47 protein-coding genes and 3 pseudogenes (1 of these 50 running past the window's edge) are annotated in these 57,671 nt (G+C 40.6%); 26 read left to right on the top strand and 24 right to left on the bottom strand.

Features of this window, described 5'->3' with window-relative positions; translation table 11 throughout:
* A partial coding sequence (locus tag CV014_RS11870) for a response regulator (protein WP_236142217.1) occupies positions 1-1,428 on the top strand: 1,428 nt, incomplete at its 5' end.
* A gap of 10 nt (positions 1,429-1,438) precedes the next feature.
* Here the strand turns inward: CV014_RS11870 and CV014_RS11875 are convergent.
* From CV014_RS11875 to CV014_RS30605, 4 genes and pseudogenes are all read right to left on the bottom strand, one after another.
* Positions 1,439-7,237, bottom strand: coding sequence for an ATP-binding sensor histidine kinase (locus CV014_RS11875; RefSeq protein ID WP_236142218.1), 5,799 nt, complete (start codon positions 7,235-7,237; stop codon positions 1,439-1,441).
* 82 nt (positions 7,238-7,319) lie between these two features.
* Positions 7,320-8,813 (bottom strand): aldehyde dehydrogenase family protein, encoded by a 1,494-nt coding sequence (locus CV014_RS11880; RefSeq protein ID WP_236142219.1) that lies wholly within the window; start codon positions 8,811-8,813, stop codon positions 7,320-7,322.
* Between the two features lie 245 nt (positions 8,814-9,058).
* Positions 9,059-15,133 carry an AAA family ATPase gene (locus CV014_RS11885; RefSeq protein WP_236142256.1) on the bottom strand — a complete coding sequence of 2,025 codons (6,075 nt, stop codon included), beginning with the start codon at positions 15,131-15,133 and terminating at the stop codon, positions 9,059-9,061.
* Positions 15,128-15,262: pseudogene (locus CV014_RS30605) on the bottom strand (IS701 family transposase); the annotation flags it as partial. The gene CV014_RS11885 and the pseudogene CV014_RS30605, both read right to left, overlap by 6 nt.
* A 705-nt stretch (positions 15,263-15,967) precedes the next feature.
* Between CV014_RS30605 and CV014_RS30375 the strand changes: the two are divergent.
* The 9 genes and pseudogenes from CV014_RS30375 to CV014_RS11930 all read left to right on the top strand — a co-directional run.
* A pseudogene (locus CV014_RS30375) lies at positions 15,968-16,258 on the top strand (chlorophyll a/b binding light-harvesting protein); the annotation flags it as partial.
* Entirely contained in the window at positions 16,256-16,492 is a 237-nt protein-coding gene (locus tag CV014_RS30380; RefSeq protein ID WP_329608379.1) for a photosystem I reaction center subunit XI, read from the top strand. The pseudogene CV014_RS30375 and the gene CV014_RS30380, both read left to right, overlap by 3 nt.
* 15 nt (positions 16,493-16,507) lie before the next feature.
* Entirely contained in the window at positions 16,508-17,020 is a 513-nt protein-coding gene (gene fldA / locus CV014_RS11900; protein ID WP_236142220.1) for a flavodoxin FldA, read from the top strand.
* A gap of 96 nt (positions 17,021-17,116) precedes the next feature.
* The gene (locus CV014_RS11905) at positions 17,117-17,869 is read left to right on the top strand and encodes an alpha/beta fold hydrolase (RefSeq protein WP_236142221.1); all 753 of its coding nucleotides are present in this window, start codon (positions 17,117-17,119) and stop codon (positions 17,867-17,869) included.
* 385 nt (positions 17,870-18,254) lie between these two features.
* Positions 18,255-18,383 (top strand): annotated as a pseudogene (locus CV014_RS11910) (chlorophyll a/b binding light-harvesting protein); the annotation flags it as partial.
* Positions 18,384-18,569: 186 nt separating this feature from the next.
* A complete protein-coding gene (locus CV014_RS11915; RefSeq protein ID WP_236142222.1) occupies positions 18,570-18,827 on the top strand; it encodes a hypothetical protein in 258 nt (85 codons plus the stop codon).
* 28 nt (positions 18,828-18,855) lie between these two features.
* Complete coding sequence (locus CV014_RS11920) at positions 18,856-19,179, top strand: DUF7219 family protein (RefSeq protein ID WP_236142223.1); 324 nt, start codon at positions 18,856-18,858, stop codon at positions 19,177-19,179.
* A 17-nt stretch (positions 19,180-19,196) separates the two neighbouring features.
* Positions 19,197-19,598: a DNA sulfur modification protein DndE gene (gene dndE, locus CV014_RS11925; RefSeq protein ID WP_236142258.1), complete on the top strand. Its 402-nt coding sequence runs from the start codon at positions 19,197-19,199 to the stop codon at positions 19,596-19,598.
* Positions 19,599-19,626: 28 nt separating this feature from the next.
* On the top strand, positions 19,627-21,075 hold the full coding sequence (locus tag CV014_RS11930; RefSeq protein WP_236142224.1) for a DNA phosphorothioation-associated putative methyltransferase: 1,449 nt from the start codon (positions 19,627-19,629) through the stop codon (positions 21,073-21,075).
* Positions 21,076-21,179: 104 nt separating this feature from the next.
* Here CV014_RS11930 and pirA read toward each other — a convergent pair whose 3' ends face one another.
* Positions 21,180-21,335, bottom strand: a complete 156-nt coding sequence (pirA, locus tag CV014_RS11935; protein ID WP_192881547.1) for an arginine synthesis PII-interacting regulator PirA — start codon at positions 21,333-21,335, stop codon at positions 21,180-21,182.
* A gap of 113 nt (positions 21,336-21,448) precedes the next feature.
* On the opposite strand from pirA, the gene CV014_RS11940 reads away from it, so the two are divergent.
* Both CV014_RS11940 and CV014_RS11945 read left to right on the top strand, forming a co-directional pair.
* Positions 21,449-22,252 carry an SAM hydrolase/SAM-dependent halogenase family protein gene (locus tag CV014_RS11940; protein WP_236142225.1) on the top strand — a complete coding sequence of 268 codons (804 nt, stop codon included), beginning with the start codon at positions 21,449-21,451 and terminating at the stop codon, positions 22,250-22,252.
* Positions 22,249-22,896 (top strand): DUF2301 domain-containing membrane protein, encoded by a 648-nt coding sequence (locus tag CV014_RS11945; RefSeq protein ID WP_236142226.1) that lies wholly within the window; start codon positions 22,249-22,251, stop codon positions 22,894-22,896. The genes CV014_RS11940 and CV014_RS11945 overlap by 4 nt, the downstream gene beginning before the upstream one ends.
* Positions 22,897-23,082: 186 nt before the next feature.
* Here the strand turns inward: CV014_RS11945 and CV014_RS11950 are convergent, their stop codons facing one another.
* Positions 23,083-24,537 (bottom strand): dihydrolipoyl dehydrogenase family protein, encoded by a 1,455-nt coding sequence (locus CV014_RS11950; protein ID WP_236142227.1) that lies wholly within the window; start codon positions 24,535-24,537, stop codon positions 23,083-23,085.
* 110 nt (positions 24,538-24,647) lie between these two features.
* Here CV014_RS11950 and CV014_RS11955 point away from each other — a divergent pair, with 110 nt between their 5' ends.
* Complete coding sequence (locus CV014_RS11955; protein WP_236142228.1) at positions 24,648-24,827, top strand: hypothetical protein; 180 nt, start codon at positions 24,648-24,650, stop codon at positions 24,825-24,827.
* Here the strand turns inward: CV014_RS11955 and cobD are convergent.
* From cobD to CV014_RS11970, 3 genes are all read right to left on the bottom strand, one after another.
* Complete coding sequence (cobD, locus tag CV014_RS11960) at positions 24,804-25,976, bottom strand: threonine-phosphate decarboxylase CobD (RefSeq protein WP_236142259.1); 1,173 nt, start codon at positions 25,974-25,976, stop codon at positions 24,804-24,806. The genes CV014_RS11955 and cobD overlap by 24 nt on opposite strands.
* Before the next feature lie 26 nt (positions 25,977-26,002).
* Positions 26,003-26,287: an HU family DNA-binding protein gene (locus CV014_RS11965; RefSeq protein ID WP_103137906.1), complete on the bottom strand. Its 285-nt coding sequence runs from the start codon at positions 26,285-26,287 to the stop codon at positions 26,003-26,005.
* A gap of 475 nt (positions 26,288-26,762) precedes the next feature.
* Positions 26,763-27,284, bottom strand: a complete 522-nt coding sequence (locus CV014_RS11970) for an SRPBCC family protein (protein WP_236142260.1) — start codon at positions 27,282-27,284, stop codon at positions 26,763-26,765.
* Positions 27,285-27,340: 56 nt separating this feature from the next.
* Between CV014_RS11970 and CV014_RS11975 the strand changes: the two genes are divergently transcribed.
* From CV014_RS11975 to CV014_RS11985, 3 genes are all read left to right on the top strand, one after another.
* Positions 27,341-27,562: a hypothetical protein gene (locus CV014_RS11975; RefSeq protein WP_236142229.1), complete on the top strand. Its 222-nt coding sequence runs from the start codon at positions 27,341-27,343 to the stop codon at positions 27,560-27,562.
* A gap of 150 nt (positions 27,563-27,712) precedes the next feature.
* A complete protein-coding gene (gene hemF / locus CV014_RS11980) occupies positions 27,713-28,756 on the top strand; it encodes an oxygen-dependent coproporphyrinogen oxidase (protein ID WP_236142230.1) in 1,044 nt (347 codons plus the stop codon).
* A 564-nt stretch (positions 28,757-29,320) separates the two neighbouring features.
* Positions 29,321-29,689 (top strand): STAS domain-containing protein, encoded by a 369-nt coding sequence (locus tag CV014_RS11985; RefSeq protein ID WP_236142261.1) that lies wholly within the window; start codon positions 29,321-29,323, stop codon positions 29,687-29,689.
* A gap of 108 nt (positions 29,690-29,797) precedes the next feature.
* Here CV014_RS11985 and CV014_RS11990 read toward each other — a convergent pair whose 3' ends face one another.
* Together CV014_RS11990 and CV014_RS11995 are read right to left on the bottom strand one after the other, a co-directional pair.
* Entirely contained in the window at positions 29,798-30,391 is a 594-nt protein-coding gene (locus CV014_RS11990; RefSeq protein WP_236142231.1) for a chromophore lyase CpcT/CpeT, read from the bottom strand.
* A gap of 169 nt (positions 30,392-30,560) precedes the next feature.
* On the bottom strand, positions 30,561-32,762 hold the full coding sequence (locus tag CV014_RS11995; protein ID WP_236142232.1) for an HAD-IIB family hydrolase: 2,202 nt from the start codon (positions 32,760-32,762) through the stop codon (positions 30,561-30,563).
* Positions 32,763-33,239: 477 nt separating this feature from the next.
* Between CV014_RS11995 and CV014_RS12000 the strand changes: the two genes are divergently transcribed.
* Genes CV014_RS12000 through CV014_RS12015 form a run of 4 tightly spaced genes read left to right on the top strand, consistent with a single transcriptional unit; the run spans position 33,240 to position 36,068 of the window.
* Positions 33,240-33,968 (top strand): toll/interleukin-1 receptor domain-containing protein, encoded by a 729-nt coding sequence (locus CV014_RS12000; protein ID WP_236142233.1) that lies wholly within the window; start codon positions 33,240-33,242, stop codon positions 33,966-33,968.
* Between the two features lie 39 nt (positions 33,969-34,007).
* Positions 34,008-35,288, top strand: a complete 1,281-nt coding sequence (locus tag CV014_RS12005) for a toll/interleukin-1 receptor domain-containing protein (protein ID WP_236142234.1) — start codon at positions 34,008-34,010, stop codon at positions 35,286-35,288.
* A 40-nt stretch (positions 35,289-35,328) separates the two neighbouring features.
* Positions 35,329-35,745, top strand: a complete 417-nt coding sequence (locus CV014_RS12010) for a XisH family protein (RefSeq protein ID WP_236142235.1) — start codon at positions 35,329-35,331, stop codon at positions 35,743-35,745.
* Complete coding sequence (locus CV014_RS12015; protein ID WP_103137914.1) at positions 35,733-36,068, top strand: XisI protein; 336 nt, start codon at positions 35,733-35,735, stop codon at positions 36,066-36,068. The genes CV014_RS12010 and CV014_RS12015 overlap by 13 nt, the downstream gene beginning before the upstream one ends.
* 192 nt (positions 36,069-36,260) lie before the next feature.
* Here the strand turns inward: CV014_RS12015 and truB are convergent, their stop codons facing one another.
* The 3 genes from truB to CV014_RS12030 form a co-directional block, all read right to left on the bottom strand.
* Entirely contained in the window at positions 36,261-37,136 is an 876-nt protein-coding gene (gene truB / locus CV014_RS12020) for a tRNA pseudouridine(55) synthase TruB (RefSeq protein WP_236142236.1), read from the bottom strand.
* A gap of 156 nt (positions 37,137-37,292) precedes the next feature.
* A protein-coding gene (locus CV014_RS12025) for an IS630 family transposase (protein ID WP_236140190.1) occupies positions 37,293-38,371 on the bottom strand; the annotation gives its coding sequence in 2 pieces (ribosomal slippage) (positions 37,293-37,903 and positions 37,903-38,371; 1,080 coding nt in all).
* Positions 38,372-38,502: 131 nt separating this feature from the next.
* Positions 38,503-38,883, bottom strand: a complete 381-nt coding sequence (locus tag CV014_RS12030) for a hypothetical protein (protein WP_236142237.1) — start codon at positions 38,881-38,883, stop codon at positions 38,503-38,505.
* Positions 38,884-39,136: 253 nt separating this feature from the next.
* Here CV014_RS12030 and CV014_RS12035 point away from each other — a divergent pair, with 253 nt between their 5' ends.
* On the top strand, positions 39,137-40,198 hold the full coding sequence (locus tag CV014_RS12035; protein WP_236142238.1) for a DMT family transporter: 1,062 nt from the start codon (positions 39,137-39,139) through the stop codon (positions 40,196-40,198).
* A gap of 204 nt (positions 40,199-40,402) precedes the next feature.
* Positions 40,403-40,792 carry an agenet domain-containing protein gene (locus CV014_RS12040; protein ID WP_236142239.1) on the top strand — a complete coding sequence of 130 codons (390 nt, stop codon included), beginning with the start codon at positions 40,403-40,405 and terminating at the stop codon, positions 40,790-40,792.
* An 898-nt stretch (positions 40,793-41,690) separates the two neighbouring features.
* Here CV014_RS12040 and CV014_RS12045 read toward each other — a convergent pair.
* From CV014_RS12045 to CV014_RS12075, 7 genes are all read right to left on the bottom strand, one after another.
* Positions 41,691-42,032: a cupin domain-containing protein gene (locus CV014_RS12045; protein ID WP_236142240.1), complete on the bottom strand. Its 342-nt coding sequence runs from the start codon at positions 42,030-42,032 to the stop codon at positions 41,691-41,693.
* A 12-nt stretch (positions 42,033-42,044) separates the two neighbouring features.
* Entirely contained in the window at positions 42,045-43,214 is a 1,170-nt protein-coding gene (locus CV014_RS12050; protein ID WP_236142241.1) for a zinc-dependent alcohol dehydrogenase, read from the bottom strand.
* A 147-nt stretch (positions 43,215-43,361) separates the two neighbouring features.
* Complete coding sequence (locus CV014_RS12055) at positions 43,362-43,757, bottom strand: hypothetical protein (protein WP_236142242.1); 396 nt, start codon at positions 43,755-43,757, stop codon at positions 43,362-43,364.
* A 129-nt stretch (positions 43,758-43,886) separates the two neighbouring features.
* Positions 43,887-45,056: a zinc-dependent alcohol dehydrogenase gene (locus tag CV014_RS12060; protein WP_236142243.1), complete on the bottom strand. Its 1,170-nt coding sequence runs from the start codon at positions 45,054-45,056 to the stop codon at positions 43,887-43,889.
* Between the two features lie 78 nt (positions 45,057-45,134).
* A complete protein-coding gene (locus CV014_RS12065) occupies positions 45,135-45,821 on the bottom strand; it encodes an SRPBCC family protein (protein ID WP_236142244.1) in 687 nt (228 codons plus the stop codon).
* A gap of 68 nt (positions 45,822-45,889) precedes the next feature.
* Positions 45,890-46,987 carry a DJ-1/PfpI/YhbO family deglycase/protease gene (locus CV014_RS12070; RefSeq protein ID WP_236142245.1) on the bottom strand — a complete coding sequence of 366 codons (1,098 nt, stop codon included), beginning with the start codon at positions 46,985-46,987 and terminating at the stop codon, positions 45,890-45,892.
* Between the two features lie 37 nt (positions 46,988-47,024).
* Entirely contained in the window at positions 47,025-47,426 is a 402-nt protein-coding gene (locus tag CV014_RS12075) for a DUF2267 domain-containing protein (protein ID WP_236142246.1), read from the bottom strand.
* Between the two features lie 425 nt (positions 47,427-47,851).
* On the opposite strand from CV014_RS12075, the gene CV014_RS12080 reads away from it, so the two are divergent.
* A complete protein-coding gene (locus tag CV014_RS12080) occupies positions 47,852-48,259 on the top strand; it encodes a DUF6335 family protein (RefSeq protein WP_236142247.1) in 408 nt (135 codons plus the stop codon).
* 258 nt (positions 48,260-48,517) lie between these two features.
* Here the strand turns inward: CV014_RS12080 and crtO are convergent, their stop codons facing one another.
* Together crtO and CV014_RS12090 are read right to left on the bottom strand one after the other, a co-directional pair.
* Positions 48,518-50,242, bottom strand: coding sequence for a beta-carotene ketolase CrtO (crtO, locus tag CV014_RS12085; RefSeq protein WP_329608380.1), 1,725 nt, complete (start codon positions 50,240-50,242; stop codon positions 48,518-48,520).
* A gap of 85 nt (positions 50,243-50,327) precedes the next feature.
* On the bottom strand, positions 50,328-51,086 hold the full coding sequence (locus CV014_RS12090) for an LmeA family phospholipid-binding protein (protein WP_236142249.1): 759 nt from the start codon (positions 51,084-51,086) through the stop codon (positions 50,328-50,330).
* A 512-nt stretch (positions 51,087-51,598) separates the two neighbouring features.
* On the opposite strand from CV014_RS12090, the gene CV014_RS12095 reads away from it, so the two are divergent.
* Positions 51,599-52,837: an L-lactate MFS transporter gene (locus CV014_RS12095; protein WP_236142250.1), complete on the top strand. Its 1,239-nt coding sequence runs from the start codon at positions 51,599-51,601 to the stop codon at positions 52,835-52,837.
* Positions 52,838-52,908: 71 nt separating this feature from the next.
* Here CV014_RS12095 and CV014_RS12100 read toward each other — a convergent pair whose 3' ends face one another.
* Positions 52,909-54,318, bottom strand: coding sequence for a cytochrome P450 (locus CV014_RS12100; RefSeq protein WP_236142251.1), 1,410 nt, complete (start codon positions 54,316-54,318; stop codon positions 52,909-52,911).
* Between the two features lie 281 nt (positions 54,319-54,599).
* Here CV014_RS12100 and CV014_RS12105 point away from each other — a divergent pair, with 281 nt between their 5' ends.
* On the top strand, positions 54,600-56,813 hold the full coding sequence (locus CV014_RS12105) for a phosphoketolase family protein (protein ID WP_236142252.1): 2,214 nt from the start codon (positions 54,600-54,602) through the stop codon (positions 56,811-56,813).
* A gap of 202 nt (positions 56,814-57,015) precedes the next feature.
* Positions 57,016-57,671, top strand: partial view of a tetratricopeptide repeat protein gene (locus tag CV014_RS30385; protein ID WP_236142253.1) — the 5' end (the start) only. It continues 1,039 nt past the right edge of the window; only the first 656 of its 1,695 coding nucleotides appear in the window; it begins with the start codon at positions 57,016-57,018; the stop codon falls past the right edge of the window.

Genomic DNA, 57,671 nt, shown 5'->3' on the forward strand with positions numbered 1-57,671 from the left:
TATGGAGGAACAGGTTTAGGTTTATCTATTAGCCGTGAACTAGCGCATATGTTAGGCGGTAGATTAGAACTTGTCAGTCAACCAGGCCAGGGAAGTACCTTCACACTTTATTTACCCCAAACCTATCCCCACCAAGAAGAAACACCCCCTCCAAGCTTACCTCCTACCCCGATTGTACGAGAAACCCCTGTAGCCAAAATAGTTGAACCCATCCCTAGTCAAATTCCCGACGATCGCCAAAACATTCAACCAGGCGATCATGTATTGTTAATTGTGGAGGATGATGAAAAATTTGCGCGCATTTTACTAGACATGGCGCAGCAACAAGGCTTTAAAGTCATAATAGCAGCACACAGTAAACAAGCTTTAGCCTTAGCCCAACAATACCAGCCAGAAGCGATTACTTTAGATATTAATCTCCCAGATGTAGACGGGTGGACATTACTAGATAGATTAAAACACGACCCCCAAACCAGACATATCCCTGTTCACATCATGTCTGTAGACGACAGACAAAAGCGGGGTTTACAGCTAGGCGCAATTACTTACTTACAAAAACCTGTATCTGCGGAAGCACTAGATCAAGTATTTACCGAAATGAAAAGCTTTATTGCCAGGAAAGTCAAACATCTGTTAATCATAGAAGATGACCCTGTGCAAGCTCAAAGTATTATTGAACTCATTGGTAATAGTGACGTACAAAGTACAGCCGTAGGTACAGGAACAGCCGCCTTAGAAATTTTAAAAACACAGCAATTTGATTGTATAGTTTTAGACTTGGGTTTGCCTGACATGACAGGCTTAGAACTGATTGAATACATCAAACAAGAACCCAACCTCCTGAAACTACCAATCATCGTTTACACCGGTAAAGAACTCTCCCGTCACGAAGAAAGCCAACTTAGAAGACTAGCAGAAACCATTATTATTAAAAATGTGCGATCGCCAGAAAGGTTGCTAGATGAAACAGCCTTATTTTTACATCGTGTCCAAGCCAATCTACCCCCAGCTAAACGCCAAATCTTAGAACAGCTACAACAAACAGATCCCGTCTTAGCTAACCGCAAAATTTTGATTATTGATGATGACTTACGGAATATTTTCGCCTTGACTAGCCTGTTAGAAAGCTATCAAATGGAAGTGTTATTTGCAGAAAATGGTCAAGATGGAATTGCGACTTTACGAGAAAATCCCAAAATAGATGCGGTCTTAATGGATGTCATGATGCCACAAATGGATGGTTATGAAACCACCCGTTGTATCCGCCAGCAAGCACAATTTCGCACCCTCCCTATTATTGCTCTCACCGCCAAAGCCATGCCAGGCGATCGTGAAAAGTGCATTGAAGCCGGTGCTTCAGATTACATCACTAAACCCGTAGATACAGAACAATTGTTATCTTTGCTCAGGGTTTGGTTGTATAGATGATAGTTAATAGTCAAATACATACTGGAATTTCTATCATAAATTCTGTACCTCCGCCTAATGTAGAGTTACAAATTAGCTTTCCTGCGTGAGTTTCTTCGACTATCTGTTTAGCGATCGCCAAACCTAATCCCGTCCCTTTACCGACTCCTTTAGTAGTAAATAAATGGTCAAATATTTTTTGTTTAACTTCCTCACTCATCCCTTTACCGTTATCAGCAATTGAGATTTGGACGTATTTATCTGCTATCAAGGTTGTAATTTGAATGCGGTTAGGATGAGCTTGAATTTCTGCAAAACTCTTACCATTATTTGATTCGTCTAAAGCATCAATAGCATTGGCGAGAATATTCATAAACACCTGATTTAATTGCCCAGGAAAACATTCTATTTGGGGTAAATCTCCGTATTCAGTGATGACTTCTATCGCTGGACGTTCGTCATTAGCTTTGAGGCGATGTTTGAGAATTAAAATTGTACTGTCGATACCTTCATGAATATTGAATAGGACTTTGTAATCTTTATCTGCCCGTGAAAAAGTCCGCAGACTAGTGCTGATATTTTTTAATCTATCGCAAGCCATGACCATTGTATCCAGCATCTTGGGTAAATCTTCCAATGTGTAATCTAAATCAATATCTTCGGCGTGTTCGGTAATTTCTGCACCTGGATTCGGTAGAGTTTCTTGATATAGTTTCAGGTGTGTAAAAATATCTGCAACTACTGGTTTAGTTTGTTTTAAGGTTGCAGAGATAAAACCCAGAGGATTATTCATTTCATGAGCAACCCCAGCAACTAAATTACCTAAAGCAGACATTTTTTCACTTTGGACAATTTGTAAATTTGCTTGTTGCAAATCGTGTAATGCTTCGGTTAATTCCTGGGATTTTTGTTGAATTTCGGCTTCTGCTTGCTTGCGATCGCTAATATCCTTAGTAAATACAAAGTTGTATTCTTTGTCTTGAAATTTTACATAATTAACATTGACTTCGACAGGATAAATCTTGCCAGATTTATGTTTATGATAGCTTTCGGCAGTGAATGAGCCTTGTTCACAAATAGCTTGCCAATGTTCTGCCCATAATTCTTGAGGAAAAACAGGACTAATGTCAGAAACGTATTTACCAATTATCTCTTCTCGACTATATCCTAAACCTTGACACGCCGCATCATTAGCATAGAAAATCCGACCATCTGGCTCAATCCACCAGACAGAAACATTGGTCTGATCAATAGAAATTTGATTGAGTAATGCCTTTTCCATCGCCTGTTGCATTTGTCGGTAAAGGCGAGCATTATCTAAAGCTATGGCTGCTTGAGCCGAAAGTATCTGAATAACCTGAAGACGTTCTGTAGTAAACACTCCCACTGTGGCGCGACTTTCAAGATATAATACGCCTACAAAATTGCCTTGATTGATAATGGGTGTACACAAGACACTCTGGGGTTGATATCTCAACATATATTCTGCAATCAACCCAGGGATATTTGTTTGGCAATTATCTATCAAAATTGTTTGTTGAGTATTTTTAACGTAATTGATAATTCTTCTGGGAATATCTTGACAATCGTCAAGTAATTGTGTGGAGATGGTGGTCTGTGGAGAATTTATTTCCGCATTAATTGATGTAATGGCGCGAATTTGTAAAACATTATCCTGATTGAGAATTAAAGCAGATTTATCCGCCCCAGAGTTTTGCAGGATAATTTGGGTAAGATTGGTAATTAGATCATCTAATTCGATATTACTAGAGATAGTTTGAGCTGCTTTAAGTACACTAATAAAATCCAGTACGCTGGAAATACTAGTGCTGGTATTGTCACTTTGAACTGATACAGATTTTAAGGGAAGGGGAAGAGAAGCAATGGTTTCCCAAGGATTTAGGTTAATCTCTTTTTGTGCAATAATCGCTTTGAGTAACTGGGGATAGCGTTGTTCTAAATCGGCAATTTTTGCTTTTGCACCCCAACGAGCATAACAATAATAAGCTTCCTGCATATAGAGAATGGCAATTTTTTCTCTACCCCAATCGAGATAAAATTTGGCAGCCAGTTCATTAGCTAAAGCTTCATCCTGAATAAATTTATTTTCTTTAGCTAGGGCAATAGCGCGATCGTAACATTCAATCGCCTCGATTTTGTTACCCAATACACGATAGTTCTCTGCGGTGACTAATTCCCAGCGATGCTGATGATTACATGGTGCCAAAATTGCCCAATGCTGTAATTTATCTTTATGCTGTTGTACTCTTAATAAGATTGCCTGACCTTCTTGTGTAGATGCTGTTGCATACTGAGTTAATTGAATCAGCGCATCATAAAAAGAGTAGAGGGGAACCATAAATTGCCCCATGCAACCGTCTAGATATTGTCCAGTTTGAGTAGATGCTTGAAAGGCTTCGCTATCTTTTCCAAAGAGATAATAGAGAAAAGCCTGGTTGCCATAAAACATACACAATGGCGAGCTTTGATTAGCAGCTTGTAGTTGAGGAAGAGACAATTCCTGGTTAAAAATATTTCCACTTAGGTGATATGGCACTTCTGTTTGCCCCAACAAATTTAGTACAGTTTGTTGATAAGTTGCTTGACAATCTAGGATGGCTTCTTGTTTGTATCGATGAATAATTTGGTGATAAACATCCAGTGTCTGTGCAACTTCTGTTAGTTCCCGCCCCGTATAGTAAGCATAATAAGAGTATGACATAGCACTCCGGCAAGCCATCTCAATTTCTCCAGTTTCTAGCCCAGTTTTGTAGCTTTCTTCTAATCCAGTAAGCACTTGAAAAAGAGGAATTTTCCAATGTTTTATAGCAACATAAACTAAATGTAGAGTGCGGGTTTTTAAAGATGTCAATTGGAATTTTTCCGCCAGGCTTAATGCCAATTCTCCGAACTGATAACCGTTTTCGAGATCACCAATAATGCCACATAACATTAACCCGTAGTCACTGTAAGCAAATACAGAAACAGGACAGTTGCCAAGTTTGATGGATAATTCTACCTCCTTACAAATTAGTAATGGCATGAGATTAGTAGCCGCCGTATAGGCAGCAGGTATAATGTTGGTCAAAATTTCCATTGTTGCTACCAACTGGGGATCTGTCATAGTTGGTAGATATATGAAACTGCTGGGGTCTTTATCTGCCCAGAGCAGTTGCGTCACGTTCAGGGCTTGGCTAATATCTTCTTGAGTAGGTTGTTCAGGAAATGTAATCTCCAAGGAATGTAATACTTCTAACCCAATCTGAACTGAATTGAGAAGTTCTCCTTGAGCGTTCGCTCCTAAAATTCGAGTTTTTTGAGTTTTGATTGTATCAAGTAAGGTTTTGGCTTGCTGCAATAACACACTCGCCCACTGTTCCATCGGCTCAAAATCGGTGTTGAGATAGCTAGCTTCTGCTATTTCTTCATAGAGTGCCAAAGTCAGGGGGTAATGATTCTCCCATGCAGTTGCAGGTAACAGTTTGATACCAGTGCCTAAATAGTCAATGGCTGCACCATAAGCAGTGGCAAGTTTCGCTTTGCGTCCCGCCACGAGATTTAATTGAGCTAAATGTTCTCGCTCTTGGGGTGTGGTGATGAGAGCAATACCGAAATTTAAATGGTTAACTATATCAAATAATCGCTCTTCCCTTTCACTGGGGTGAGAATTTTGTAATAATAGCCGACCTATTTGTAGGTGAGTGCTTTGTTTTTGCTCTTTGGCAATCAGCGAATAAGCTGCTTGTTGCACTCGGTCATGTAAGAATTTGTAGGTAACATTATTATGATTTTCTAATGTCTGTGACTGAGTTGCTTTTCCGAGATAAAACTTATAAACATCACTAATTGGTAAAATCAATCCTTCTTGTAGTGCTTTCCACAAAGCAATAGCTGTTTCTAGTTGAGATTGTTGTGTAACAATGGCTAAAGTATTTAAATCAAAGGAGTTGCCAATACAAGCTGCTAACTGCAATACATATTGAGTTGATACAGGTAGTTTTTGCAGTTGCAAACTCATAAAATCTACAACATCATCTGTTACAGCTTGCGTTTTTATTTGGGTAATATCACATTGCCAACAGCCTAACTCAAAGTTAAATTGAATTAATCCATCTTGATGCAGTGCCTTAATAAATTGTGTAGCAAAAAATGGATTACCTTGAGTTTTTTGATAGATTAATTCAGAAATGTTCCAGGCTAATTCCTCTGGACATTTGATGGTATCAGCGACTAACTGATTGACTTTGGTTGGAGTTAGTGGTGCTAAAGTAATTGTATTAATCTGGGCTTGTTTTTTTTGAATATCACTCAAAGTCAAAATCAAGGGATGCCCTGGTAGCACTTCATTATAGCGGTAGGCACCAATTAATAAAAGATGACTGGTATCTGTGATTAATAACTGCATTAACTTCAGCGATGCTGAATCTGCCCATTGCAAATCATCTAAAAACATCACTAAGGGATGTTCTGCACTGGTAAAAACTTGGGTAAAATTTTGGAATAATAAGTTAAAGCGGTTTTCAGAGGCTGTTCCTGATAGTTCTACGGCTGGGGGTTGTTGTCCAATAATTGTGGCTAATTCGGGTATGACTTCAATGATTACTTGACCATTATCACCAACAGCCTCTAATATTTTGTGTTTCCATTGCTGAATTTGTACATTACTTTCCGTTAATAATTGCGCCATTAAATCGCGGAAGGCTTGCACAAATGCACTTAAAGGAATATTGCGGTTAAATTGGTCATATTTGCCCTTAATAAAGTAACCGCGTTGTCTAACAATTGGTTTATGTACTTCATTGACAACGGCTGTTTTCCCAATTCCAGAGAAACCAGCCACCAGCATCATTTCTGTTGAACCCTGACTGACGCGTTCAAAGGCTTGTAAGAGTGTTGATACTTCGGCTTCTCTACCATAAAGTTTCTCAGGAATGATGAAGCGATCGCACACATCCCGACTAGCAATTTGAAAATCCTCAAGTTTACCCGTTGCTTGCAGTTGCGATAAGCAATTTTCTAAATCATATTTCAATCCCAATGCACTTTGATATCTATCTTCGGCATTTTTCGCCATTAACTTGCTGACAATGGCTGATAATATTGGGGGAACTTGTGGGTTAATTTCATGCACTAATGGTGCTATTTTGGCAATATGACAATGTACTATTTCCATTGGGTCATTAGCTGGAAAAGGTAACTCCCCTGTCAGTAATTTATAAAAAGTTACACCAAGTGAGTAGAAGTCTGTGCGGTAGTCAACTACTCGGTTCATTCTTCCTGTCTGTTCTGGAGAAATGTAAGCTAGCGTCCCTTCTAAGACATTAGTTTTAATGAGGCTTTGGGTTTCTCGTGGTAATAAAGATGCAATACTAAAGTCAATTAATTTAACTTGTTTCGTTTCGGGATTAATTAATATATTGCTGAGTTTGATATCTTTATGAATAATTTGTTCTTTGTAGAGTATATCTAAGGTGTCACAGAGTGCGATCGCTATTTCTAAAAATTCTGGGAGAGATATTTGGGTTTCTCTAATTTGCCACTGTTCTAGAGAAATTCCTCCAAAGTCTTCCAATATCAGTACATAACCATTTTGGTACAGTTCCAAGCCATAAGTTTGGATAATTAGAGGTGAATGGAGATTTTTCGTAATTGTGTATTGGTTGCGAAAGGATAAGAGTTCACTGAAACTGGGATAAGGATTTTTCAGCACTTTGATGACTACAGGTAATGAGTCAATTTCTCGGTATCCTCGATATACTAATGTTCTCGTACCGTTGTAAATTTCTTCAGTGATTTGATATCCAGGAATACCTATCAAAGTGCTAACCATATCTTTTCATGCTCAAAATCTCTGGATCTAGTATTCCCAGATATGGCCGGAAAAAAACTGAATTTAGCTACCTCAAGAGCAACTAACGATTATCTATTTGAGCGCGTTGCAAACTGCCAGAGAAGTCAACATAAACACTTTTCCATTCCGTGAAAACATCTAAGGCAGTCGTTCCTGCTTCTCTGTGGCCGTTACCTGTTTGCTTGACACCACCAAAAGGTAGATGTACTTCTGCACCAATGGTAGGGCCGTTAATGTAGGTAATACCTGCCTCAATGTCGCGCATAGCAGTAAAAGCGCGATTGATGTCGCGAGTATAGACTGAAGAAGAAAGACCATATTTAGTATTATTGAGAATGGCGATCGCTTCCTCAAAGGTACTCACCTCAATTAATGCCACCACAGGGCCAAATATCTCTTCTCGCGCCACCCGCATTTGAGGTGTGACATGATCTAAAACCGTCGGCTGGAAAAAGTAACCCTCTTTTAACTCACCCTCTGTGGCAATTTCCCCACCAATTAATATTTCTGCACCTTCCTCACGGGCAATTGTCATATAATCACTGACCCGTTGCAATTGTCTGTGATTAATTATGGGGCCGATATCCGTATCGGGATGATCACCAGCACCCAAACGTAACTTTTCGGCGCGTTCACACAGCATACTCGTAAATTTTTCCTTGATATCTCGGTGTAAAATTAAACGACTAGTAGCTGTACAACGTTGTCCAGTTGTGCCGAATGCACCCCAGACTGCACCATCTAAAGCCAATTCTAAATCCGCATCTTCCATCACAACTTGGGCATTTTTACCACCCATTTCTAAACAAACGCGTTTGTGAGTCCGCCCACAAGTTGCACCCACATAAGCACCTGTTTCCGAAGAACCAGTAAAGGAAACTAAATCAATATCTGGATGTTCAACTAAAGCTTTTCCGACTTCTTCCCCAACCCCATGCACCAAGTTAATCACTCCTGGTGGTAAACCTGCGGCGGCGAAAATTTCTACTAATTTAGTTGCACAAGCAGGGGTATCTTCCGCAGGTTTGAGAATGACTGTATTACCACACACTAAAGCCGGCATTGCTTTCCAACAGGGAATAGCAACAGGGAAATTCCAAGGAGTAATTAAAGCACAAACCCCAATAGGCATCCGCACAGTCATGGCGAACTTATTGGGCATTTCCGAAGGTGTCGTTTGTCCAAACAGTCGCCTTCCTTCCCCAGCACTATAAAAAGCACAGTCAATTCCTTCTTGAATATCACCCCTAGCTTCAGTTAATGGTTTACCCATCTCTCGACTAATCAACTTTGCTAGTTCTTCCTTATGTTCAGCCAATAATTCTCCCACACGAAAGATGTATTCAGCTCTAGCTGGGGCGGGGACTGTTCGCCAACTTTGATAAGCTTCTCTAGCTGCGGCTACGGCTAAATCTACGTCCTCCACTTGAGAACGAGGGAAAGTTGCAACAATCTCCGTTTTATTAGCAGGGTTATGACTAGCTAGGATATTTTCCTCGGTAGCACTCAACCACTGACCATTAATATAATTTTGGCAATTTAGTGAATTTATCATAATCAAGTTGTTAGTTATTTAGTCAATAGTCAATAGTCAATAGTCAATAGTCATTACTCATTACTCATTACTCATTACTCATTACTCATTAGTTTTTCTCTCCCTACCCCCATGCCTCCCTTCTGCTAGGTTATCGCCTAGTTGAAAAAATGGCAGGTATTCAGGTATTTGTAATTAAGAAAATTTACGAAGGCGACGATGCTCCGCCCCTTCTTTCCCCTAAACCCCTACACCCCCACATCCCCCTACACCCCTGATACATACATAGGTAGGTAAATTGCAAAACAACTACCTACCCCCAGTTCACTGGTTAACGTCACTTCGCCTCCGTGCAGTTCAACGATGCGTTTGACGAGAGCTAGTCCTAATCCTGTACCCTCATAGTTGCGGTTGAGTTTGCTATCAATTTGAATGAATGGTTCAAATACTTTCTGGAAATGTTCGGGAGCGATGCCAATCCCTGTGTCAGTGATGGCGATTTGGAGATAATTTTGCCCCTTGGTTGCGCTGGGGAAAATAACTTCTAGGGTAATCGAACCACTCTCTGGGGTGAATTTGACGGCATTATTCAGTAAATTAATTAGCACCTGGCAAATGCGTCGTTCGTCTATGTAAAATTTGGGTAAATCAATCGGTAATTTACTTTCTATCTGAATCGATTTTTTTGCAGCTTGGGGTTTGATAAATTCGAGACTTTGTTGGCATAAAGGTATAATTGCGGTATTTGCACGGTTCAGTTGAATTTGCCCTGATGCGATTTTCGAGAGATCGAGAACTTCGTTAATTAGTTCGAGTAAATGATTACCACTATGCTCAATAGTGTTTAAGGCTTTGAGTTGTTTTTCGTTAACTTCTCCAAATATTTCATCCTGCAATCCCTCGGTCATACCTAAAATTGCGTTGAGGGGGGTACGTAATTCGTGACTCATAGTAGCTAAAAATTCGTCTTTGAGGCGGGTAGCACGGATGAGTTCTGCATTGGTTTTTTCGAGTTGTTCTTCGTGTTTTTTGCGATCGCTGATATCTCGAATAATACCCTGGTGTCGAATTATATGACCTTCAGCATCATAAATTGGGGCGGCGTTGACTGTCACCCACAAATACCTACCGTCTTGACACAGATGACGAAATTCTTGATTGAGAATTTTTTCACCTTGCTCAACTATGCGTCTCATTGATCCCAACATCCCTTCTAAGTCATCGGGATGAATCAAATCTAAGAATACTTTCCCGACGTAATCAGCAGGGTTTAATCCAAACATGGTCTGAAATTGCGGGGAAAGATAACTTAATGTACCGTCTGTTTCTGCTGACCAGATTACGTCGGTGACTCCTTCTACCAAGCCCCGGAATTTGGTCTCACTTTCTGCTAAGGCGATTTCTGCTTGTTTGCGTTCATGAAGTGCAGCTCGTTGTTCGGTAATATCGATGACAACAGAGTCCCAGATCATTAAATCGTCTGGGTAAATTTGAGGCTGGGCTGCTGCTTGAATCCATTTTATCTCACCTGTGTAAGAGATAATACGGAATTCTTCTCGAATAAGGCTGAGATTCTCAATCGATTGCTCGATAGCTTGTTGAATTCTGGGCTGATCATCAGGATGTTCAAAGTCTCTTAATGAGTATTGTCCTGCCATGACAGCTTCAGCACTGACACCATAAAGATCATAGCAGCCAGAACTTACATAGGGCATGAATACCGATCTATCCTTGAGGTTAATAGCAACCCTCAAAATAATTCCTGGGATGTTCTGCGCGAGAGTTTGGAAGCGGGACTCACTCTCACGTAATTCTTGCAGCGATCGCTCTAACTGTTGGGCATAAGATTGGGACTGCTCATACAACCTGGCATTTACCAGGGAAATGGCGGCTTGGGAACAGAGCAATTTCAGTAACTCTACTCGCTCACTGGTAAAAACTCCAGAAGTGATGGCATTTTCTAGATATAGAATGGCTAGCAACTGCCCTTGATGGAGAATCGGTGTACACAACAAACTTTTGGGTTGGTACTGGAGACAATAGGGATCATTCATGGTGCTGACATGGTTTTTACAGTTGTTAATCACTGTTTCTAGGGTGCGTTCAACATAATGAATGAGTGTGTGGGGAATCTTTTGGCATTGATCTACAGGTTTGCGTTCCCAAGATTGAAAAGCATGATCAAAATACTTAATCCCCAATTGCAAAGTGCCTTCATAGTTGAGGAACAGGGCAGCTTTGTCAGCACCAGCATTAGTAATCACCAGTTGGATGAGCTTCTGTAGTAGTCGATCAAGTTGGATTTCGCTGGAAAGGGTTTGATAGGCTTTGAGGACTGTATTTAAGTCCAGCGTGGCAGAAACTTTGTTAGCAGATATGGATGATTTAGTTGATAGTGATTCACCAATCCCAGATTTTGTCAAGTAAAAAATTGGCGTTAGTAAGTTGGGATAGTGTTTTGCCAAATCATCTGTTTTGGCTTTTGCACCCCACTGAGTATAGCTGTAGTAAGCTTCTTGCATATATCCTGCGGCAACTTTTTCTCTGCCCCAGTCAAGGTAAAACTTAGCAGCCAATTCATTAGCTATGGCTTCATCCTGAAGAAAGTGGTTTGCTTGGGCTAAGGAAATGGCGCGATCATAAGCGTCTATGGCATCGGTTTTATTGCCTAACACCCGACACCGTTCTGCTTCCACCAGTTGCCAACGATGCTGATGGTTGCTGGGAGCTAATGTTGCCCAATAATGCAATTGCTGTTGATATTGTTGAACTTTTAACAGAATATTTTGTTGTTCTGGGAAAGATGCAGTGGCATACTGGGTTAACTGAATTAAGGCATCCAAGAACGAGTAGACAGGAATTGAAAAAGTAGCGATCGCCCCATCTAAATGTTGAGCAGCTTGAGCAGACATTTGGCTGGCTGCTGCATATTTGCCAAACAAATAATAGAGAAAGCATTGGTTGAAAGACCAAATCCACAATGCTGTGCGTTGATTGGTTACTCGCATTTGTGGGATGTGTATTTCTGGGTTAAATACTGCTCCCGTTAACTGCTCAGGGACTCCTTCTCCCTCTCTCAATAAATTTAAGACGATTTGTTGGTAAATGTTATGTTCATGGAGACAAGTAGCGTGTTTGTAGTTTTTAATAGTTGGGTAATAGGTATGGAGGAGCTGATTCAGTTCGGTTAATTCCTGTCCTCGATGAAAAGCATAGTGAAAGGATGTCACCGCACTCACGCAAGCAACCTCTATATCACCAGTTTCTAGCGCACTACGGTAGGTTGCTTGCAAACCCAGCAGAATTTCCGCTATTGGGGTTTTCCAATGTTTGATAAAAGCGTGAACTGCATACCAATTGCGGGGTTTAAAAGAGATTAGTTGCAGTTGTTCTCGCAACTTGAATGCCAATTCCCCAAATTCATAGCCATTTTCGATGTCACCCATCAGACCACATAAAATTACCCCATAGTCACCGTAAGCAAATACAGAAACGGGACTATTGCCTGATTGAATGGATAATTCAATTTGTTTGACAATCAGCAATGGCATGAGGCTAGAACCTGAAATATAGGCGGCAGACACTAAAACTGTCAGTATTTCCATTGCTGCCAACAATTGGGGGTCGCTCATCGGGGGCAAATTTAGTAAGCTGAAAGGGTGTTGATCTGCCCACAGCGATCGCGTCATGTGAAAGGCCTGTTCTATCTCTTCCTGGGTGGGTTGCGCTGGAAATTCAATGCCCAAGGAACGTAACACCTGTAATCCAATTTGTATGGACTCTAAAAATTTTCCCTGGGTTTTAGCTCCCATAATTCGGGTTTGTTGAACTTTAATGGTGTCTAGCAAGGCGTTGCTATTTTGTAATACGATGTTTGCCCACCGTTCCATTTGCTCAAAATCAGTGTGAAGATAACAGGCTTCAGTAATCTCTTCATGAAGTACCAGAGTCAGGGTATAATGGCTTTGCCAAGCAGTTGGCAGTAAAAGCTTGATGCCTGTGGCGAAATGGTTGATTGCCATTCCATAGGCGGTGGCAGTTTTGGCTTTACGTCCAGCCGCTAGATTTAACTGTGCCAAGCTTTCCCGTTCTGATGGCTGTACAATCAGGGTACTGGCGATATTCACATGATTGACTATCTCAAAAAGTCGCTCTTCCCGTTGACTGGCGGTAGAATTATGCAGTAATAGCTGACCGATTTGTAGATGGGTGGCTTGTTTGCGATCGTCAGTAATCAAGGAATAAGCAGCTTGTTGCACTCGGTCATGTAAAAATTTGTATGTTACTGAATGGCAATCGTCTAATGTACATACAAGATTTTCTTCCCCAAGATAAAATTTATAAACTTCATTAATCGGTAAAATCAATCCCGCTTGTAACGCCTGCCATAAATCAGTAAATACCTCATTTGGGGATGATTGGGCAACAATTGCCAAAGTATCTGAATTAAAAGTATTGCCAATACAAGCAGCCAACTGTAGCAAATATTGAGTTGAGTCCGATAGTTTTTGTAGTTGGTAACTCATAAAAGTCACAACGTCATCTGTTACCGCTTGAGTTGTTACTTGTGTAATGTCACATTGCCAACAACCCAACTCAAAGTCAAATTGAATGAATCCATCTTGATGTAATGCTTTGAGAAATTGGGTAGCGAAAAATGGATTGCCTTGGGTTTTTTGAAATACCAATTTAGAAAGAGGAGATGCCAATAATTCTGAGCATTTAATTGTATCAGCAACTAATTGATTTATTTGGATTTGATTGAGTGGGGCTAATGTCATCATATTAATTGTTGCTGATTTTTTTTGTAACTCACTCAAAGTCAACATTAATGGATGCCCTGTATTGACTTCGTGGTCACGATATGCACCAATTAATAATAAATAACCAGTGTTAGTAATTAATAGCTGAATTAATTTTAATGATGCGGAATCTGCCCATTGTAAATCATCTAAAAATATGACTAAGGGATGTTCAGCACTGGTAAAAACTTGGGTAAATTTTTGGAATAATAAATTAAACCGATTTTCGGCGGCTGTTCCTGATAATTCTATAGCTGGTGGTTGCTTGCCAATAATGCTTTCTAATTCTGGGATCACTTCAATAATTACCTGTCCGTTATTTCCCAGGGCTGCTAATATTTTTTGCTTCCATTGCTGAGTTATCGCATTACTTTCTGTGAATAATTGCCGCATTAAATCACGGAAAGCGCGCACGAATGCTGACAGGGGAATATTACGATTCAATTGGTCATATTTGCCTTGAATAAAATAACCCCTTTGTCGTAGAATCGGCTTATGTACTTCATTGACTACCGCAGTTTTACCAACCCCAGACAAACCTGCAATTAGAGTGATTTCAGTCGCTCCTTGGCTGACGCGCTCAAAGGCTGTGAGTAGGGTTTTTACTTCCGTTTCTCGCCCATACAATTTATCAGGAATCAGAAAGCGATCGCACACATCCCTCTGTGCAATAGAAAAACCCTCAATTCTACCTGTTTCTTGCAATTGCATCCAGCATTTTTCTAAATCATACTTGAGTCCCAAGGCACTTTGATAGCGGTCTTCGGCATTTTTTGCCATCAATTTGTTGACTATCTCTGCAATTACATTTGGAATTTCTGGATTAATTGCATTTACTAATGGTGCTGCTTTGGCAATATGACAATGTATCAATTCCATCGCATCTTGGGAATGAAATGGTAGTTTTCCTGTCAAGAGTTCATAGAAAGTCACACCTAAAGAATACAAATCTGTGCGGTGATCAATTCCTCGATTCATTCTCCCCGTTTGTTCAGGAGAAATGTAAGCCAATGTTCCTTCCAAAACTTCAGGATTGACTAACGTTTGTGTTTCTCGTGGTAATAAAGAGGCAATACTGAAATCAATTAATTTAACTTGTTTAGTTTCTGGATTAATTAAAATATTACTGGATTTAATATCTTTATGTATAATTTTCTGATGGTAGAGAAAATTTAAAGTGTCACATAAAGATATCGCAATTTCTAAAAATTTTCTTAAGTTGCCTTGGTTTTGTCTTTTTCTTCTCCAATCTGACAGAGAAATACCCCCAAAATCCTCCATGATTAATAAATAACGATGCTGATAAGTCACAAGACTATAAGTTTGAATGATTCCGGAGAAGTGAATATTCTTGGTAATGGTATATTGATTACGAAAATTTACTAGTTTACTCACCCTGGGATAAGGACTTTTCAGCAGTTTAATTACTACTGGTAATGAATCATTGTCTCGATATCCACGATAAACAACGGTTCTGTAACCTTCATAAAGGATATCGCTAATTTGATACCCAGGAAGACTGACTTGAGAGCTAACCATAAATCGACAAATTCCACATACTTGTTTGATGGCTGTATGAAAACTTTCAATTCCTCAATGAGTATCATGAATCGTGGTAAATTCACTTCTATTGATTTGGTTGAGTGTATCTTTGTCTGGTATATATAGGAATCCGATTTGATTATTGAAAAAATCCAAGTATGTGTAGGGTGTTTGAGGCATAAGCCGTAACGTACCAAAGTCTTGATCTATAGGTGCGTTACGCTGTTGCTAACACACTACGTATATTTCAGAAATCACATATGATTTCTATATAATATTACATAGTCACTAAAGTCTTCTGTTTTGCAGTCTTTCTTAAAGAACTGAGTCAAATTTCTAACCTTATTTACGCCCAGAAATTCCAACCCAGAAATCCAAGTCTCTCTCCTCGCAGACTACAGTGTACACACAAATGACGGGATTACGCGATTACTATCCTACGCGATCGCATCATCTCGTAATGACAATTTCATGAGTCTATAACCTCTGAAACCCTTGCAGCTACTAATTGTGCTTATACCATATCTCCTCGCAGGAAAGACATTGATCTAGAGGTTGCGCCAATCCTCTCAACAGTTAACTTATTGCTAAAAAATAGCATTGTAATTGGCAGTAGCTTAAATAACAATACAAAAATATCTTTCCCGATTTCCGCCCTAAACTCCTGATTTAGAGAGTCTATCGATAGCATAAATTTTCCTATAGGAAAATTTATTTGAAATAATTGCAAATTTATTGCAATAAATCTGGTAGGATATTTCCAAAGCTTATTGCAATGGATAGTCAATAAGTTAAAAGACTGACTTGAAACAACTTTCAGGACATCACACAATGACAAGCATGGCTGTGCAGAACCTGGAATCGATTCCCTGGTGGTCGGGGAATGCTCGGTTAACTAATCTTTCAGGACGACTGTTAGGGGCGCACGTTGCCCATGCAGGGCTAATTGTACTGTGGGCAGGTGCAACCACCTTATTTGAATTAGCGCGCTTTCAGACATCGGCTGTGAGGTCTGAGCAAGGCTTAGTTCTCTTACCCCACCTAGCAACATTAGGATGGGTTTTAAGTAAGGGAGGTCAAGTAGTAGACACGTACCCTGTAGAATTTTACGGCACGCCCTTGAATATTGGTTTTGACCGTTTTCCCTACTTCCACAACGGCGAAATTTTATCCTCCCATATGTGGCTGTATGGCAGAGCTTGGTTTTCCGAGAGAAATGTCTCCCAAGGAGAACTCCCAGACAATCTGCAAACCTCTAAATCTTGGAGTGAATTTAATGCAGGTTGGCTAGTCGGTGGCTGTGGGGGAGCATTGTTTGCTTATTTGTTGTTAACCAACAGTAGTTTGTTCTTTTAAATATAAGGTGTGAAAATGGCGAAAAAAATTGGTTTATTCTACGGAACTCAAACTGGTAAAACTGAATCTGTATCAGAAATTATTCGAGATCAGTTTGGTGGTGATTTAGTGGAACTGCATGATATTTCTCAAGCTGACACTGAGGACTTTGAGGAATATCAATATATTATTGTGGGCTGTCCGACTTGGAATATTGGCGAACTCCAAAGCGATTGGGAAGGCTTTTTTCCAGAACTAGATGATATAGATTTCAATGGTAAGACGGTTGCTTATTTTGGTACCGGCGACCAGATTGGCTACGCCGATAATTTCCAAGATGCAATAGGCATACTGGAAGAAAAGATTTCCCAACGCGGTGGTAAAACTGTGGGTTATTGGTCAGCCGATGGTTACGATTTTAATGACTCTAAAGCTTTAAGAAATGGTAAGTTTGTGGGTCTAGCAATTGATGAGGATAATCAATCTGACTTAACAGACGATCGCATTAAAACTTGGGTGGCTCAGGTAAAACGAGAATTTGGTTTGTAAGTTGGCTGTACCTGATTCTGAAACATCACAAATACAGGTTATCTATCTGTGTTTGTGATTCTCTCGAAAATTACTGCTGCAAAATATAGGGTATTTATGTCAGATGATCTTGATGTGCTTTGGGTGAGTTCTAGTCCTGTGTTGCAACGTTTTGATAAGCCATTGTTGCAATATTTATCACAATATATGAATGTGGCTCAGTGGGAATATCGTCACGGGAAGGATGAAGCGGGTTCTATAGATGAAGCTGTAGATTTGTTGGCTGAATTTTTAACTCATTTACCGTATCCCTTACACCTGGCTGGTCATGGTGCGGGTGGTGCGATCGCGTTAATGTTTGCACGCCGCTATCCTGAAAAAGTGCGATCGCTTACCCTCTTAGCGGTCAGTTCTCAACCCGCAAATACTTGGCACGTCCACTATTATCTACAACGACAAGTATTTACGATGAGTCGTGAGCAAGTCTTGGCTACTAGTGTTCGTCATCTCTTTGGGGAACAACCCCACAATACTACTAAAAAGCTAATGGCAGTTTTAGATAGAGATTTAGACCAATCCCCCCTAGCACATTCTCTCTTCAAGTTAACTGAATTACCGCTAGGTGGGGTTTCGATGCCGATGATGATCTGCGGTAGCAAGAATGATCCTATTGTTAATTTACCTACATTAGAAGGCTGGTTAAAAGTTTTTAAACCAGAAGACTATCTCTGGGAATGTCCCAAAGGTCATCATTTTTTTCACTACTTTTATCCGCAACAAGTCGGCGGACAAATGTTAAGCTTCTGGCAGCCATATCACCTCAATTCTATGCCGAATTCTCAACTAATTTCGCGAAATATAGCGAAGTAAGCAATTTCCCCTAAACCCTCTTTCAATTTATGCCAGTTTGGGATTTTGGATTGAAAGCCGGGGTTCATCCACCATTGCAGTAGTTGCATTTTATATTAATTACAAACTGCTATTTACCATTTTTATCTAAACTTTTAATTGCGACAAAATGACATCTTGCCGCAAGTTTTTTGCTGCTAAAATCATTATCATTTATTAATATTAAGTTTTGTGAAAATAGTTGTAATTAGGAAGTATTTTCAATAAAGTAGATTTGTAATAAACCAACTTGTTCTGATAACTTCAATAGGTTGAATTATTTCATCTTTGGTAGGCAACATTTCTTTGTTGGAGTTATCAGTCATTACTTGAGCATTCTTAGCAACAAACATTGATGAGTTAACCAATGCAGACATACGATAATCCCAAAGTCAAATATGATTGGTGGGTTGGTAATGCCCGTTTTTCTGACCTCTCTGGCTTATTTATCGGCGCACACGTAGCACAAGCCGCCCTCTCCACACTTTGTCGAGGGTGTAGGGACTCCCTACTTGTTCCCTGCCTGTTAAACCTCTGATATTTTCCATCAACACAGCTATTCTCAAGTTCCTTCCTCTGCCTACAGTTGAAATTATTTGACTGTGGGCAATTTCCTAAAATTCTTTGCGGAGTAACAAATAGTCATGGGGACATTTTTTATACCTTTGTTGCTTGGGCAATCATGATTTTATTGCTTCGGAATATTTGGAGAACTCTTAACCAAGGGATAAGTTTTATCTGGAGATTACATCAAATTCCCTGCCATAAGTGTGAATATTTTACTAATGACTATCGCCTAAAATGTACAGTACATCCTAAAAAAGCTTGTTCGGAACAAGCTATTGGTTGTTTTGACTTTGAACCGAAGACGGCTGCTTGTAATGCTTGTCAAAAAGGCAGAACCTGGAAGTTTAGGAAAGGAAGTTTACGAGTTAATTAACTATTCAACTTATTCCTGAGTTTGTTTTATGAATAATAACTCTGATGTGCTTTCGGAATTATGCGATTTTCTCTATCCCCGTCATCCCTACCAAGGACAATTTAATGCCGATTATTTAGCTTTCAATGCACATTTACAAGAATTTTCTCAACGCGTTAACTATATTTGTAGTCTCCAGACTGGCGGGAAAATTTCTCCCAAGGAGGCTTATAAACAAATTCACTGTCTGTGGAAGCAGTTAAAGGCTAATAAAAAGGCTTTGGTGAGTGTTGAACGTGAAGGGGCGCAAAGTGAGGCGCGGAGGTACGCGCAGAATTTTGATGAGGTGTGGGAATATATAGGGGATGAGTAGGAAGATTGAGTGCGATGATGGAATCTCCCATTGAGAGGATTAGGCTTTCTCAAACGGCTAAGGAACAACTGCTGAAGTTGAAGCGTAATACTAAAATTGAACAGTGGAATATTCTTTGTCGTTGGGCTTTTTGTCGTTCTCTGGCGGAAGTTACTCCACCTTCTCCTGTTCCAATTCCCCAAGATAGTAATGTGGAAATGACTTGGCGGGTTTTTGGTGGGGATATGGCTGATATTCTTTTGCTGGCTCTAAAGCAACGCTGTCATAATGACGGTTATCAGACTGATAAAGAGACTTTGGCTACTCAATTCCGCCTGCATTTACATCGTGGCATTGGTTACTTGGCGGGTGACACAAATATCAAGAAAATTGAAGATTTAATTGCATTGGCGATCGCTCAGAGAAAAGATATTAATTAACAGTATTTGATCACTGTTGGTTAGTATTATGCCTGAAACGGTAGAAATTGAGCGTCATCGAGCTGCGATCGCGCGCACGGAAATCTCTCGTCCTGTACGATTGGCTATAGAATGGGCAGTTCTTAACCAAGACACCAGTTTTTTTGACTACGGTTGTGGTTATGGTGGGGATGTTCAACGTGTAGCTAATCTTGGTTATCACAGTTCAGGTTGGGACCCTTACTACTACCCCGATGAACCAATTAATGCGGCCGATGTGGTGAATTTGGGTTACATTCTCAATGTGATTGAAGATATCGCCGAACGTCGTCAAAGTCTTATCCAAGCTTGGGAACTCACCCGTAAAGTTTTGATTGTGGCGGCTCAAGTCTTGATTAATGCTCCTAGTAAGGCACAATTAGCTTACAGTGATGGTATTGTCACCAGTCGGAATACGTTTCAAAAGTATTACGAACAAGAAGAACTGAAAAAATATATTGATGAAGTTTTAAATGTAGACGCTGTTCCTGTGGCTTTGGGTGTCTACTTTGTCTTTCGCGATGAAGCCGAAAAGGAAAGTTTTAAAGCTATTCGCTTCTTTTCGCGCACCTCTACACCACGCATCCGCATTCCTGTGAAGCGGTTTGAAGATTATCAAGAACAACTGCAACCTTTAATGGAGTTTTTCACTAAACGGGGAAGACTACCAGTCAAAGGCGAGTTAGCCACAGAACAGGAATTACTGACAGAGTTGGGCAATTTCCGCCGCGCCTTTAGTGTGATTTTACAAGCTACCGATGAAGCTGAATGGGATGCGATCGCCTATCGTCGGTCTTTAGATATTCAAGTCTACCTCGCCCTGACCCATTTTGATCAACGTCCTAGATTCTCCCAGTTAGCACCCGAAATGCGCCACGACATCAAAGCCTTTTTCGGCAGTTATGAGGAAGCTTGTGAAGTAGCTGATCAAAAATTATTTAGTCTCGGTAAACCAGGAATTGTCAAAACTGCCTGCGATAAAAGTAAAATTGGCAAACACACACGCGGCGCGCTTTACGTCCATGTTTCTGCTTTAGCTGCCCTTGACCCATCATTACGCATTTATGAAGGCTGCGCCAGTCGTACCATTGGGCGTGTCGATGGAGCTACTTTAATTAAATATCACATTGACCAACCGCAAATATCCTATCTTTTTTATCCAGAATTCGACACAGAACCCCACCCAGCCCTAGCAGCGAGTATTAATATTGACTTAAAAACTCTACACATCACCCATCGAGATTACAGTAACAGAGAAAATCCCCCAGTTCTACACCGTAAAGAAACCTTTGTTACGCCCAGTTATCATCTCTACGAACAATTTGCCCAACTCACCAAGCAGGAAGAGGAATTGGGACTACTGAAACAAAAAACTGAGATTGGTACGCGGGAAGGTTGGCATAAATGCCTAGCTGCACATGGTGTAGAAATTAGAGATCATCAAGTCTACCGTTTATAGGATTGGGGATTGGGGATTGGGGATTGGGGATTGGGTAAAAAATAAAAAACCCGCGCTTTGGCGGGGTTACACACAACAACACTATGAACAATGAAATCTTATCGTTAGCTAAAGTGCTTCAGCTCTACTTCTAATTGGCGAATTAGTCTTTGATCACCACGGGCTTTAGCTACTTCTAATCGATGCTCGATGTTTTTTTGAATATTTCTTTTGTGTACTTCCTTAGCAGCGTTGACTGCTCGAAGTCTATTTTGGCTCATAATGGTTAACCTCGATAATTTTCTTCTTTATATCTGGTGTTCCTAACATAGCATAAATTTCGTAGTCTTTGTTACAGATTTTTTGAATGTAATATAGTTTTAACATAATTCTTATGTTGTCACTTGTGACTTTATTAAGCGATTTTGGCGATCGCGATGTCTATGTAGCGGTAATGAAAGGGGTAATTGCTCAAATTAACCCGCAATTGAGGACTGTAGACTTAATACACCATATTCCAGCCCAAAATATTGCTGTAGCTAGATTTTGCTTGATGAATGCCTGTCCTTATTTCCCGAAAGGGACAGTACACCTAGCTGTGGTAGATCCAGGGGTGGGTAGTCAAAGAAGGGCGATCGCTGTAGAATTTGCGGATGGGTTTTTGGTGGGGCCTGATAATGGCATATTTAGCGGTGTATTAGCCGAAAGTCCCGCTATTGCAGCAGTTGAACTGACTAACCCCAAATATTGGCGAACCCCCCAACCTAGCAAGACTTTTCACGGTAGAGATATTTTCGCACCTGTAGCGGCTCATCTTGCCAGTGGTGTGGCTTTACAACAGTTAGGCAGAGAAATTGATCTAGCCAGCTTAATAAAATTAAATATTCAGCAATGTAACTTAACAAATACTGGTGTATGGGGCTGCATTCAATATATAGATCATTTTGGTAATTTAGTAAGTAATATTCCAGAAAGTTCTGTGCAGTCTCAAAAATGGTGTGTGCAGATTTCAGGGGTGCGAATTCCAGGGGGTAAAACCTACACTGATGTAGCATTAGGAGAGGCTCTTGCTTTAGTGGGAAGTCACGGTTGGGTAGAAATTGCCATCAATGGGGGTAATGCAAATTTGCAGATGGGAATCAATTTGTCTGATGAATTGGAAGTGCTATTTTTGTCAACAGGGAATAGGGAACAGTGAATACACAAACAATATCTCAAGCGGAAGTTTATCAAGGACAGTTTGGGGAATTTACAATTACTCCAAGCGATCGCACTGGGGTAATTATCTATCGTACTGGGTTAATGGTAGCGGCGTTGAGTTTTGCGATCGCTACGGGTTTAGTATTATTTAACCATCAACTCAGCGTTATTCCAGTCATCACCCCACTATACACTTGTTTTAGTCTGGCTTTGGGTGTGAGCTTATTAACGATACACATTTACATGGCATTTCTGCACAGAGTGTTGCAAGCATTCTGGCTAATTGGGATTATTTCCTCATTTGTCATTGGACATTTTGATAGTCAGCCTTTTGCACTGACTGTTTACAATCAACCACTAACTTTATTTGGTGTTGGGTTTACTTTTGCAGCTTTAACAGGAATTTATTTTAAAGAAGCTTTTTGCTTTCATCGTCTGGAAACTAAATTTTTAACTGCGATTGTACCAACATTATTACTAGGTCATTTATTAGGTATTTTACCTATTCAAATAGAACAATTTCTCTTAGGATGTTGGGCAATTTTATTTTTAGTATTTGCTGTACGTAAAGCCTTGCAAGCCATTCCTCCCGATATTGGAGATAAGTCTGTCTTTACTTATTTAAAATCCAAAAAAACGTGATTTGCCTTTTCCTTGCAAGCACAAAGATTTTGATTCTTGCTGCCATTCCATAAAAGGGAAGGGGTTGGGGTTTAGATTTCAAAAAGTTTCAATCAATCTCGTCAAATTGATACTGAGGCACAAGAAAATAATCATGTTGATTTTTCTAATCATCCGCTTTCCAGAAGTTATTTGTGACTACACTGTTTACAAATTCCAATTACGCCGGAAATAAAAGAAACTTTCTAACCGTTCTTGCCGAGCTAAATCATGATGCAATTGCTGATAATTCCATTCTCTCGCTATTTGTTCTAAAATTTCTGAGAAACTAGGATAAATAGGTGAAAAATGAGCTAATTTCTGCACAGAGATTTTTTGATTAATCGCTAAAGCAATCAGGTTAATTAATTCTCTAGCATCCTTACCGAAAATAGTAGCCCCTAAAATTTCTCCCTTACGTGAAACAATTAACTGACAAACGCCTGTCATTTGATTTTCTAATTGGGCTGCGGCTATTGATTTATAATATTGTCGTAAAACTATAATTTCCTTGTTTCCAAATCGGCGTTGTGCTTGTTTTGGTGTTAAACCGACTCTTGTCAACGTTGGCTCAGAAAATATTGCCCAAGGAATATGAGAGTAATTAACTTTAAATTTAGGTAAGAATAGAGCATTTTTAATCGCAATTTTCGCTTCATATTGAGCGATATTTGCAAAATCATAACCACCAATTACATCACCACAAGCATAAATTCTGCGGTTTGTAGTTTGCAGTTTTTCATTAATCAATAAACGTTGCTGAGATACTTTTACATTTGCTGCTGGCAAATTTAATGGTTCAATATTAGGTTGCTGTGCAGTTGCAACTAAAATTTCATCAACTTCAATGGCCTTATCCCCTACCTGAAGCCATTTTTTATCATCAATTTTCCTCACCTGACTAACTATTTCTTCTGTCAATACCCGCACACCGTCAGCTTCTAATTGTGCTAATAGTAACTGAGAAATTTCTGGGTCAATATGGGGAATTAAATAAGGGTGATTGATAATTAAAATAACTCTACAACCCAATTTAGCTAAAGTTTGAGCAATTTCAATACTTTGGGGAACACCACCGAGAATGACCAAATCTTGAGGGGGTTTTGCTGCTTTAAAAGCTTGCCAAATATTAGCCAGAGTTAGATAGCCAGTGGCTTTTAATCCCTCAATCTCTGGAATAGCTGGACGAGAACCATTAGCTAGTAAATAAGTACGTCCTCGTAGTCGGCGTTGGTTGATAGTAAATGCTAAATCAGGCGTATTAGAAAATTGACCACTACCAAAAATCACATCAACTCCCTGGGCTGCAAGTACACCAGGAGAGGTTTGTGCTTGAATATTAGCTACAACACCCTGGGAATACAGTATGGCTTCTTCCCAGTTGATAGCAGAGAGTAATTTTGCTGTTGTATCTGTGTGTATGCTGGAAAGACCGAAATTGGCTAAATCATCTCCAGACTGGGCAAGGTGAGCAATTTGCCCCATAGCCTGACGATAAATTAACCCATAATCTACCTGAGATTCCACCAAGGCAACTTTAGCTTTGAATTGGGTAGCCAATAAAGCTGCATAACGTCCAGCCAGACTACCGCCAACAATTACAACATCGTAGTCAAGAGTCATTGTTATTAGTCATTAGTCATTAGTCATTAGTCATTAGTCAATGGTCAATGGTCATTAGTCATTAGTCATTAATCATTAATCATTAGTCAATAGTCATTAGTCATTAGTCATTGGCTAAGAACTTATTACTTACTTTTCTTACTCAACACCGACTAAACGCTGTGCTACCGCAACACCACTCATTACTCATTACTCATTACTCATTACTCATTACTCATTACTCATTACTCATTACTCATTACTCATTACTCATTACTCATTACTCATTACTCATTACTCAGCACTTCTAAAGCTGCTAACAAGCGTTGATTATCAGCTTCAGAACGGACGGCTACGCGGAAGAAGCGATCGCCTAGTTCTTTAAAACTGAGACAATCGCGGATTAAAATCTGGTGATGCTGGAGTAATTGCTGCTGTAACTGTACACTTGATTTTTCTGTCTCCACTAATAAAAAGTTAGCTGCACTGGGTAAGGGTTTTAATCTAGGGATAGCAGCTAAACCTTGAAACAGTTGCTGGCGTGTGGGTGGTAGCCATTGCCAAGTTTGGGTTTGAAATTCTTGATCTTGAATAGACGCAATGGCGGCGGCGGCGGCCAAGGTATTCACAGGCCAAGGATCTCGCCATGACTGCCATTTTTGCAGACGGTTAGGGTGAGCGATCGCATATCCTAATCTCAGCCCAGGTAGACTGTAAAATTTTGTTAGCGATCGCAAAACGACCAAATTGGCATATTCCTGCACCAGTGCAATCAGACTTTGTTCCTCATCAGGAGGAACAAAATCCATAAAAGCCTCATCCACAACCACCAAAGCAAACTCCTCTAAGTAAGGCAAAATCTCCTCCCGTAAGAACAGTTTGCCCGTTGGGTTGTGGGGGTTGTTTAGTAACAAAGCACAGTCTTTAGTAGGGGTGTAGGGGTATAGGGGTGTAGGGGTGTAGGGGCATAAACGAGAAGTTGATTCTATCGTTTCCTTTAATGTCCCAACCCCCAGTCCCCAATCCCCAGTCCCCAATCCCCAGTCCCCAATCCCCAGTCCCCAATCCCCAGTCCCCAAAGAAATGGGAAACTCCAGAACTTTAGCGTTATCAGCCGCCAAGGTGCGGTAGTAGTCGCCAAAAGCTGGAGTAATTAATACAGTTGCGGTCAATTGAGATAATTCTCTACCCGCCAAAGTCAGTAATTCTGCTGAACCGTTACCCGGCAGAATCCACTCTGGCGGTAGCTGATGGAAGTTACCCAAGGCTAATCTCAGGTCACTGTAATCTGGGTCTGGATAGTGCCTGAGATTACCCATGTGCGATTGAATAGCAGCGATCGCACTTTCGGGTGGGCCAAGGGGGCTGATACTCGCAGAAAAATCCACAATCGCATCCCTTGGACAGCCTGCTAGTGCTGCTGCCCAAGCTAAATTTCCCCCATGAACCGGTTGCCGCATCAAATCAAAATTCCTAACATTAACGCCTATGATTTTGGGGGCGCAACTTTTTCTCTAAACAGCTTACCAGCAGAAAAAGCAGGAACTCTAGTTGCAGGAATTTCCATCTTTTCGTTAGTTTTGGGGTTACGACCTTCACGGGCTTTGCGTTCCCGTGATTCAAAAGAGCCAAAACCTACCAGCGTGACTTTATCGCCAGAGGAAACAGCCTCAATAATCGTTTCCAAAGCCGCAGTTAAGACAGCATCAGCTTGCTTTTTAGTTACACTAGCCTTTTCAGCTACAGCATCGACTAATTCACCCTTGTTCATTTGGAACTCCTTAAGTTTGAAGGGAGATTTTTTCTAGATGCACTGTGTCGCATCTTTACCGAAATCTCTGTTTTACCGAACACAAAAATCGTCCTTGGGGAGTATTTCTACTCAAAATGCCCGTAAATCCCATCGGCTCGACTTTTCAATGAATCATTCTAAGGTGTTCAAGCCAGATGTGGATAGATGAAACCATTAATTTATATAGATTTCGGGATTTTTTTTATTTTTTAGGTGATTGTTACACTCAAAACCACCCCAAAAGTAGGAATAAATACTTAGTAAAACCACTAGTTGCGATTAATTCTAAATTTAAAAGTAAAGAAATACGAAGTTAAAAGATTAGGGATTGGGGACTGGGGACTGGGGACTGGGGATTGGGGATTGGGAAAAGGAGACAAGGGGGACAAGGTAGACAGGGGAAATTTTACCTCAATGCCCAATGCCCAATGCCCAATTCCCCATGCCCCATTAATTACCATTCCCCAATTTCGCGCAATGGCTTTTTCTGCCCTGGAACACCCCCAAAGGCAGCTTTCTCCACAGATTCCACTAAAGAACGTGCCACACGGTCTACATAGGGACGAGAAAAAGACCAAATCAAAGGTGATAACCAACCCCGGAGGGTGACTGAGTAAGATAAACAAGTACCACAGACAGTAGACTCGACTTGATAAGTCACCCGTTCTTCTACACCAGGAATAGCCATGACTCTAATACTCAGCAATTCTCTAGGGTTGACTCGTTCCACAAAAATCCGAATGGGAATTGGTGAAAAACGTGTGACGGCTTGATAAATTAATCCAGGTTTAGGCACTAATCCATAGGGTACATTTGTACTTTTAATTAGTGGATGCCAGGAAACATCCGTTAAGTCAACTACCTTTTGCCAGAGATCGTCTACAGAAGCAGGACTAATTTCTCGATATGTCCGTACCAGAGAAACACAAAACCGACGGTGTTTGCGGTGGACGAATTTGGATAACCAAGCTTTCATTTGCCAATCCTCCTCGCTACACACTTGCTGGTAACTCTCTGGCATAGTCTGCTACTGTGATTCACTGTCCTCAGCACTCAATACTCAGCACTCAATACTCAGCACTCAGCACTCAACACGGGCTAAACGCCCCGCTTCCGCTAACAACACCGGCTAAACGCCGCGCTTCCGCTAACAGCCCTCAAATGAGTTTGACCTTGATACCAGAATGTTCCCATCAAGAAGTACAACAAAAATTTAATCAATATACAAGCCTATACGCATTTGAGGGAAAATAACTCTAATCACGCCCATTGATCATGTAAATGTTTAACAAGCAAAAAGGTGTTTGGGCAAGTTGATCCTCATTTTCGGCTCGTCCTTACCACAAATTTTTACAATTAAAATTTGTGGCAGTTTTGAAAAACGTCATTTAGTTCGGGAGTCTCATGGTAACTAATTCGCAAACCCCAACTGTAGAAGCAAAATTATCCACATCTTTACCTGGGACTGATGCCAAGGCGCGTGTCAGTCATTTTATGAAAAGTTTACAAGATGAAATTTCACAAACATTAGCCAAGCTGGATGGTGTGGGTACGTTTCACGAAGATAGTTGGGAACGTCCAGAGGGAGGTGGCGGGCGATCGCGTGTGCTGCGTGATGGTGCAATATTTGAACAAGCTGGTGTAAATTTTTCTGAAGTTTGGGGTTCCCATCTGCCTCCCTCTATTTTAAAGCAGCGTCCAGAGGCAGAAGGTCACGGCTTTTATGCCACTGGTACATCTTTGGTATTACATCCCCGTAACCCTTATGTGCCTACAGTTCACCTCAACTACCGTTATTTTGAAGCTGGCCCCGTATGGTGGTTTGGTGGCGGTGCGGACTTAACACCTTATTATCCCTTTGCAGAAGATGCCGCCCATTTCCACAAGACACTCAAGCAAGCTTGTGACCAACATCATCCAGAATATTACCCAGTATTTAAACGTTGGTGTGATGAGTATTTCTACCTCAAGCATCGAGACGAAACACGCGGTGTAGGCGGCTTATTTTTCGATTATCAAGATGGTCAAGGGGTGTTGTATCGTGGCCCCGACCCCAAAGGCGAAGCCGCCCAATATAGCGACCAAGTAGGAATCCCCGCACAACGCACTTGGGAAGATTTATTTAGCTTTGTACAAAGTTCCGGTGCAGCCTTTTTACCCGCTTATGTTCCCATCGTAGAACGTCGTCATGGAATAGAATACGGCGATCGCGAACGTAATTTTCAACTTTACCGTCGTGGTAGATACGTCGAATTTAACTTAGTTTACGACCGAGGCACCATCTTTGGTTTACAAACCAACGGACGAACAGAATCAATTTTAATGTCCTTACCCCCCTTGGTGCGCTGGGAATATGGTTATCAACCCGAACCTAATACCCCCGAAGCTGAATTGTATAATACTTTTCTCAAGCCTCAAGATTGGATTAACTGGCAACCTAGTAAATAGCACTGAATTATTACGTGGTGGTAAGCAGCCCTCACCACACAATTAACACTGTGGGATAGTGAATTACCCAGGGTAGTCATCAGTAACTTACCAAGGACAATGAAAATTTCAAAAGTCTTTCTCGCTGACTCAGTAATCTTATCTGGGTACTCAGCACAGATTTGGTGAGTTAAACTACTAAAGGTAAGCACCTATTTAAAAAAAAAGGTGACAAATTTAGCTGTGTCTTGTTAAATTCGAGTTTCAGCACTGAATAGTCCTGTAGTTGGTGGGTTAAATAAATTACTACTTTTTTCAGAGTGGTGTTATGGCTCATCAATTCCAGGACTAGTACAGAAAAGCAACTTTCACTTGTCAAGATTAGTAGTCCAGAAAGCTGATTACGTAAGCTTTTCCGACTATTGAGATAGAGCCTGTAAATGTGCTTTGCTGTACTATTACCAATTCTCTAAAAATCAGTTACGGATACAACCTGGAAAACCCAGATAGCACCTAACTTGTTTGACTCTGAATTGGTATCACTTAACCACAGTCAACTTTAAGATAAGTGCCACAGGGGGCTTAGTGATTCACATAGAACAAACCACCTACACAACTCAAGACGGTAATACAGTCATTGTCTTGACACCATCCGGTCGCTTAGATATCACCACAGCTTGGCAATTTCGCCTGAAATTACAAGAATGTATTTCTAAACTCAGCCGTCATGTAGTGGTGAATCTTGGTCAAGTAAACTTTATCGATAGTTCCGGCCTGACATCTTTGGTAGCTGGTATGCGCGACGCAGATAAAGTTAAAGGCAGTTTCCGCATATGCAACGTTCATCCAGAAGCCAAATTAGTATTTGAAGTCACCATGATGGATACAGTATTTGAAATTTTGGAAACTGAAGAGGAAGCTTTAGAAGGTGTACCTCGCAGTATGGCTAGTTAAAAGAGTGCTAAACCAAAAAAGTGCTGAGTCACAAGTGATGAGTTCTAAATGGTTCGTCTACCTCAACAATTAGCACACTGCTCAACGCCCCGCTTCTGCTAACAGCACTCAATACTGCTCTCGTTTTGTGTAGCGATAAGGCCCCATAATCGCGCCCCAAGTTGCTTTACCTGTTATTTGATCAATGCCTTTATCGTAGCTATATAAAGCCATTTCTGTAACTTCAAATCCTAAAGAAACTTGGATAGTATTACCTTGATAAGTGAAGGTGCAGCGAGTATCCGTAGGCGGACTCGCAACAAATTTATATTGGTTAACCGCTATCTCTTGTTGAGTTACCTTGAGAATACAACCTGGTAACAATTCTAATTGCTCTAGAGTCAGTGCCTTTAGTAAATCGGGATTTCGACCCCCGCCAGCTAAGGCACTGTAATTTTTAGGCATATAGTATTGCACTTGCAAAGCAGCATCAAATTTGCCAGGCATTATCCGTATCACACGTTGGCGATAAGGACTGTCTAAATTCAAGATATTAGCTTGTTCGGCAAATATCGTGATGCTGTCCTCCGTAAATAGCTGCACAGGTCGTTGCCACAAACGTAAATGGACATACCATATAGGTTCTGCGATCGCCTGTTCTCGATTATCAAATTCCCCAGAGAGATACTTACCCAAGTTAACTAAATCAGTGGAAAAGCCCATATTAAGTGATGAGTGCTGAGTGCTGAGTGCTGAGTGGTGAGTAATGAGTAATGAGTAATGAGTAATGAGTAATGAGTAATGAGTAATGAGTAATGAGTAATAAGTAGTGACTATTGACCATTGACTAATGACTAATGACTATTGACTATTGACTATTGACTATTGACCATTACACCAACACCATTTCGGGTTGAGTTTGGGACAGACTCCCGAAAAAGTCGTAGTAATCTAGTGCTTCTAAAATTCCCCAGGCGTATTGTCCTTGGGCAAAGTAAATCTGAGCATAGCCATGTAACTTTTGCAGTTCTTCGCTGTAATTTCCAACCACAACGGCTAAGGTATTACCGGCTAACATGGTTTCGTCGTTCCCTGATGCACCGGCGACTAAAAAGCGTTTTACGGGTAAACCCCATTTTAAAGCTATGTAACGCAGGGCATCTCCCTTAGAAGCGCGGATAGGTAATAGGTCAAGATACATATCATGGCTGTAAATACCTTTGACGGGGAGTTGTTGACGACGCAAATGGCGGATAATTTCTCGGTAGCTGGGGGATACGCTAGAATCCACAAAGTAGCTGATTTTAAATTTTCCTTGAGCGTCTGCTGGCTGCAATTCCACGCCAGGAATATCTTTCATTGCTTCCCGAATGGCTTCTGGTTGCCAATTGTGGCTAATATGTTTTTGCCAAGTAGTATCTGTGACAATTCTTGGCCCATAGTAAATTTCGCTACCAGTGGAAGTAATGAGTAAATCAGGCATGGGAAATTCCCATTCTTCTAACATATTTAAGGTACTTTTGAGACTGCGCCCAGTAGCAATTCCGACTCCTGTTGTCTGTCCTTGTTCACGGATGCGTTCAATCAAAGTCTCTAAAGCTTCTTGATCGCCTAAGAGTGTATTATCTATTTCTGTGACTAAAAAGCGATCGGCTGTAGGTAGGTGGTTAGTTTCTGGTATGTTCCAACCAGGATGTTCTGTGGCGGGAAAGACAATTAAAGGACTGAGTAAAGACTGTATCTTTTGTTGGGGGAAGCGACGGACTTTTTCTAAATAATGCTCAATGTGACTTTCCCATGAGAAATGTTTGCGGACATTAGTTAAACCATTACTAGACCATTTTTGCCATTGCTGATGGTCAGTTAAGGCTGTTCGCAGTGCATTTTGAATGTCTTGAATATTTAAGGGGTCTACTAATAGTCCATTATCACAAGCGGCGATAATATCTCTAGGGCCGCCGTCAGATGTGGCGATAATCGGTACACCGCAAGCTGTGGCTTCAATCAGAGTTAGTCCAAAGGGTTCAGTGAGGGCGGGATTAATAAATACGCCCTGTGTTTTGGCTGTCAAGCGATATAAGTCGGGGACATCATCAGATGTATGATGTTTGGGATAGGCGACATGACCATAAAGGTCATAGCGATCGATTAATTGCAATATTTCGGTCAAAACTTGGCGTGGCCCTGATTCCATCGTGGTGATGTCGTCGCGATTTCCTAGCACAATTACCAAATTAGCTAGCTCACGCAATTGAGGATCTTCACCATAGGCTTTGATGAGACTACCGACATTTTTCCGAATAGCCGGACGGGAAATCGCCGTGATCATCGGCTTTTGCGGATCATGCAAAAATCGTTTTAACTTTTCGTAAATCGGGGGATTTTGCCAATTATCGGGGACTGGGTAAAAACGTTCTAAAGTCACACCAGGGGGAATCACTTCCATTCTTTCTGGTTGGTAGCGGTCATAGACGCTATATTGTTCTTCAACTTCTTGATTAGTGCTGGCGATGACTAAAGCTGCACCACCCAGGGTAATTTCTTCGGCTTCAATGCGAGTGCTGATGTGAAAGTTTTCTTCTATTACTTCTGGCTTAGTTCCATGTTCTAGTAATCGTTGCAGTTTCACCCTTCCTAGTGAATGACCTGTATGCACCAGGGGTGTACCTAACCAACCAGCCACTCGACTACCTACGTAGCCAGCATCAGCATAGTGTGTGTGAATGACGTTTGGTATTTTGCCGACTTTGCGGATGTGTTTGAGTAGTTCATCTGCAAAGCTATCTAAATAAGGCCACAGAACTTCTTTGCGGAGGTAACGCCGGGGGCCACAGGCTAGACGAATGATTTGGGCTTTGTCGGAGAGAATTTCTACTGGTTGAGCATAATCAGCACTCACCTTGGGGTCTTGTATCAACCGAGTTACTAAGTCAACTCTTTCTACTTCGGGATGTTTAGCTAATGTGGCGGCGAGTTCAACTACGTATTTTGTTTGTCCACCGGTGTCAGCGTCTCGTCCTAACTCTAGATTATGACCTCTAATTAAGCCGTGAACACTGACTAGTATGATATACAACCCTGAGCTATTTGACATTTTGTCTTCCTCTCTAGTTGACTTTATTTAGTGCTATGTTTAGGCTTTTTTGATGGAATCAATGGTGATCATTGATGATGAGATATCCATAAAAATGGTACTCATTTGTAATTTGAACAAAGTCAGAAATGCCGTCAAAATGTGCATTCACCAATAATTAGTCATTTGCAAATAAACATCATTACTAGATATTTATTATTTAGAGTGATAACTTTTTCTTAATCTCCAAATTGTGACAATATACTTCTGTATATAGTATCAGTAAGGTACATGATGAGTGCATCTATTACAAGAAATACTCGTTTATATTAGAAATATCACTCCCTGAGTTCTTTAAAAAGTTATGTTCTGAAACTTACAGGTTGCAGATGGATCAATTTAACCGTAATATTTAATACTTGAATAAAAATGTTTGATTTTTGTCTAAAAAATGTATATTAATATACAGTAATTTTCATTTCTTTTACTTCTAAATTTATGTCTAATCCAGTCAAGGTATTTTTTTCTTACTCTCACAAAGATGAAGCTTTGCGGGATGAATTAGCCACTCATCTGAGTACAATGAAACATCAGGGTGTAATTGAGGCTTGGCATGACAGAGCCATCATTGCTGGCAGCAATTGGGCTGATGCTATTGATGATAATCTCAACATTGCAGATATTGTTTTACTGTTAGTGAGTGCTAACTTTTTGGCTTCAGATTACTGTTATGACAAGGAAATGATGCGGGCGATGGAACGCTATGAGAGCAAAGAAGCCCGTGTAATTCCGATTATTCTCAAGCCGGTAGATTGGAATGATACACCTTTTAGCAAACTGCAAGCATTACCCAAAAATGCGAAACCGGTGACGACTTGGACAAATCAGGATGAGGCTTTTTCAGATATTGCAAAAGGGATTCGTCGGGTGGCTGAAGAAATCGCTAAATCAAAAGCCTCCGGTAGTTCTGTTGTGAACACTACACCTGTAACCACTAGTCAAGGTGGAATAACTGATAGGCAACGTCGGAGATTAGAGCAAGAACGGGATTCATTACAGCAGCAATATGATACTGTAAGTAACAAACTAGACAGACTGCGCCAAGCATATTCTATTGAAACGGATGTAACGACAAAGTTTAAGTTGGAATCCCAAATCAAGGAAGCTCAGGCAGAACAAGATAGATTAGATCATCAGCTTGAAGAAATTGAGCAGAAACTTTTGTAGTTCACTTTGTAACTCAGCCCGCATCTTGCCCTATTCGCTATGAAATCTATTGAAGTTTTTATCTCTTATCATGAGAAAGATGAGGAATTTCGTCAAGAGTTAGAGAAGCATTTAGCATCTTTACGTCGGCAAGAGGTGATTTCTAGTTGGCACGATCGCAAAATTATTCCAGGGCAAGATATTAAAGGAGAAATTGATCAACGCCTCAATCAAGCGGGTTTAATTCTACTGTTAATTAGTCCTGATTTCCTAGACTCTGACTATCACTGGACAGTGGAAGTGACACGAGCCTTAGAGCAGAACGCAGCGAAGAAAACCTGTGTGATTCCCGTGCTGCTGCGTCATGTTGATTGGGATGTTCCTCGGCTCAAGGAACTATTACCATTACCGAAAAATCGTAAACCGATTAAAAGTTGGGCTGATAGGGATGAAGCGTTTGTGGAAGTTGTTAAGGGAATTCGGGAAGCTATCGCACTCTTAATGGCGCAATTAGTTGAAAATGAATCAACTCATCAAGCAACTACAAAAGCACAGGAAGACCTGCAATATCAAGTCACCACTCTAATAAATGAAGCAGATAGTTTGCGTGAGGGTAAGAACTTTGAGGAAGCAATCCTGAAATACAAAGCAGCTATCAGTCTTGAGCCAAACTCTTTATACGCTCACAATGGACTGGGGATTACACTTTACAATCAAGGAAAACTAGAAGAGGCAATCGCATCCTACCGCCAAGCCTTAAATATTGACCCCAATTTTGCAAAAGCTCACAATGGATTGGGGAATACACTGTATGACCAAGGAAAACTAGAAAAGGCGATCGCATCCTACCGCCAAGCCTTAAAATTTGACCCCAGTTATGCAAAAGCTTACTATAACTTGGGGAATACACTGTATGACCAAGGAAAAGTAGAAGAGGCGATCGCATCCTACCGCCAAGTCTTAAATATTGACCCCAATTATGCAAAAGCTCACAATAACCTGGGGCTTGCGCTCTATGCACAGAAAAAACTAGAAGAGGCGATCGCATCCTACCGCCAAGCCTTGAAATTTGATTCCAATGATGTCTACGCTCACTGTAACTTGGGGATTGCGCTGTCTGACCAAGGAAAAGTAGAAGAGGCGATCGCATCTTACCGCCAAGCCTTAAATATTGACCCCAATTTTACAAAAGCTCACAATAACTTGGGAATTGCGTTGTACAACCAAGGAAAAATAGAAGAGGGAATTAAAGAAATAGAAGTAGCCGTTACTCTTGAACCTAATAACACCCTATTCCGTGACAACTTAAAGCTTTATCAAAATCAGAAACAGGGTTCTTGAGGGCGTTTATTTGGTAAGTAAAATAATTAGATAATCAACGATGTCAGCTAAAGACTTATTTCATGGGGCTGTCAAACAAGCACTACTGAAGGAAAAGTGGATAATTACAGCCGATCCACTCATAATAAAAATTGAAGGTGTAAAGTTTGAGATTGATTTAGCAGCAGAAAAAATTTTAGGAGCTGAGAAAGCAGGTAGAAAAATTGCAGTAGAAGTAAAAAGTTTTCTAAATAGTTCAGCGATTACTGACTTTCACGTAGCTTTGGGGCAATTTCTCAACTATCGGCTTGCTCTACAAATGAAAGAACCAGACCGGACGCTTTATCTAGCAGTACCTTTTGATACTTTTAAAACGTTCTTCCAAGAACTGTTTGTTAAAGAAGCGGTCAAGCTTTATCAACTAAAGCTTGTTGTCTATGAGCCAATTAAAGAAGAGGTTATCGAATGGAGAGAATAGAATACTACCGTCAAAGCATTCGTAACTTGCTAATTGAACAAGCATCTATAGAAAAGAGTAACCCAGATGTTGAGTGTCAGCTAATTTTTGATAGAGAACATGACCATTATCAATTACTTGATGTTGGTTGGGAAGGACTCAAGCGAGTATATAACTGTTTTATCCATTTGGACATTAAAGATGGCAAAATTTGGATTCAGCGCAATACGACTGAGCTAGATATTGCCCAAGCATTAGTAGAAATGGGGGTATCGAAGGAAGATATTGTTTTGGGATTACATCCGCCTTACAAGCGTCCGTATACAGGGTATGGTGTAGCGTAGGTGATTCAAGGGACTTCCAATTAAAAAATATACTATCACTTTGATGGCAGGGGGGCAGGGGGCAAGGAGCAGGGGGAAAGACAGATTTTTTGGAAAAAATAAATTGGATAGTTTATTTTCTGGAAATCCCCAAAACGTCAACACTTGGTGTCATAAGGCTTAATTCGTTTTGTTGTGTGATGTTTCTAGATTTTAAGCAATAGGTTCAAATACCATTTGCGGAATTAATACACCCGCTTGTAATTCCCCAATTCCCAAAAAACGGGTTGCTTCATAAACTCGCACCTGACCGGTGATTTCAGGAGTGAGGGAAATGCGCTGTCCCTGACACCATTTTTGAGCAGAAATACTGGGTAAAGTTACAGATGGGAGATGTTGTAAGGCTGTATCTGGTGGGGTGGGTTGAAATGTCCCGTTTGAGAGTTGGGTTTCTAACTCATCTAAGGTGAGACTATCTGCTAAATTGAAACCACTGCTTTGAGTACGTACTAAAGCAGCGAGAGTTCCGCCTGTATTTAACACTGTACCTAAATCACGAGCGATCGCCCGAATATATGTGCCACCACCACAGGCTATCTCTACATCTAATTCGGGAAAATCTCCAACTCGCCAATCTAAAATTTCTATGTGATAAATTTCTACTATCCTTGGGGGAACTTCTACGACTGCACCTTGACGCGCTAAATCGTACAGGCGTTTTCCTTCGACTTGAATCGCACTGTAAATTGGTGGAATTTGCTCTATTTTGCCGATAAATTTAGCTAATGCCGTTTTTATTTGTGCTAAATCTAATTCTGCGCCAGGTTGGGACGAGATGATTTCACCTTGTAAGTCATCAGTTGTAGTCTGCATCCCAAAGCGGATAGTAGCTTTATAAGCTTTATCACTGGGAAGATATTGTAATAATCTTGTAGCTTTACCAACTGCAATGGGTAGCACACCAGTAGCGGCTGGATCTAATGTTCCCGCGTGTCCTACACGTTTGAGTTTGCACAATTTTCGCGCCTTGGCCACGCAATCATGAGAAGTCCAGCCAAATGGCTTGTTTAAATTAATAAAACCTTGCACTGTGAAATTTATGAGTTTAGCGATCGCCCACAATTCTAATACTATCAGGTGGCTGAAAGCTGAAATTTTGGAAAATAGGGGTGTAAGGTTTTGTACGAGTTGTGATGCGTGGGGAGTGCGTCAATAGATAAACGTAGACATGATATGAATATAGGACTAGGATTTGATTTCTGAAAAAACTCCGTACATCTGAAGGGACATAAAATCAAACATAGTATTTCGGAGAAACCACTCAAACATCCACTTTAAATGGCGAAATGTTGGAATTAAAGCACAAAAGCGTCGAATCCAGGTTTTCGCTTGTAACCAAATATCCTCTATAGGATTTTGCGATGGACAATTAGGAGCAAAACGAATGCAATGAATTTTCCATTTTTCTGGCGGTAAACCTTGATTTATCTCGCCTAAAAAGTCTTGAACTAAATGTGAACGATGATAAGAAGCACCATCCCAAATAAGAAGCAATCTTTGGTCGGGAGACTGGTCTAATAAATAACGTAAATAATCAATCGTATTCTTTGAATTACCAGCATTATATGCTTTCAAGAGTAGCTTTCCGTCGAGATAATCAACTGCACCATAATATGTCTGCTTATCTCGTTCATTAACGACTTCAATTGCTATCTCTTGGTCAGTTCTTCCCCAAACATAACCAGTTACGTCTCCCCATAATAAATGACACTCATCTATTAGTAATACTCTCAGCTTTCGTGCTTCTATCTCCTCTCTGTTGCTTGCCAGCAATGTTTCAATTTGTTTTTTTTTGCCGCCACCACCTCTTGATCAGCCTTTGGATTCAAGCCTGTAGTCTTTTTCCAACTAATTCCTGCTGCTTCAAATAAATCATAGTAACTTCGTTTCGATTCGTAGATGACATCATATTCAAATGCTAATTTATATTCCAGTTCACCCAGCTCCCAAATTTCTTTAGTTTGCAACCAACTTAATACTTGGAGGAACTGTTCATCACTCAAATAACTTTTTCTGCCTTTATAGTTTAAGCGCAAACCCAAAATTCCATTTTCCTGGTAAGCTTGCTTCCAGCTTGTTATTGAACCAACTGACACATCTAAAATTGTTTGAATTTCTTCATACTTGTAACCTTGATAAACTAGTTTTACTGCCAAAGCTTTTCTTACTTCACGAGCATCTGGATGACTATCTATAAATTCTTGTAGTTCTGCGATCACTACGTCCGCCGCAGGTATCGCCATTTCTAGATGCTGGTTTATCATTGTTCTTTATTAGACAGGTCTCTCTGACCGTATTATCTCGCAGTTTTTTTCAGAAATCAAATATGATTCCTATAGATACCCAATTTTCTCATCAAATCGGGTATCTATTGAGTAAATAATATATGAGGTAATTACTTAACTTCTTCGGGTGCAAAAGCTTTGATTTTGCCCTTTTTGACGGCAACTACTACATCATAAGTTGCACAGTAAGAGATAGTGACATTATTAGCCTTGTTATAAAGATTTACTACCATACCTGCGCCACCAGGTTGAACTCCCAGTGGTTCTAAGTCGCCAAAGAAGAAACGACGCAACTGATCGCCACTACCAAACTGACCTTTATGTTTGGCGAGAAAATCGATTTTTTGTTGTGCAGTCAAACCTGTAGCATCTTTCATTGCTTCTGCTGATGCTTGTACCCAATTAGGATTAACAGCTTGTAGTGGAACATCAAAGACCGTTAACATTCCAGCTAAAGCAACAGTTGTGAGTAAAGATGGTGCAAATTTCATTGGTAACTCCGTTTTTGGTTTATCCCAGCGATTACAGCATCTCAACAACTACTGAAGTTCACCTGAAGCCTAAATGGAAATTACCTGAATTTACCTGTGCAAGTGATTCAGTGAATACTCAGCATTTTCTCAGGAAAATCAGGTTTATAAGCACAGAATCAGGAATGGGGGTTAAGAAGTAACAAGATAGGGTTTTCAAAATCAAATACTAGTCCTATATATTGAATGATTGTGTAGTGGGAGTGGTGTAATTGTGGCCAAGTTAAGAAGAAAGAATCGTTTCATACACCAAATTCCTGGTCAAGTTTATTTATGGTTAGCAGTGTTAATTTTTGGCGCATCCAGTGCAATAACGCGCAAACTGACCGAAATTGGTGCAGAAAACTTCTTAGGTGGTCGCAACCCAATTTCATTATGTAATGTTTTGTTTGTGGGTAATCTCTGCGCTTTATTCTTAATGATTTTTATTTATGGGCGACAGTGGAATCAAACAGCATTACAAAAAATTACTCGAAAAGATTGGTTATATTTAATAGTTGTGGCGATTTTAGCAGGAGCTTTAGCCCCTGGGTTAATTTTTCAATCCCTGGCTTTAACCAATGTTAATAATGTCATTTTGATAGGACGTATAGAAGTTCCCTTAACATTATTTTTATCGATAGTGGTTTTAAAAGAACGAGTAAATAGAGGAGAAATTATCGGAGCGATCGCTGCTTTTATTGGTGTATTAATTACTATTCTTATTCAGCCTCAAAGCGATGAAATAAGGATGAATATGGCGGGATTAAATATTGGTTTAGGTGAATTATTAGCAGCCACAGGAGCAATATTTTTATCATTGGCGACAGTGATTAGTAAACAACATCTAATTGATATTCCCTTGGGGATTTACAGTATTTTTCGCACAGCTTTAGGCACAGTCGTATTCTTTATGATTGCGCTTGTGCTTTATGGTAGTCACCATTTTATGGATGTGTTCTCACCTTTTTTATGGAAATGGATGTTGATTTATGGAGGTTTAATTGTTGTCGTCGGTCAATCATTTTGGATTAAAGGTTTGAGAGTGGCTAGCGTATCTACAGCTTCTTTGGCTAGTTCTTTTACTCCCGTGGCAGGTATTGTAGCAGCTTATCTAATTCTCGGTGAAGCTCCAACTCCTGCTCAATATTTTGGTAGTGGTTTGATATTAATTGGTATCTTGATTAGTCAAATTAGCTTGCGTCGGCAAAATTCTGCTCGTTTAATGGTTAATCAGGAAGTTTCTACAGCCAAAGAACAGGAAATAGAAAACAAAGCTGGGTTTAAGGGAGTTTAACTAAATTCAGTTTTCTAGCTCATTACAATAAATTCATATTAACTAAGTATGATTTCTGTCAAAACCTGATTTTTCAGACAAAGATACTCAGTAATATCATAATCAACGGCGGTTTAAATTCCTAGTTCTTGCTGAGGCGATCGCTAATTCAGCACGGTGAAAATAGTGAAAGCTAGTAGTAAATTTCACCACCCAATAGAAAACATGAAAAATAAATTACTGTTTGCCGGCTTTTTTATGGCAACTTGGCTAGGAACACTCATCCCCAGTGCTTTGGCTGCTCCACCCTGTTCTGTAGGACAAAAAGCAGAAGTGCTTTGGAAAGGAAAATGGTATGCCGCTACAGTATTAGGAGTAAACAATAACAGATGTTATATTACCTATGATGGTTATGATAGCTCCTGGAACGAGTGGGTTGGATCTGCGCGCTTTCGCGCATTATTTAAAGCTGGTGATTCAGCCAGAATTCTCTGGAGAGGAAAATGGTACGATGGGAAAATTTTAGAAGTTCGTAGTAATCGTTATAAAGTTACCTACACTGGTTACGACAGTTCTTGGGATGAGTGGGTCGAACCAGCAAGGGTCAGCAGATAAAAAAATATCTATACAACACAAAAAACCCCACATTGGGGTAAGTCAACAAGCACGGGTTTATAGTACAATCTAGCTTGTATAGTTAATTCGTCCACGATCACGGCAATTACTGTGATCGTTTTTCTATTTTACGTCGTGCAAGTCAATAATGGGGTGAGGGGTCATAGCTCCCACTTGGGGTTAAGAGGCACGGGGGCAGGGAGCAGGGGGCAGGGGGAGAAAAACTGATGAGTGCTGAGTGCTGTTAGCGGTAGTGCGGCGTTTAGCCGGTGCTGAGTGATGACTAATGACTAATGACTAATGACTATTTCTAGCCAATATGTTGAACTATGGGTGGTTTTCTTGAACCATCTCCTTGTTGTTCTGGTCTAGTTTGGGGTGTAGCATGAAGTTGTGGTTCTGGTTGTGGTGGCTGTGGTTGTGGCCCTTTGATTTTTATGGCTTCTTGCTTCTAGGAAACTAAGTAAATCTTTTATCTACATCAGTCAGGAGTAATATAAAAAATAGGAAATAGTTACAGCAAAATTAACTCTTTGGATGCACATAATAATCTACATCAGGCATTAAAACAGTTAGCATATTTTGGCTAGACCGTAATTATCGCTTGGGTGCGATCGCATCTTACCATTTTGGATTTTAGATTTTAGATTTTGGATTGTGGAATACTTTATCGGTAAGCTTTTGGGCAATACATTGGTCGCAATAATTTTTCCAATTGGTATTAATTCCTTCCGATTGATTTTGACAGATAGCGAATGTTCAGATACCCGACTCTTTAAAAAAGTCGGGTATCTATAGATGTATCATAATTTGTGTATCAGACTAATAGCTTCAATCGGCTGAAAATATTTAGAGGCGAGGTGTCAGACTGTCTTTTCGCTTTAATTACGAATTGGTTTTAATTTTCGTCACGTCCGTGAACTTGAGCAGGGGGGCTAGTGGCTTCTACTGCTGTAAATGGCTCTAGAATATTGTAGTGATGAGTTGCACCTTTAGGAACTACCCAAGAACTACCAGGTTCTAGTAAAATCATTTGTCCTTCAATGTGCAGTTCTGCACGACCATTAATTACATAACCAACGGTTTCATATTCACGTTGACTTGTTTGTTTATCTTCTCCTGGTTGTTCATTTTCCCAAAGCCGCATAGAAACAGTTTTACCGGAGGCTAAATATTTTTGACCGAGTTTACCTTTGGGAGAATGGGAAGAGTCAATTTTTTTGACGCTGGTGTCAGTCATAAGTTCATCACCTTAAGGTTTGAGTACAACTTTGATGCAGTTATCTTGTTTGTGTTTAAAAATTTCGTAGCCGTGGGGTGCTTCTGTTAAAGGTAGTTTGTGGGTGATGACAAAGGAAGGATCAATTTCACCGTTTTGAATACGTTCTAATAAAGGTTTTAAATATCTATGAACATGGGTTTGTCCCATTTTGAAGGTTAAACCTTTGTTCATGGCTGCACCCATCGGTATTTTGTCGAGGAAACCGCCGTATACACCTGCTAATGAGACATGACCACCTTTACCACAAGCAACAATGACTTGTCTTAAGGCTGTTGGTCTGTCTGTTTCTAGCCGCACAGCCTGCTTAACTTGGTCGTAAAAAGCCATCATATCTGTACCGTGGGCTTCCATTCCGACTGCGTCAATGCAAGCATCGGGGCCACGTCCGCCGGTCATTTCTTTGAGTGCTTCGCCAATATTGACTTCCTCGTAGTTAAGAACCTCCGCCTTACCGTATTCTTTCGCCATCTGTAGACGTTCGGGGATACGGTCAAAAGCAATTACTCTTTCTGCACCCAGCATATATGCACTTTTGATGGCAAATTGTCCGACTGGGCCACAACCCCAAACAGCGACAATATCACCGGGTTTGATATGACAGTTTTCCGCCGCCATGTAGCCTGTCGGGAAAATATCAGTTAAAAATAATACTTGTTCATCTGTGAGATTATCAGGAATTTTGAGTAAACCCACGTCAGCAAACGGTACACGGGCGTATTCCGCTTGACCGCCAGCGTAACCGCCGAATAAATGGGAGTAGCCAAATAGACCGGCTGGCGAATGTCCCATTTGCAGTTCTACCATCCAGGCGTTAGGGTTGGAATTATCACACAAAGACCATAATTGCCGTTGACAAAAGAAACAAGAACCGCAAGAAATAGTAAAAGGAACAACAACGCGATCGCCTATTTGCACATTTTTGACTGCACTTCCTATTTCAACGACTTCTCCCATAAATTCATGACCGAGAATATCACCCTGTTGCATGGTGGGGATATAGCCATCATATATATGTAAATCTGAGCCACAAATGGCTGTAGAAGTAATTTTAATAATGGCATCACGGGGGTTAAGAATTTTAGGGTCTGGTACGTTTTCTACCCTGACATCGTTAGTACCATGCCAGCAAACTGCTTTCATAGTTATTAGTCCTTAGTTATTAGTCATTAGTCAAGAGTCATTCAATAATTGGTTTTATTAACTATGCTTCTGCTTTCTTAGAACCTGGGAACGTGGAATTGAATTAAGAGACGCATTTTATCGCGTCTCTGTAGAATCTATTTAGAACTATCTTCTAATTTCTCTTTGAGATTCTGGTTGTTGATAATAACCACGGTCACGATTGGTAATCGGCTCAACTGCTTCCTTGGCTTTTCTTTTTACATCAGCTTGAAATTCTTTTGTGGCTCTGGGTGTTTCTTCGTTTAAATTTAATTTCTCGCGCACGTTCTCAACAGTATCTTTGAGCTTTTCTTGGGCATTTCTCACTTGATTATCGCCGATTCCTTGACTATCTGGTGTGCCTTTGTAATAGATACCCTCTGGAGTTTTTACATCAGCCTGAGCAATCATGGCACTGCTATATGTAAAACACTGACCTATAAAGAAAGTGGCTCCAATTAAACAAACAATTACAACTTGACGTAGGAGGAAGTTTTGTAACCAAGAAATTACTCGATTCATAAAGAACCTCAATTACAGTGCATCTCTATTTTTGATGTAGGAGATGTAAATAAACATCTTTTTAAAGTGTGATTTATTAATATGTAATTGGGTGTAATTACATTATTTTTCACCTACTACTGGCTAATTTCAAGGTTTGAGTACAACTTTGACGCAGTTATCTAGTTTTTGCTGGAAAATTTTATAAGCATGGGGTGCTTGTTCTAGAGGTAATTGATGGGTAACTACAAAAGATGGATCAAGTTTGCCATCTAATACTAGTTGCAGTAACAAGTGCATATATTTTTGTCCGTGCATTTGTCCCATTCTGAAGGTAAGACCTTTATTAAAAGCAGCACCAAAAGGTATTTTATCTACAAATCCACCATAGACACCCATGATGGAGAGAGTCCCACCTTTACGACAAGCCACCATCATTTCTCGTAATACATGGGGACGGTCTGTCTCTAGTTTTAGTTTTTGTTTGGTTTGGTCATAGAAATCTTCTATTCCCACACCATGCGCTTCTAAACCAACCGCATCAATGCAAGCATCAGGGCCACGTCCGCCAGTCATTTCTTTTAATGCTTCCCCTGCATTAACTTCTTCGTAATTAATAATTTCGGCTTTGGCGTATTTTTTCGCCATTTCTAAGCGTTCAGGAAAGCGGTCAATAGCAATGACTTTTTCTGCACCCATCATATAAGCACTAATCATGGCAAATTGTCCGACTGCACCGCAACCCCAAACTGCGACAGTATCCCCTGGTTGAATGTCGCAAAATTCTGCACCCATGTAACCGGTAGGGATAGCATCGGAGATGAATAATAACATTTCATCTGATAAATCTGGCGGGACTTTCACCACACCCACATCAGCGAAAGGGACGCGCACATATTCAGCTTGCGCGCCTGCATAACCCCCTAACATATGAGAGTAGCCATAAATAGCCGAGGTCACATTGCCAAAAAGTTTTTCTTCTATCCAACCTTTGGGGTTAGAGTTGTCGCACAATGACCACATATCATGCTGACAATAATGGCATCTACCACAGCCAATGGTAGAGGGAACAACGACGCGATCGCCTATTTTTAAATTCTCAATTCCTTGACCAACTTCTACAACTTCCCCCATAAATTCGTGACCGATAATGTCACCTTGCTGTACTGTGGGAATATAGCCACCATAAATATGCAAATCTGACCCACAAATCGCCGTAGAAGTAACTTTAATAATTGCATCACGGGGATTGAGTATTGTCGGGTCTGGGACAGACTCTACCCGAACTTCATTTGCACCATACCAACAAACAGCTTTCATAGTTATTAGTCAATAGTCATTAGTCATTAGTCATTAGTCATTAGTTCTTCTCCCCTGTACCCCTGCACCCCTGCACCCTCATTTCCTCCCCGATGGCTGTCCCTCTGTGGTGGCGATTTCACCTGCTTCCATGAGCATTTTGAAACGGCGTAGTTCGTCGCCTATTTGTTGTTTTGGTTCTTCACCAAATAGTTTGGCGAAAATGGCTGTTAATGTTCCGCCTGGGGGATTGTATTCTAAAACTACTTTGACTTCTGTACCTCGATTTCCTGGTGCTGCTTGAAAACGCACAAAACCGGAGTTTTCTACATCTGCGCCTTCTACAGAAGCCCAGGAAATAAACTCATTTTCTCGGTCTTCTAAGATGTCTGCATCCCATTCTATGCTATTACCAAGGGGTGCATTAGCTATCCAGTGAGACCTCTTCTCGTTGTAAACTTTGACAGATTTGAGATGTTTCATGAATGTGGGTAAATTATCAAAGTTGTGCCAATAACGGTATAGTTCCTCTGCTGGCTTGTTAATTGTCACCGTCTTTTCAACTTTGATGGGTTTGTTCAAACCGATGGCTTCTTGGGCTTGTTGAATGGTGCTGCGTTTAGTCGCACCTTGGTAAATCAAGCCACTTCCAGCTAAAGCTGTCAATACTCCCCGCAAAGAGGCTTGTCGTAAACCCATTAAAACTAACGCACCACCACCAATAAGCGAAGCCCAACGTTCTAAATCACTAGCTTCAGCCTGTTTATCCCCTGATGTTAAAGTCACGTTACTCTACTCCAGATTTCAAAAATTTAGGGAGTAGATCATGAGTTTTATCTCTACTCCCAATTCTCTTAAATTGAAACAGCTGCGCCTGTTGTCGGTTGAGGAGGCTTAATTTCCGCAGCTATGCGTGTGCGATATAGGTTAACTAATCGCTGTTCATACTGCACTAAATCTTGGTAAATTCCTTTAAAAATAGCGGTTGCTACTGGGTCTGTGTACATTGCACACAAGTTACCAATATCACCAATACCTGTTTGTAAATCACCCAAGGCGCAGCGTATCTGGTAGATGTCATCGCTACCTGTCAAGGTTGATTTGACTTTGGCATATTGATTGGCAATATTTGCACTCAAAGATGGTTTTTCGCCCAGTCTTTGCAGATATGTTTCTATTCTTTCGATGTGGCGTTGCTTACTCACAATCATGTCTTGAAACAACGCTTTAGCTTGTATATCTGATTCTTTTTCTGTGTAACTTTGTAATGCTTCTAGTGAATAACGTTCTCCAGCCAAAGCTGTATTTAAGCCACGCACGATTTCAGCTTTAGTCGAACCACCCCAAGCATCAGCCAGTTTCCACCAGTCCGCACTGGTGTTTTTGACATCTGGTAATGCAGCTTCTTTACCGCCATAACCTAAACGGTTCAAAATTGCGGTGGTAAAAATGGGTAAATCTCCGGGTTCACGGGATGTAATTAAATTACCGTCAACTACCAGTGCTTCATCTTCGTAATTTGCACCAGCGTTAATCATATCCTTGCGAATCGCACTAAAACCTGTAGCACGCTTACCTTGGAGTAAATCAGCTTCAATTAACATCTGTGGCCCGTGACAAACCGCAGCCACTAGCTTTCCTTGCTGCATTGCTTCTCGGACAAAGCTGACTGTATTGGGGTTGCGGCGCATTTTATCGGGGGCCATCCCACCGGGAATAACTACAGCATCAAATTCTGATGCGATCGCCTCTGTAGTGGTAGCATCAGCTTGCACAGATAGTTTACCGCGTTTGCCCTTATATTTTTCATTCATCCGCGCACCCAGGACAACTACCTCAAATCCAGCTTGTTTTAGCCCGTTGCAAGGAATAATGAATTCTACGTCTTCTACTGCTTGTTCAATGAGAATCGCTACTTTTTTCTTAACAGAATGATTGTTGTGGTCGGTCATATAATTTCCTGACTAATAATTTTGAATGGTGAATTGTCTAAGCGGGAACTTCACTAGTTGGAGGTGTCCCAAACATTTCCTCATAGTCGTGAGAAAAATGCCGATGTAATTTAGCAAATCCTTGTGGTGTAACAGCATTTTGCAACACTGCAAAAACTGCACGCACATGAATTGCAGTTGTTGTTGGTTCTAGATTTTCTTTTTGACTAACACGCACAATAAAATCTTGTAAATTAAAGCTTTGGTTTGGCTCTCCTTCCCGACCTTGTAAACACTGACTTAATTCTTGTGGTAATTGAGCAGATAAATCTTGAGCTTCATCTCCAGAAATGCGTTCTTTTATAGTTTCTAGAGTCGCACAGGTAGCACGTTCTGCCTCTTCACGGGAGTTAGATTGAGCCAAGCTTTGTACATGAGTAATAAACTCGTTATAGTCCATTGCTTCCTCCGTTATCCAGAGATTTTAGGCATTGTTTAGGAAAGGATTTTATCTTTCAGCATTTATATTGATATTTAAAAACTTCTTGACTTCAGAATGGCTAACGGAAAATCAGCAATCCTTAACAGTAAATTTAATAGATTAGGTCAAAAATTTGCTTCTTTCCGTTACCTTAAGAAAAATAGTTATGAGTAGGAATTTTTCATCTAGGTTTGACGTGGGTTGAGAACTCCTCACTCATAACTACCAGATTCAACTACAAGTGGCTTGACCTTAGATTTCATACTTTTCAGATTAGACTGTAATGTCTAGATTTACTTCGCTCTTAGGAAATAGATTAATTTATCTCTGAAGTTGTACATCTTATGTAGTACAACTAAGCAGCTAAAAATAGTTATGGTAATGATATTGTAAGGGCTAGTTTTATGACAGAAAATAATCAAAATCACGAAGTTAAATCTGATGATTTACCACAAGTAGTCACCGAATCCTATGGTACAGGTGTGAAGGATATCCCCGGTTACAATATTGGTGGCAGAATTCTGCAAGAAAGAAGACGAGAATATACACAAACCAGTCCCGAATTAACTGGTGGTGATGTTGATGCTTATTGGCAAGATGCTGACTCTGTAGGCGAAGAAGCTGTTGGCGGAACTGCACCCACTCCTGACCAAAATGTGACGGAAGACATAGAAGCGGCTGTGGGTTTAGCAATGGATGATAACGAACTACTTCACACTCAAGACATTTTAGAACGCCGTGACGATGCACGCTGGGAATTAAATCCTACCTCTGCCGAAGATTATCAAGAACGGCAATCAGATGATACCTGATAGCAATTCGCAATTCGCAATTCGCAATTCGCAATTCGCAATTCGTAATTCGTAATTCGCAATTAAGCAAGTCAGATACCATCTTGGTTTCAAGCTGTGCGGCTGTTGCTTAATTTTGGATAATTGGTATAGTACCAATCTTAGTTTGTAGTAAGGACTTTAGTCCTTTTTGAGAACTAAAGTTCTCACTACAAACCTTTAATTTGAGAAGTTCGCGCCTTTGCTATGGTAGGGCAAAAGCACGAAAATATCTAATTTCTAACTAATACCAAACACCGAACCGACTGTAGATTTAATTGAGTCCCTAGCATCCTTTAAAGTCTGGGTGATGGGGTGCTTAGTCTGCAAAAATACCCGCGCACAATTACGTCCTGGCATTCCTGAAATTGAACCACCGGGATGTGTACCTGCACCAGTTAAAAAGAGATTCTCAATGGGGGTTTTGTAATTAGCAATTTCTGGCAGAGGACGGAAAAACACCATTTGATCTAATGTCATATCAATATGGTAATAATTACCTTTGTACGCACCTAATCTCTCACCTAATTCTGCGGGACTTTCTACACGACGGGCGATAGTTGCGGTTTTGACGTTAGGCGCATAAGTTGCTAATTTCTCCACAACTTTATCTGCAACTTGGTTTTTTAATTCATCAGTCCAGCCAGTCCCTTTTAAACCCATACCTTCTGCGCCTGCAATTTGATAAGGGGCAAAAAATTCAATCCACACAGTATGTTTTCCTGGAGGTGCGAGGGTGGGATCAAGGAAACTCGGCATTACCACATACATAGACGGGTCAGTATCAGGAATTTCTCCCAAGGTACATTTACTATGGGCTTGTTCCACATGGGCAACGGAATCTGCAATTAAGATAGACCCAACTAAATATTCGTCTTTGTGGGCATGATAAGGAAAGCGCAGGGGTTCGTCTAAAGCCAAATCAATTTTGAGGATAGTTTCATTATTGTTGACAATGCGACGTTCTAATCTTTCCCACAAATCTGGGTCGGCTGCATCAACATCACTCTTATCGGTCATTTGTAAAAATAACCGCTTGGCATCAATATTAGAAATCACTCCATATTTAGCACGGTATTCTGTCCCACCGGCTACCCGAACACCAACAGCCTTACCATTATCAATTAATAGTTTTTCTACCTGTTGATCTGTGAGAATGACACCACCTTTAGCCGTAACTAAATTCACTAAAGCTTTGACTAGTGCGCCTGTACCGCCCCTTGGTCTAGCCATACCGGGGTTGTGACGCATTGCCATCATAATTGCCCCAATAGCTAAAGTTTTTTGGGATGGCGGCGCACCTAATTCAGAGGCAAGTCTAGCAAGGGGTGCTTTGAGAAATTCAGAATCAAACCACTCATTTAATAAATCTTCTGCACTGGTCATCATATTACGTACAAAATCCAGTGTTTTGTTTGGTGAACCAATGACAGAAAATAAATCTTTTAACTTAGTAATGTCGTAGTTACCAGCAATATCGATGATGGATTTTGGCGGTGCATTAAACATAGGAATCATTGCACCAATTGCCCGTTGCCAATAGTCGGTAAATTCGGCGTACTTTTTGGCATCGCGTTCACTATAACGGGCAATTTCAGCACAGGTTTTTTCTAGAGATTTATGGGCGAGAAAATATTTACCGTCAGGATGGGGGCAAAAAACTACTGGGTCACATTCTAGATATTCTAAGCCATATTTTGTTAATTCTAATTCTTCAACCACTGGCCCCAAATGAATAAATTCATGGTCAATTGCACAGAGGTTAAATTTAAAACCGGGGGCTGCTTTGGGTAAACATTCTTCTGTGGTAGCTGCACCACCAGGGACAGGGCGTTTTTCTAGGAGTAGAACACTATAGCCTGCTTTGAGCAAATAAGCTGCACAAACTAGCCCGTTGTGACCTGCACCGATAATAACTACATCATACTCTTGCATATGTTTAATTTTAGAATAAGGTGGCTTGATAATATTACAAAGTGTTAGGAGAAATTACAACCTTGAGAATTAGTTAATAATTTAATTTCACTAGGAATTGTAATGAATGATATACTTAATCTAGTAATTGTGTCACCGAGTCAGGTATTTTATTAACATTGGCTTCTATTAGAAGAATTATTTTTCCTTGTTGTATTTCCATATTTTTAATACTTAAATTAATATCTTCTAATTGAAAATAAGGCAGATTTGTTAGTTCTTGAAATTTCTGCATTAAAGATACAATTAGGTCGAGAGAAATCCCTTCTCCTTGAGTACAGTTAAAACTTTCTAATATGATGGGATGGGAGTGAGTTCGGGGTCTTAGCATTACGGTAAAACCTAATGAGCGATTATGGTTATTTTCTGTAAATTGCACTTTTCCTTGTAATTCAATGTGATTTTGACTGTGTAGGGATATTTGCATTTTTTGTAAATCGAAATCTACAACTTTACCATCCACACTCACCTGAAACTTCTGCACTAATTTTCGAGAAAATTGTGAATTCAGTGCCTGATTGAGATCGGCTTCAGTCAGGGTTACACGAGCCATGAGATTTACTGGCTTGTTCAGTTGTATCTGACCAAAAATAGCTCCAAAGGGATTAATATCTATATTATCTGTTTGCAGTTTAATTTCTTGAAGACGGATATTTTCTTTTGTGACTAATCCTTGTCCAGCAAATGTCACACCATCTGCTTGTCCTTGCACAATTTTTAAGATATCAGTTTCTACATAGATATCAATTTGTTCTGCTGCTTCTAGTTGATTAGCGATACTTGTTTCAGCTACTTGAGAGATGATTTGCTTGTCTAAACTTTTTTGGTCTGACATGAATACATATTTTTTACTTATGATTATTTACCATAAACTCTAAGTATCTATTAGCGAATCTATAACATGGTATATATCTCGCAATAGAAAGGGGATTTTAACTTCGGATGTTAATAGTTTATACCTGTATTTTGATGGCGATCGCAGTGCGGTAGACCCTTATAGAAATGGGTGCGTCATAAATCATAATTTTTGACGTGGCTAAAAAATCTTATAGGAGGATTGTTAGTGCAGAAATTAACCAAAAGTCGCAATCAAGTCGCCACAGTTTTTTAGTGCTAGTTGTCAATTACAGCAGTTTGCATATTCGTGAAATACAAGATATTTGCCAACTGTCGCATATTTGTAATATTTAATTGTGACAATATTCAACCATGTCAAACTCATGACAATGCTGCATTGAATAATTTCATTTCTGGAATTCCCCCAATCTTGTATTAATCAAATATTCACAGTCCAAAAAAGTGAGATACTGATAGAAAAATTACTTATTTCTGAGGATAGATGCAGATATGCAGCTTTTTGGTTTGCCGGCAGAAAAAGGTAGATGGTTGCTGATCCCTCTTGGTGCAACTGTTTTACTCTGCCTTGGTACTGTTTATTCGTGGAGTATTTTTAGAAAACCTCTAGAAAAGTTACTGAACATTAATGCTACAGAAAGTCTATTACCTTTTACAGTTTTGTTAATGATGTTTGCTGTACTAATGCCAATTACAGGCTTTTACATCAAGCGTTTTGGGACTCGGATGATCACCGCAGTTGGTGGTGTAATTATGGGACTTGGTTATATTTTATCAGGACTAAATGGTAATTTCCAAGTGCTAACTTTCACCTACGGCGTGATAGCAGGTGTGGGTGTGGGTATAGTTTATGGCGTACCGTTAGCGGTAATTGCTAAATGGTTTCCTGATAAAAAAGGTATTGCTGTTGGTTTAACTGTCATTGGTTTTGGTCTGTCTCCATTAATTACAGCACCGTTGGCGAAATCACTGATTGATAGCTTTGGAGTGCGACAAACTTTTCTAATTTTAGGTGTAAGTTTTACAGCTATTATTCTAGCGATCGCAACTTTGTTGAAGACACCTCCAGAAGACTGGCAACCAGCAGGTTGGAATCCTGGGTTCTCAGGCCAAAGCAATACGCCTTTGACAACTTCCGATACCATACTGCAAACACCAGCATTTTATGGGTTGTGGCTGTGCTATACCATCGGCACATTTTCAGGACTAGCAGCAATTGGCATTTCTAGCCCCTTAGCCCAGGAAATTATTAAACTAGATGCAACAACAGCAGCTAGTACAGTCTCTTTATTTGCAGTGTTTAATGCTTTAGGACGTTTGTTTTTTGGTTGGCTGACTGACCGTTTTAGTCCTAAGTTGGGGGCTATTGTTTCCTTTACCTTAGTATTAATTGCATCGCTAATGATGGTGAAAGCTGGTCAGGGTGCTGTAGCTACCTATTTAGTGGCATTTTCCCTATTTTACTTTTCTTTTGGTGGATGGTTAGCGATCGCCCCTACAACTACCTTAATCTTATTTTCACCAGCAGACTATGCTAAAAATTACGGTCTGGTTTTCACAGCCTATGGTGCAGGTGCTTTAGGCGGAACTTTGCTAGCTGGCAGAATTAGAGATATATTCGGCAGTTACACAGTGTTTTTCTACCCTACTACAGCACTGGCAGTTTTAGGTATTGTGTTAGCTGTGTTCATGCTCAAACGTAGTTTTTCTAGTGTTCCTGTTAGCCAGTAATTGTTCAGAAGGGTGTAAGGGTATGAGGGTGCAGGGGTGTAAGGGTTTTGAAGGACTACACCCCCACACCCCTATACCCCTATACCCTCGCCCAAACCCTTAATTTTTCGTCTCACTGCGTCAGTCCTATTGATTTGACGCTGACTTTTAATCACCATTTGGATAGGATGGTCTGGCCCGGTAACTAAACCGCGACGTTGGGGTTTAACTTCTCTATTGTTAACTAGCTCTAATTCTCTCATGGTTAAAATTTTAGCGATCGCCAGTTTCATTTCCCATTGGGCAAAGGCTAAACCAATACAGCGTCTTGCACCTCCACCAAAGGGTAAGTATTCATAGGGAGAAAACTGTCTTTCTAAAAAGCGTTCCGGTTTAAACTGCTTCGGTTGTGGATATAAATCTTCCCGTTGGTGGGTTAGGTAAATTGAACCTACAATTGGTGTTCCCGGCGCAAGTTCACAACCTCCCAAAGTTATAGGTGTTTTCACCCTTCTGGCAAAAGTCAGCATCCCCACTGGATAAATTCGTAAAGTTTCCGCACACACAGCACTCAAATAAGGTAACTTGTAAATTGTGCTGGGGTCGGGATTATCGCCTAAACTATCTAATTCTTGTAAAAGTTTTTCCTTAACCTGTGGTAATTTATGAATCCAGTACATTGCCCAGGCTATAGCGGTGGCTGTAGTTTCGTGACCTGCGGTTAACAACGTTATCAGTTCATCCCGCAATTCTACATCAGTCATGGGTTGCCCTTCTGCATCCTTAGCATCCATGAGTAAGCTAAGAATATCTGTCCGTGATGCGTCTGGATGTTCCCGCCGTTCTTGAATTTCATCATAGATGAGTTGGTCGGCTGCTTCCTGGAGTTGTCCTTGTCTTCCCCAGATTTTAATCGGCCCAAAATCTCGTTGCAGTGCTGGGAAATATAGCAAAGTTATCAGCCAAACAGAACTACCATTTTCTAAAATTTCCCCTAAAAGCTGTTGTAGTTTTCCGGCGCGCACTCCTTCATCTAAACCAAACACAGCCTGCATAATCACGCGCAGGGTAATTTCTTGGCTGACAGTACGAATATTCAAAGGTTGTGCGATCGCATATTGGCTGATGACTTTAGCAGTAATATCATTAATTATTTGACTATAGTGGCGCATTCTTTCGCCATGCAAAGGAGGCATGAGTAATTGCCGTTGGCGTTGGTGTTCTGTACCAGAGAGAGTAATGACAGAACGTTTACCCAGCAAACCCTCAAATAAATCATTTAAATCCCCTGGGGCTTCTAATTCTTTAGTATCATGACTCAAAATTTGCTCTAGGTCATTGGGGTGGTTAACAAAAACCAAGGGAGGAGAGTTTTTTTGCAATTTCAGAGCAAAAATATCACCGTAGCGTTGACGACATTCCTCCATGTAAGCCATAGGACGAAAGATCCAATTCAGCAGTTGTAGAACGACTGGAGTATCAGGGATTTTTGGTAGCTGCATAAAAATTTTTGTGTATGGATATAGTTATTTTTACGTAAATTATTGGGCATTGGGCGTTGGGCATGGGGCATTGGGTATGGGGCATTGGGTTAAAAATCTCCCTTGTCTACCTTGTCTACCTTGTCTCCCCCACACCCCTACACCCCCAAACCCTGCCATTTAAACTACTTATCTCCAACATCACAAAACACTGATAATTCTTCACATCCCTAAAGATGTAAAATTCTTGTTAAATTCAACGAGCATCTATATTTACTCGTCATTCTTACAAGGTACTCAGCATGACTGCAATCACACCAAAGGCTTCTTCGGCACTCCCTGATTTTTGTGAAGGGATTCAATATTTTGGGGAAGTGCCACCAGATTTTGAAACTTATGGTGCCACACCTGCAATAGAATCAGGACAAGTAGCGATCGCAGATCCTACAAACACTCAAGCTGTGTATCAAACTTTGCTTGCTGCTGATGCTCTGCGCTATTTAACTCTACAAATCACTGGTAGTAAGGCATCTGGACACCCAGGCGGGTTTGCTAGCCAAGCGGAAGCTTACGCAGCTTTGGTCATGCTGGGGTATAAAAATATTATTACTGAAGTCGGACATCACGCACCGGGGTTTTATAGTGCCATGTTCCTCGACCGTTCCTTAGAGGACATGGGCATTTCTACAGTACAACAATTGCGCGATCGCTTCCGTGAAAAGCATGGACTTTTAGGACACCTTTCCGGTTACATCCCTGGCATTCTCGCCCCCGCCGGGCCTTTGGGACAAGGACAGCACTTTGCAATGGCGGCTGCACTCCTCCACCGTGACAAACTTTTCCCCTTCACCCTCGGCGACGGTGGACTAGGTGAACCCTACATCATGAGTGCAATGGCGCACTTTAACACCGCCTATCCCAGCGTCACCAACTTCTTACCCGTGTTGGTATGGAACGGTTACAGCCAAGAACATCACAGCATGGTTTCCTTAAAAACTAACGCACAGATGACAGCATATTGGCAAGGTAACGGTTTTGAGGAAGTCATTTTAGTTGATGCCAAAGAATTTGATGACCAAAACCAACCAGGAGACTATGTAGATAGTACCGCCTTTTCCTTTGAGCAACGCCTTGCCTTTACCAAAGCCGTACTTGTAGCTGTAGATAAAGCCGCCCGTTCCGCCCTTGGTGGGAAACTCACAGTCTTTATTATCAAACAACTCAAAGGCGCAGGGGTTCACGCCAAAGGTGCGAAATCACACAACCTCTATCCGAAAGATACCTTAGACGCACCCCACATTGTCAGCGCACTGCAAACCCGTGCATTATCCCCAGAAGCTTGGCAAATCGTCAGAACCAACGCCGAACGCGCCGGAGGTGGCCCCGCCGCTAAAACAGTGGTGACAGAATTTGAGTTACCATTGCCAGATTTAGGCACATTACCATTAGAAGAATACGCAGTCGGCGGCGAACCCAAAGTTTCAACCACCGCAATGGGACGACTAGTCGGTATAGTCGGACAAAAAGACCAAAATTTCCTCGTCACCAATGCCGACGGTAACGAAGCATCAGGTATAGGTAACATCAACCAAGCCTTAAAGATTATCCACCCCACCACCGACGAATTATATAACCAAGCCCCCAACGGGCAAGTTTACGAACCCTTAAGTGAAGATGCTTGTGCCGGGTTAGCGGCTGGTTTATCTTTGATGGGTGCAAGAACCCTCTGGTGTTCCTACGAATCTTTCGCCATCAACGGTTTACCCATTTGGCAAACCGTCACCCAAGCAATGGCAGAATTACGCCGTCAAACACCGTCGACAATTACCTTATTCACAGCAGGCGCACTAGAACAAGGACGCAACGGCTGGACACACCAACGTCCTGAAATTGAAGCTTACTTTGCATCCATGATGCGGAACGGTAATGTCTTTCCCGTATTTCCCCCCGATGCTAACAGTACCCAAGTTTGTTATGACTGGGCGTTGACAACCAAGAATAAAGGAATTGTCATCACCGCCAGTAAATCACCCTTACCAATTCGCACTACCTTTGCACAAACTCGCCAAGGTTTAGAAGATGGTGCAGTAGTATTGCATGAAATTCCTGGTGGTAAGCAAGTTGTCTTTGCTGTCATTGGCGATATGACATTAATTCCCGTATTTGAAGCCGCCGCTTTCTTAGAAACTGAAGGTATCGGTGTGAAGATAGTTTCTGTAATTAATCCCCGGCGTTTATATCGTCCTCATGATGTAGCGTGGGATACCTGTTCTGAACCTGATGGCGGTTTCATTGATGATGCAAAATTCGCTGAATTATTTGATGGTGATGCGTTAATTGGTGTAACTGGTGGTGTAGCTTCGATGTTAGAACCCATCATGTTGCGGAGTAACAGCAAGCGCGATACTTTTGCTTGGAAGCGTGGGGAAACTACGGCTAGTGCTGGTGAGTTGATGGCGTTTAATGGTTTGACTGCTGAGGCGTTGACGAAGCGGGCTATTGAATTGGTGCATTAAGCTGTGTTTTAACAATAAAAATTAACCGCAGATGCACGCAGATGAACGCAGATAAATTAGCGTTTTTGCGTGTGCTTGCGGTTTTTACAATAAAAATTAGTTGATTTTGGAAAACAAATAATTTTTTATGTTTTTAATTGGGAAGAATAAGTTTAAGTTCAAAAGCTAAATTTTCGAGGTTATAGTGCTATCTTACCTACGTGTGCTAGCTTCACTTTTACTTAAACCCATAAAAGCCATTCATCGATTAGTTAAGTTTTTAATACAACAACAATATCAAGCAGATGGAGTAATACATTCTAATCTTGGACTTAGTTTGTACAATCAAGGGCGTTATCATGATGCTCTAACACAATATATTGATGCTCTATATTATTTTCAAAAAAATCACGACTTGAAACATGAAGGTACTACTCTTCACAATATTGGGAGTGCATATCGTGGTCTAGGTGAATATTCAAAAGCTTTAGAAATCTATGAAAAAGCGATGTCTATTCATCTAGAAATCATGGATCGTAAAATGGAAGGTAAAACACTTTGTGGTATTGGCACGGTATATTATTTACTAGGACAATATTCTAAAGCACTACGATATTATAATCAGTCTTTAATAATTAGTAGAGAAATAGGAGATTCTTCTAATGAAGCTAATACTCTAAATAATATTGGCTTAATTGATGAAAGACTTGGAGAACTACAAAACGCATTACAAAAATATCAAGAAGCACTTAAAATTTATCAAGATAAAAGCAATCGTAATGGTGAGGCTGCTACTCTTAATAATTTAGGTTCAGTTTACAGCAGCTTAAGTCAGTATACGAAAGCAATAGAACTACATCAACAATGTCTTGCTATTGA

Source organism: Nostoc sp. CMAA1605 (assembly GCF_021596505.1).
Classification (GTDB): Bacteria; Cyanobacteriota; Cyanobacteriia; order Cyanobacteriales; family Nostocaceae; genus Trichormus.

Bases quoted from the DNA above. Each gene is read 5' to 3' on its own strand.
- cobD (WP_236142259.1), bottom strand. From the start codon at position 25,976: ATGCGGCAACCGGTTCATGGGGGAAATTTAGCTTGGGCAGCAGCACTA.
- CV014_RS11875 (WP_236142218.1), bottom strand. From the start codon at position 7,237: ATGGTTAGCACTTTGATAGGTATTCCTGGATATCAAATCACTGAAGAA.
- CV014_RS11965 (WP_103137906.1), bottom strand. From the start codon at position 26,287: ATGAACAAGGGTGAATTAGTCGATGCTGTAGCTGAAAAGGCTAGTGTA.
- CV014_RS11970 (WP_236142260.1), bottom strand. From the start codon at position 27,284: ATGAAAGCTTGGTTATCCAAATTCGTCCACCGCAAACACCGTCGGTTT.
- CV014_RS11995 (WP_236142232.1), bottom strand. From the start codon at position 32,762: ATGTCAAATAGCTCAGGGTTGTATATCATACTAGTCAGTGTTCACGGC.
- CV014_RS12100 (WP_236142251.1), bottom strand. From the start codon at position 54,318: ATGCAGCTACCAAAAATCCCTGATACTCCAGTCGTTCTACAACTGCTG.
- CV014_RS12080 (WP_236142247.1), top strand. From the start codon at position 47,852: ATGACAGAAAATAATCAAAATCACGAAGTTAAATCTGATGATTTACCA.
- CV014_RS12070 (WP_236142245.1), bottom strand. From the start codon at position 46,987: ATGACCGACCACAACAATCATTCTGTTAAGAAAAAAGTAGCGATTCTC.
- CV014_RS12090 (WP_236142249.1), bottom strand. From the start codon at position 51,086: ATGTCAGACCAAAAAAGTTTAGACAAGCAAATCATCTCTCAAGTAGCT.
- CV014_RS12030 (WP_236142237.1), bottom strand. From the start codon at position 38,883: ATGAAATTTGCACCATCTTTACTCACAACTGTTGCTTTAGCTGGAATG.
- CV014_RS11920 (WP_236142223.1), top strand. From the start codon at position 18,856: ATGAATAATAACTCTGATGTGCTTTCGGAATTATGCGATTTTCTCTAT.
- CV014_RS11990 (WP_236142231.1), bottom strand. From the start codon at position 30,391: ATGGGCTTTTCCACTGATTTAGTTAACTTGGGTAAGTATCTCTCTGGG.
- CV014_RS12015 (WP_103137914.1), top strand. From the start codon at position 35,733: ATGGAGAGAATAGAATACTACCGTCAAAGCATTCGTAACTTGCTAATT.
- pirA (WP_192881547.1), bottom strand. From the start codon at position 21,335: ATGAGCCAAAATAGACTTCGAGCAGTCAACGCTGCTAAGGAAGTACAC.
- hemF (WP_236142230.1), top strand. From the start codon at position 27,713: ATGGTAACTAATTCGCAAACCCCAACTGTAGAAGCAAAATTATCCACA.
- CV014_RS11930 (WP_236142224.1), top strand. From the start codon at position 19,627: ATGCCTGAAACGGTAGAAATTGAGCGTCATCGAGCTGCGATCGCGCGC.
- CV014_RS12095 (WP_236142250.1), top strand. From the start codon at position 51,599: ATGCAGCTTTTTGGTTTGCCGGCAGAAAAAGGTAGATGGTTGCTGATC.
- CV014_RS12055 (WP_236142242.1), bottom strand. From the start codon at position 43,757: ATGAATCGAGTAATTTCTTGGTTACAAAACTTCCTCCTACGTCAAGTT.
- CV014_RS12010 (WP_236142235.1), top strand. From the start codon at position 35,329: ATGTCAGCTAAAGACTTATTTCATGGGGCTGTCAAACAAGCACTACTG.
- CV014_RS12045 (WP_236142240.1), bottom strand. From the start codon at position 42,032: ATGACTGACACCAGCGTCAAAAAAATTGACTCTTCCCATTCTCCCAAA.
- CV014_RS11905 (WP_236142221.1), top strand. From the start codon at position 17,117: ATGTCAGATGATCTTGATGTGCTTTGGGTGAGTTCTAGTCCTGTGTTG.
- CV014_RS11950 (WP_236142227.1), bottom strand. From the start codon at position 24,537: ATGACTCTTGACTACGATGTTGTAATTGTTGGCGGTAGTCTGGCTGGA.
- CV014_RS11915 (WP_236142222.1), top strand. From the start codon at position 18,570: ATGATTTTATTGCTTCGGAATATTTGGAGAACTCTTAACCAAGGGATA.
- CV014_RS11940 (WP_236142225.1), top strand. From the start codon at position 21,449: ATGTTGTCACTTGTGACTTTATTAAGCGATTTTGGCGATCGCGATGTC.
- CV014_RS12060 (WP_236142243.1), bottom strand. From the start codon at position 45,056: ATGAAAGCTGTTTGTTGGTATGGTGCAAATGAAGTTCGGGTAGAGTCT.
- fldA (WP_236142220.1), top strand. From the start codon at position 16,508: ATGGCGAAAAAAATTGGTTTATTCTACGGAACTCAAACTGGTAAAACT.
- dndE (WP_236142258.1), top strand. From the start codon at position 19,197: ATGGAATCTCCCATTGAGAGGATTAGGCTTTCTCAAACGGCTAAGGAA.
- CV014_RS11885 (WP_236142256.1), bottom strand. From the start codon at position 15,133: ATGGTTAGCTCTCAAGTCAGTCTTCCTGGGTATCAAATTAGCGATATC.
- CV014_RS12105 (WP_236142252.1), top strand. From the start codon at position 54,600: ATGACTGCAATCACACCAAAGGCTTCTTCGGCACTCCCTGATTTTTGT.
- CV014_RS12050 (WP_236142241.1), bottom strand. From the start codon at position 43,214: ATGAAAGCAGTTTGCTGGCATGGTACTAACGATGTCAGGGTAGAAAAC.
- CV014_RS12005 (WP_236142234.1), top strand. From the start codon at position 34,008: ATGAAATCTATTGAAGTTTTTATCTCTTATCATGAGAAAGATGAGGAA.
- CV014_RS11880 (WP_236142219.1), bottom strand. From the start codon at position 8,813: ATGATAAATTCACTAAATTGCCAAAATTATATTAATGGTCAGTGGTTG.
- CV014_RS12000 (WP_236142233.1), top strand. From the start codon at position 33,240: ATGTCTAATCCAGTCAAGGTATTTTTTTCTTACTCTCACAAAGATGAA.
- CV014_RS12075 (WP_236142246.1), bottom strand. From the start codon at position 47,426: ATGGACTATAACGAGTTTATTACTCATGTACAAAGCTTGGCTCAATCT.
- CV014_RS12040 (WP_236142239.1), top strand. From the start codon at position 40,403: ATGAAAAATAAATTACTGTTTGCCGGCTTTTTTATGGCAACTTGGCTA.